This is a genomic window from Micromonospora sp. NPDC048999, from assembly GCF_040649295.1.
Classification (GTDB): Bacteria; Actinomycetota; Actinomycetes; order Mycobacteriales; family Micromonosporaceae; genus Micromonospora.
Genome location: NZ_JBEZFI010000045.1, coordinates 1 through 45,888, shown reverse-complemented (window position 1 = coordinate 45,888; position 45,888 = coordinate 1). Strand labels below are relative to the sequence as shown.

The window sequence follows — 45,888 nt, the reverse complement described above, 5'->3', positions numbered from 1 at the left end:
ACCCGGCACCACCCAGGTGGGTAAGACCGGGACCGTCCCACCGTCAGGCGGGACTACCGACCGTGCGCTCACCAGAGCGCACTGAGAGGTAACGGGATGGTGGGTTCCGCGGGAAGCCGGGTACGGGGGTGTCGGTGCCGACCAAGGAGATCATCCAGCAGATCGGCGCGTTCCTGGACCTCGCCGGCGTGCTGGTCATCGCGGTGGGCGTCATCACGGCCACCGTCGTTTTCGCACTGGGCTGGTGGCGGACCCGGCAGCTTGTTGACGTCTATCGGTCGTACCGCCAGGGTGTCGGGCGGGCCATCCTGCTCGGCCTGGAGTTCCTGGTCGGCGGCGACATCATCCGTAGTGTGGCGGTCTCACCCACCTTCATCAGCGTCGGCGTGCTGGCCCTGATCGTGCTGGTCCGGACCTTCCTCAGCTTCTCGCTGGAGGTGGAACTCGACGGTCGGTGGCCCTGGCGGGGCAAGGGACCAGTCAGTGGCCCGAGCTGACAACGGCGGCCGACCTGATCCCCGCTCAGATGTTGGCCGAGTCGGCGGGCACGTCGCTGGGCAGCGCGGGCGCGCCGGGGGACGGCTGCTCCGGCCCGCAGGTGAGCCCGAGGGTGTACGCGGTCATCGACAGCGACCCGTACGCGTACCCGTCGACCAGCACGTCCGGACGGCCCCCGGTGGCGCCGGCCAACCCGGCCAGGTAGAGCAGCGGGATGAAGTGGTCCGGGGTCGGTACGGCGAGGTCGTAGTCGCGGTGCCCGTCGAGCCGGGCCGCCTCGGTCGGGCTGTCCTGCACGATCTCCCGGGCGGCGTCGTCGAAGCGCCGCGCCCAGTCGAAGCCCTCGTCGGTCAGCCGAGGGTTCACCCCGCCCAGGTTGTGCACCACGTTGCCGCTGGCCACGACGAGCACGCCGCGCTCGCGCAGCGGCGCGAGCCGGGCGCCGAGGTCGAGGTGGTAGTCCAGCGGCTTGAACGCGTTGATGCTGAGCTGCACCACCGGGATGTCCGCGTCGGGGAAGGCGTGCGTCAGCACCGACCAGGTGCCGTGGTCGATCCCCCACGAGTCGAGGTCGACGCCGACCCAGGTGGGATGCACCGCGTCGCTGATCTCCTCGGCCAGCTCGGGCAGCCCGGGCGCCGGATAGCGCACGTCGAACAGCTCCTGCGGGAAGCCGTAGAAATCGTGGATGGTGCGCGGCCGGGGCATCGCGGTGACGGCGGTGGCGCCGATATACCAGTGCGCGGAGACCACCAGGATCGCCCGCGGCCGGGGCACCGCGCGCCCGAACTCCCGCCAGGCGGCCGTGTAGCGGTTGACCTCCAGGGCGTTCATCGGGCTGCCGTGCCCGAAGAACGCCGCCGGCATCACCGTCTGGCTGCTCATGCCGCCGCCTCGCTTCGCTCGGCGCCGCCATGAGCCTCGACGGCGCTGTGCTGACGATTCGCTCGCTGGCGCTCGCTCATGCGGACCCCCGGGGCGTCGTGTGCCGAGCGTAGCCCGTTTGCCGATACGGCGGGAAGCGGAAGCCGTAACGTGCAGGGCAATCCGCAGGAGGCGAGGTGGACCAGAACGGCGGTCGGGCGCACCACCAACACGACAAGCACGCCGGCCACGACCCGGCGATGTTCCGCCGCCGGTTCTGGCTCTGCCTGACGCTGACCGTCCCCATCGTGCTCACCAGCCACCTGGTGATGAACACGTTGCACTACTCGCTCGACGTTCCCGGCGTGTCGTGGGTCGGGCCGGTGCTCGGGTCGGTGGTGTTCGGCTACGGCGGGTGGCCGTTCCTGGTCGGGGCCGTGCGCGAGCTGCGCGACCGGGCGCCCGGCATGATGCTGCTGATCGGGATGGCGATCAGCGTGGCGTACGCCGCCTCGGTGGCGACCACGATCGGCGTCTTCCACCTCGACTTCTGGTGGGAGCTCGCCGCCCTGGTCACGATCATGCTGCTCGGCCACTGGCAGGAGATGACGGCGATCGGCCAGGCGCGCGGCGCGCTGACCGCGTTGGCCGCCCTGCTGCCCGACGAGGCTGAGCGCGTCGGGTCGGACGGCGCCGTGCGGCGGGTGGCGGTGGCCGAGCTGCGCCCGGGTGACCTGGTGCTGGTCCGCCCCGGCGGGCGGGTGCCCGCCGACGGGCACGTCGTCGAGGGCGCCGCCGAGATGGACGAGTCGATGATCACCGGGGAGGCGCGGCCGGTGCCGCGCGCGACGGGCGACCGGGTGGTGGCGGGCACGGTGGCCACCGACTCGGCCCTGCGGGTACGGGTCGATGCGGTGGGGGAGGACACCGCGCTGGCCGGTATCCAGCGGCTGGTCGCTCAGGCGCAGGAGGCCGGCGGCCAGGCTCAGGCGCTCGCCGACCGGTTCGCGGCGTGGCTGGTCTACGCCGCCACCGCCGCCGCCGGAGTCAGTCTGGTCGTCTGGACCGCGCTGGGGCGGGTCGACGAAGCCGTGGTCCGCACCGTCACCGTGCTGGTGATCTCCTGCCCGCACGCCCTGGGTCTGGCCATACCGCTGGTCATCGCCCTGTCCACCAGCGTGGCGGCCCGGGGCGGGATCCTGGTGAAGGACCGTCTGTCGCTGGAACGGATGCGCAGCGTGGACGTGGTGCTGATCGACAAGACGGGCACCCTCACCAAGGGGCAGCACACCGTGACCGGGGTGGCCGCCGTTGACGGTGTCGCCGAGGACGAGGTGCTGCGGCTGGCCGCCGGGGTGGAGGCCGACAGCGAGCACCCGCTCGCCCGGGCCGTCGTCGCGGCGGCCCAGCGGGTCGGCCCGGCCGCCGGTGCCGACTTCCGCTCCCTGCCGGGGCGCGGGGTGCGGGCCACCGTGGCCGGCACGGCGTACGCGGTGGGTGGGCCCGCCCTGCTGCGCGAGCTGCGCGCCGAGGTCCCGGAGAGGCTGCGCCGCGTCGACGGGCAGTGGGCGGCACGGGGCGCCGCCGTGCTCTATCTGGTCCGCCTCGACGACCCGCCGCGGGCCGTCGGCGCGCTGGCGCTGGAGGACGAGGTACGCCCCGAGGCCCGCCAGGCCATCGTCGAGCTGCGCCGCCTGGGGGTCCGGAAGATCGCGATGATCACCGGGGATGCGCGGTCGGTGGCCGAGGCGGTCGCGGCCGACCTCGGGTTCCGTCCCGATGTGGACGAGGTCTTCGCCGAGGTGCTGCCCGCCGACAAGGACGAGATCGTCGCGCGTCTGCGGGAGCGCGGCCACCGGGTGGCGATGGTGGGGGACGGCGTCAACGACGCGCCCGCCCTCGCCCGCGCCGACGTCGGGCTGGCCATCGGCGCCGGTACGGACGTGGCCATCGAGTCCGCCGGCGTGGTGCTCGCCTCCTCCGACCCGCGGGGTGTGCCGGCCGCCGTCCGACTGTCGAAGGCGTCCTACCGAAAGATGGTGCAGAACCTCGTCTGGGCGGCCGGCTACAACGTGGTGGCGATCCCGGTGGCCGCCGGGGTCTTCGCCTGGGCCGGTGTCTCGCTCAGCCCGGCCGCCGCCGCCGTGCTGATGTCCGCATCGACGATCGTCGTAGCTCTGAACGCCCAGACGCTGCGCCGGGTGCGGCTGGCCGCTGCGGCCCCGCCACCCCGATGACCGCCGGGCACTCTACCGCGCCCTGGCATCTGCGAGCGCGGTAAGCGTCTTCCCTCCCGCAGATGCGAGCGACTAGGGTGGCCGCGTGACGGTGTTTCGGATCGGCGAGGCCGCCGAGCTGCTCGGGGTCAGCGCGGACACGGTCCGCCGCTGGATCGACGCGGGTCGGCTGCCGGCGACCCGCGACGAGCACGACCACCGGGTCGTCGACGGCGTCGACCTGGCCGCGTTCGTGCGCGCCCCGGGGCACCCGGAGCTGTCGTCCGCCCGTAACCGGCTGCGCGGCATCGTCACCGCCGTCGTCAAGGACACCGTGATGGCCCAGGTCGACATCCAGGCCGGGCCGTTCCGGATCGTCTCGCTGATGAGCCGCGAAGCCGTCGACGACCTCGACCTCCAGGTCGGCTCGGTGGCCGTGGCCGTGATCAAGTCGACCACCGTCGTGGTGGAACGCGCCCCCGCGCCGAAGGGAAGAACCAGCTCATGACCGTACGGTGGATCCGTGCCGCCCTCGCCGGGGCGGCCGCGCTGACCCTCGCCCTGACCGGCTGCGGTGGCAGCGACGACGCGCCGGCTGGCAAGAAGGGCGGCGGCCCGGTGACCGTCTTCGCCGCCGCCTCGCTCACCGAGTCCTTCACGAAACTCGGCAAGGACTTCGAGTCCGCCCACCCCGGCACCACCGTCACCTTCAGCTTCGCCGGCAGCTCCGCGCTCGCCACGCAGATCACCCAGGGCGCCCCGGCCGACGTGTTCGCCGCCGCCTCGCCCGCGACGATGAAGACCGTCACCGACGCGGGCGACGCCGCCGGCGACCCGGTCACCCTGGTCCGCAACCAGCTCGTCATCGCCGTGCCCAAGGGCAACCCGCACGGCATCGCGGGCCTGGCCGACCTGGCCCGGCCCGGCGTGAAGGTGGCGCTCTGCGCCGAGCAGGTGCCCTGCGGCGCGGCGGCGAAGACGGCCCTCGGCGCGGCCGGCGTGCAACTCACCCCGGCCACCCTGGAGCAGGACGTCAAGGGCGCACTGGCCAAGGTGAAGCTCGGCGAGGTCGACGCCGCCCTGGTCTATCGCACCGACGCCCGCGCGGCCGCCGGTGAGCTGGACGCCGTCGAGTTCCCCGAGTCGGCGCAGGCCATCAACGACTACCCGATCGTCGTGCTGAAGCACGCCGGCAACCCGGACGGCGCGCGGGCCTTCGTCGAGTACGTCCGTTCCGACGCGGGCCTTGCCGTGCTCACCGCCGCCGGTTTCCAGGCCCCGCAGCACCAGTGACCGTGCGGCCCCGGCAACGGGTGCCGCTCGCCCTGCTGATCCCCGCCGGTCTCGGGCTGCTCTTCCTCGTCCTACCGCTGCTCGGGCTGCTGGCCCGGACGCCGTGGAGCAGCCTGCCCCGGCGGCTGGCCCAGCCGGGCGTGCTCACCGCGCTACGGCTGTCGCTGGAGACCGCCACCCTCGCCACGCTGGTCTGCGTCGCCCTCGGCGTACCCCTGGCCTGGCTGCTCGCCCGGGTCGAGTTCCCCGGCCGCCGGCTGGTGCGGGCCCTGGTCACCGTGCCGCTGGTGCTGCCCCCGGTGGTCGGCGGGGTGGCGCTGCTGCTGGTCTTCGGCCGGCGGGGCCTGCTCGGCGCCTGGCTGGACGCCACCTTCGGGGTGACCCTGCCGTTCACCACCGCCGCAGTGGTGCTCGCCGAGGCGTTCGTCGCCATGCCGTTCCTGGTCATCGCCGTCGAGGGCGCGCTGCGCGGCGCCGACGCCCGGTACGAGGAGGCGGCGGCCACCCTCGGCGCCGGGCGCTGGACCACCTTCACCCACGTCACCCTGCCGCTGGTCGCCCCCGGCGTGGCAGCCGGCGCAGTGCTCTGCTGGGCCCGCGCGCTCGGCGAGTTCGGCGCCACCATCACCTTCGCCGGCAACTATCCCGGCCGGACGCAGACCATGCCGCTCGCCGTCTATCTGGCCCTGGAGACCGACCTGCAGGCCGCGATCGTACTCAGCCTCATCCTGCTCATCGCCTCCGTCGGCATCCTCGCCGGGCTGCGCGACCGCTGGGTGACCGGCCCATGACCGCGCCGCCGCCCCTGCTCGACGCGCACCTGGTCGCCGACCGGGGCGCCTTCCACCTGGACGTCCGGCTGCGGATCGCCGCCGGTGAGGTGGTCGCGCTGCTCGGCCCGAACGGCGCCGGCAAGACCACCGCCCTGCGCGCCCTGGCCGGGCTGCATCCGCTCAGCGCCGGACACCTCACCCTCGACGGCGTGGACCTCGACCGCCCCGACCGGCGGACGTGGATCCCCCCGGAACGGCGGCCGGTGGGCGTGGTGTTCCAGGACTACCTGCTCTTCCCCCACCTGACCGCGCTCGACAACGTCGCGTTCGGCCCGCGCCGGCGCGGCGCCGACCGGCGTACCGCCCGGGCTCGCGCGCAGGCCTGGCTGGACCGGGTGGGCCTGGCCGGGCAGGCCCGGCACAAGCCACGTCAGCTCTCCGGCGGGCAGGCCCAGCGGGTCGCCCTGGCCCGGGCGCTCGCCGTCGAGCCGACCCTGCTGCTGCTCGACGAGCCGCTCGCGGCGCTGGATGCGCGGACCCGGCTGGACACCCGCGCCGAGCTTCAGCGGCACCTCGGCGATCATCCCGGCGCCACCCTGCTGGTCACCCACGACCCCCTCGACGCCCTGGTGCTCGCCGACCGGCTGGTCATCGTCGAACACGGACGCCTGGTCCAGGAGGGCGACGCGGCCACCGTCACCGCCCGGCCCCGCACCGACTACGTGGCCCGGCTGGTCGGGCTCAACCTGCACCGGGGCCGCGCCGACGGGCACACGATCACCGTCGGCGAGCTCACCCTCACCGCAGCCGACCGGGTGCACGGGGACGCCTTCGTCGCCTTCCCGCCCGCCGCCGTGGCGCTGCACCGGGTCCGCCCCGACGGCAGCCCGCGCAACGTCTGGCCGGCCACCGTGGCCGGGGTGCAGCGGCACGGCGACAACCTGCGCGTCCAACTCTCCGGGCCGTTCGCCGTCGCCGCCGACGTCACGCCCGCAGCGGCCGCCCAGCTACGGCTGCACCCCGGGCAGACGGTCTGGGCGGCGGTGAAGGCGGCGGAAACCCGGGCATACCCGGCCTGACCGACCGTCACCAGTCCCGACCGCAGCGCTACGGCGCGTGGCCCGCCGGCCGAAAGGTGACGCACGCCTCGTGGACGGACCACGATCCACGAGGCAGGTTTGACCTGGTCAGGGTGTGACGACGAGAGGGGTGCCGGGTGCCCGACACGACCCGCAATCGATCCAGCCATGAGGTGGCCCTGCCGGAGGACGTGACCGACCCGCTGCTGTGGCGGCTGGCGTACGACGTCGCCGTGGCGCACCAGCCCGACGCGACGGGCCGGTGCCCCAGCCTGCTCTGCGTCCACCAGGGCGCGCCCTGCGAGCCGCTGGTCAACGCCGAGCGGGCGATGCACCTGGCCCGAGGCGGGACGCCGCAACCGGTGTGGAGCCCGCCGACCTGGCACTGGCGGCGCGAGGCGGCCTGACCGCCGCGACCCCGAACGGGTCATCTCGAACGTGGGCCCCGACCTCCGTGGTCCTGATCGACGACCCTGTCGCCCAACACGGGATATCCTGCCGTCCAGTTCGGTCCACGGCGTAAAGGGGCAGACCGGTGACCGGCGACGCTCAGGCCTTCTGGCTCCGCGCCCCCGGCGAGGGCGAGATCCGCCGGGTCGCGCTGCCTGCGCCCGGCCCCGACGAGGTGCTGGTCCGGACCCGCTACTCCGGCGTCAGCCGGGGCACCGAGACCCTGGTCTTCACCGGCCGGGTTCCCGCCGACCAGTACGCCACCATGCGCGCCCCCTTCCAGGACGGCGACTTCCCGGCCCCGGTCAAGTACGGCTACCTGAGCGTCGGCACCGTCGAGGAGGGCCCCGACGAACTGCGCGGCCGTACCGTGTTCTGCCTGCACCCGCACCAGACCGCGTACGTGGTGCCCGCCGACGCCGTGGTGGTCGTACCCGATCAGGTGCCCGCCGCCCGGGCGGTGCTGGCCGGCACGGTGGAGACGGCGGTGAACGCGCTCTGGGACGCCGGGCCGTTGATCGGTGACCGGGTGACCGTGGTCGGCGGCGGCATGGTCGGCTGCTGCGCCGCCGCCCTGCTCGCCCGCTTCCCCGGCGTACACGTCCAACTCGTCGACGTCGACCCGGCGCGGGCCGAGGTGGCCGCCGCGCTCGGGGTCGACTTCGCCCGGCCCGCCGACGCGTCTGGTGACCGGGACCTGGTGGTGCACGCCAGCGCCACCGCCGACGGCCTGCAACGCGCCCTCGACCTGCTCCGCCCCGAGCGGACCGTGCTGGAGCTGAGCTGGTACGGCGACCGGCCGGTCACCCTTGCCCTGGGCGGCGCCTTTCATTCCCGACGGCTCGGCATCCGCAGCAGCCAGGTCGGCACCGTGTCACCCCGGCGGGCCGACCGCGGCTACGCCGACCGGCTGGCGCTGGCCCTGGAACTGCTCGCCGACCCGGTGTTCGACGCGCTGCTCACCGGCCCGTCCCGCTTCACCGACCTGCCCGACGTGCTCGACCGGCTCGCCTCGGGCCGGCTGCCCGGCCTCTGCCACCTCATCACCTACGTTGAGGAGTGAATCGTGTTCAGCGTGACCGTCCGGGACCACATGATGATCGCCCACAGCTTCCGCGGCGAGGTGTTCGGGCCCGCCCAGCGGCTGCACGGCGCCACCTTCGTCGTCGACGCCACCTTCCGCCGCCCGGAGCTGGACGCCGACGGGATCGTGGTCGACATCGGCCTGGCCACCGAGCAGCTCAAGGCCGTGCTCGGCGCGCTCACTTACCGCAACCTCGACGACGAGCCGGCCTTCGCCGGGGTGAACACCACCACCGAGGTGCTGGCCCGCACGGTCGCCGACCGGCTCGCCGAGGCCGTGCACGCCGGACGCCTCGGCGAGGGCGCCCACGGCCTCGCCGGGATCACCGTCACCCTGCACGAGTCGCACGTGGCCTGGGCCAGTTACGAGCGGTCACTCTGAGGCGATGGCCACGGTCCACGTGGTGCTGCCCGGCGACATCGACGACCCGGCCACCCCCAGCGGCGGCAACGCCTACGACCGGCGGGTCTGCCTGGGGCTCGCCGCGCTCGGCTGGACCGTCCGGGAGCATCCCGTGCCCGGTGACTGGCCGCACCCCGGGGCGGGGGAGCGGTCCGCCCTCGCCGGGCTGCTCGCCGCGCTGCCCGCCGGCGCGCTCGTCCTGCTCGACGGCCTGGTCGCCGCGCCGGTGCCGGAGGTGCTGACCCCGCACGCCCGGCGGCTACGCCTGGTGGTGCTCGTCCACCTGCCGTTCGAGGACGAGGCCGAGGCCCGGTCCCTGGCCGCGGCGACCGGCGTGATCACCACCAGCGAGTGGACCCGCCGCCGGGTGCTCGACCGCTATCCGATCCCCGCCGACCGGGTACGGGTCGCCACGCCGGGCGTGGATCCCGCGCCGCTCGCCACCGGCTCGCCGGACGGTGCCCGGCTGCTCTGCCTCGCGGCGGTAACCCCGCTGAAGGGGCACGACGTGCTCGCCGCCGCGCTGGCCACCCTCGCCGACCTGGCCTGGGCCTGCGACTGCGTCGGCCCGCTCACCCGGGAACCGGGCTTCGTCCACCGGCTGCGCCGGCAGTTCGCCGCCACCGGCCTGACCGACCGGGTCCGGCTGCCCGGCCCGTGCACCGGGGCCGCCCTGGACCTCGCGTACGCCGCCGCCGACCTGCTGGTCCTGCCGTCCCGGCGGGAGACGTACGGAATGGTGGTCACCGAGGCGCTCGCCCGGGGCGTACCGGTGCTGGGCAGCGACACCGGCGGGCTGGCCGAGGCGCTCGGGCACACGCCGGACGGCGATCGCCCCGGCCTGCTGGTGCCCCCCGATGATCCGGCGGCGCTGGCCGGCGCGCTGCGCCGCTGGCTCACCGACCCGAACCTGCGGGACCGGCTGCGCCGCGCGGCCCGCCAGCGGCGGGACGCCCTCACCGGCTGGGCAGTCACCGCAGACCGCCTCGCGGCGGCCCTGACTGAGGCGGCAGCCTGACCGTCGCCGAGGGCATCACCACCGCAACTGTCGGTGATTCCGCCTACGGTGAGGGTGCGAGGTGTGCGTGCCGGCGCGTCCGGCAGCCCCGGACGGAGGATGACGATGGACGAAACGCTGCCCATGGCTAGGGTCCGGAACCAGGTCACGGTCCCGCTGGGGTTCCCCGACGGTTACGTCACCACCGCCCGGGTCCACTCCTTCCACGGCCTGGTCGACGGCCGCGAGCACCTCGCTTTCGGGCTCGGCGACCGGGCGGGCGCCGCGTCGCACCCGGACCCGCCACTGGTCCGCCCGCACAGCGAATGCCTCACCGGCGACGTGTTCGGCAGCCAACGCTGCGACTGCGGGCCGCAGCTGCGGGAAGCGGTCGAGCGGATCGCCGAGGCCGGCGGCTACCTGCTCTACCTGCGCCAGGAGGGCCGGGGCATCGGCCTGTACGCCAAGCTCGACGCGTACGCCCTCCAGGACGGGGGCCTGGACACCTACGAGGCGAACGTGGCGCTGGGCCGGGGCGCCGACGAACGCGACTACACGGTGGCCGCGCAGATGCTCGCCGCGCTGGGCGTTTCCCGGGTCGCCCTGCTCAGCAACAACCCGGACAAGGCGGACCAGCTCGACCGGCTGGGCGTGACGGTGGTCGACCGGGTGCCGACCGGGGTGCACCTGTCTCCGGCGAACGCCGACTACCTGGCGGCGAAGATGACCCGCGCCGACCACGCCCTCGATCTGCCGTTCGTGCCATGATCGCGCGGCCATACGTGCTGCTCAGCTGCGCGATGTCGATCGACGGCTACATCGACGACGCCACCACCGAGCGGCTGCTGCTCTCCAACAGCGCCGATTTCGACCGAATCGACGGGGTCCGGGCCGGGTGCGACGCGATCCTGGTCGGCGCCGCCACGGTCCGCCAGGACGACCCACGGTTGCTGGTGCGCTCGGCCCGGCGGCAGGCCGATCGGGTGGCGCGCGGCCTGCCCCCGTCGCCGCTGAAGGTCACCGTCACCGGCAGCGGCGACCTCGACCCGGCCGCCCGTTTCTTCACCCTCGGCGACGGCGCGAAGCTCGTCTACTGCCCGCCCGGCGCGGCGGAGAAGACCCGGGAACAGGTGGGCGGGGTGGCGACCGTGGTCGACGCGGGCGACCCGGTCAAGCCCGAGGCGGTGCTCGCCGACCTCGCCGCCCGGGGCGTAGGCCGGCTCCTGGTGGAGGGCGGCGGCAGCGTGCACGCCCAGTTCCTCACCGCCGGCCTCGCCGACGAGCTGCACCTGGTGGTCGCCCCGTTCTTCGTCGGCGACCAGCGGGCGCCCCGGTTCGTGCGGGACGGGCGCTTCCCGTGGCATCCGGGGCGCCGCGCCCGGATCGTCGAGGTACGCCAGATCGACGACGTGGTGCTCACCCGTTACGCCCTCTCCGACCGCTGCGAGGGCGGCTGAGCCCCGGGGGGCGAGCACCCGACCAACCTTGATCGATCCCGCTACGGTCGGCGCATGCCAGCGACCGGGTCCTCCGTCCCCCCGATCTACCCGTTCACCCCGCTCGTCTTCCTGCTGCCCTGCGCGCTGCTGATGATCGGCGGGATCTTGTCCGATCCGCCAGCGCCACCACCACCGGCCGGCGTGCTGACCCCGGCCGTGGTGTTCGAGGTGCAACGGGACGAAACCGGCCGGGCGGTGTCCGTGCTGCTGCGGGTGGACTCGGCCGACGACTTTCCGGTCCTCTGCGGCATCGACCGGACGGCCTTCCCCAATGGCCGCCTGCCGGCGGTGCACTCCCAGGTCACCGTCGACTACGGCCCTGCGGGCTGCGCGCTCCCGCCCTCGCTCAAGGGCCAGCTGCCGCACTGGCTGCCAATCGTGGTGGGTGCCGCCGGGCTGGCCGCGGCGATCTTTTGGCTGTGGGCGGGCTCGGAGCGCGCCACCCGCCGCCGCTACCGGAGGACGAGGGAGCGGAGCCGGGCAGCGGCCCGCGTCAGAGCACCTGGGACAGGAACCGGCGCAGCCGCGGGTGCTCCGGTGATTCGAAAACGGCGGCCGGCTCACCGGCCTCGATGACAACGCCGGCGTCCATGAAGGCCACCGTGTCGGCGACCTCGCGGGCGAAGCCCATCTCGTGGGTGACCACCACCATCGTCATGCCGGCGGCGGCAAGGTCGGCCATCACCCCGAGCACGCCCTTGACCAGCTCGGGGTCGAGCGCCGAGGTGGCTTCGTCGAAGAGCATCACCTGTGGGCGCAGGGCCAGCGCCCGGGCGATCGCCACCCGTTGCTGCTGCCCGCCGGAGAGGTGCGCCGGCCGGGCGTCGGCCTTGCCGGCCAGCCCGACCAGCTCCAACTGGGCCCGGGCGACCTGCACCGCCTCGTCCTCACCGAGCTTCTTGAGCCTGCGCAGGGCGAGGGTGATGTTGCGCAGCACGGTCATGTGCGGGAACAGGTTGAACTGCTGGAAGACCATGCCGACCCGCTGGCGCAGCGCGTCCGGGTCGTCGCGCAGCACGCTGCGGCCGTCCAGCAGCACGTCGCCGCGGTCCGGCTCGATGAGCCGGTTGATGGTGCGCAGCAGGGTCGACTTGCCGGAGCCGGACGGGCCGATCACGCAGGCGGTCGCGCCCCGCTGCACCGTCAGGTCGGCGCCGCGCAGCACGTTGTTGGCGCCGAAAGCGAGGTGCACATCGCGAACGGTCAGGCTGACCGAGGTGGGGGTGCTCATCGCGGGTCCCTCCGTGCGGTGGTGGGCAGGTCGGTCTCCCCGACGAGGTCCGGCTCGGTGTCGTCCGGGGCGACGGCGACCGTCCGGCCCTGGCGCAGCCGACGGTCGATCCAGTTGACCGCGTGGGTCAGCGGCACGGTCAGCGCCAGGTAGCACAGGCCGGCCAGCAGCAGGGCGGATTCGTTTCCGGTGGTGGCCGCGTAGTCCTGGCCGATCCGGAACAGCTCCCGCTGGCTGGCCAGCAGACCGAGGAAGTAGACCAGGCTGGAGTCCTTGATCAGGGCGATGAGCTGGTTCACCCAGGCGGGCAGCACCCGTCGTACGCCCTGCGGGATGATCACCAGCCGCATCGCCTCGCTCCAGGAGAAGCCGAGCGCCCGGGCCCCCTCCAGCTGGGCGGCCTCGACGCTCTGGATGCCGGAGCGGAAGATCTCCCCGATGTAGGCGGCGGCGATCAACGACAGCGCCAGCACGCCGAGCGGGTAGGGGTTCGGCCCCCACACCTGCATGCCCAGCGGCGCCAGGCCGACCCCGATGAGCAGGATGGTCGCCGCCGCCGGCAGGCCGCGGAACACGTCGGTGTAGACCCGGGCCGGCCACCGCAACCACCGGGTACGCGAGATGCCCGCGACGGCCAGCAGCATGCCCAGCACCGAGCCGAGCAGGGCGGCGGAGACCGCCAGGATCAGCGTGTTCGGCAGCCCGACGGTCAGCATCTCGGGCAACGCCTCACGCATGGCGTCCCAGTCGAAGAACGTCTCCCACAGGGTGCGCAACGGATCCATCGTCTTCTCCTACCGCCCCGCTCTTGCTCGATCGCCGTACGTCAGGAAGCGGCCGACGGCGACGGCACCGCGACCGTGCCGCTGCCCGGCTTGAAGTCGGCCGGGATCGGCCGGCCCGGGTAGTACTGCGCCTGGAGCTGGCTCCAGGTGCCGTCGGCGATCACCTCGTCGAGGCCCTTGTTGAGCGCCTCGCGCAGCTTGTCGTTGCCCTTCGCGAAGGCGTACGCGGTCGGGGCCGGGCTGAGCTGCTTGGCGGCCACCTTGATCTTGCCGTTGCTGTCCTCGGCCGACTTGTCGCCGATCTCGGCCGGGGCGATCCAGGCGTCGGCGGTGCCGGCCTTGAGCTGGTTCAGCGCGCCGTTGTAGTCCGGCACCCGCACCGGGTCGAGGCCCCTGCCGGTGGCGTAGTCGTCCTGCACGGTGCCCTGCACGACCACGACCCGCTTGCCGTCGAGCTGGTCAAAGCTGGTGATCGACGAGCCGGCCGGCACGTCGAGGCCGAAGTAGCCGAAGTCGTAGCCGTTGCCGAAGTCGACGGTCTTCTTCCGGGCCTCGGTGATGGTGATGGACGAGCTGCCCACGTCGAACTTGCGGTTGTTGACCTGGGAGAGCAGCGCCGAGAAGTCGGTACCGACGAACTCGACCTTCAGGCCCACCTTCGCGGCCGCCGCGGTGAGCAGGTCGTTGTCGAACCCGGTGAACTTGCCGTCCTTCAGGTAGATGTTCGGCGGGGCGTCGGTGAGCGTGCCGGCCCGGAGCACGCCGGGCTGGAGCAGGCCGTACGGGTTGGCGGCCGCGTCGGTGGACCCGCCGTTGCCGCAGGCGGTAAGGCTGGCGGCGGCGAGCACGGCGGCGGCGCCGAACGCGGCGACGCGGGTCAGGGCAGGAAGGAATCGCACGATTGTCTCCAGGGTCCGATGGCGACGTGGGCGCACGCCGCCGACGGCACGCCAACGGGCGGGCGAGCCGGAAGGGTGGTTCGGGAAAAGGAGGTGACGCGTCAGCGCGCGCCGGCGTGGCGACAGGCGTCGGTGCATACCCGCATCAGGTCGACGTGCCGGCGCTTGACCAGCGTGAAATCAGCCGGGTAGCCGACGCCGTCAACAGGCGGGGTGCGAAAATGTGCAGACATGGTTCCCTCTGGTCGGTGATGACCTGGGTACCAGGCCACGCTTGCACCGGCGTCCCTGCCGATGCCTGGTCTTCACCCGGGGCACCCCACCGCGGAGGAGGGTTGCCGGCCAGCGAGCCGGGGCTTGACGCTGGCGCTCATGACCTGCCGCAGAGGTTAGCAGCAGCTCCCCCCGCGACGTCCAGCCGTTATGATCACCCTCACGTGCCGGTCAGGTGGCGAGTGCCCGGGCGAGCCGCCGGGCCTCGGTCACCAGGCGACTCCCGCCGCCCCGCGCCACCACGTCGGCCAGGCCCGGCACGTCGATTCGTACGCCGGTCGCGGTGGCTGTCTCGGCGGCCAGGGTGAGCAGGTCCGGGGTGCCGCGGGGCGGTGTGGGCGCGGCCAGCAGCGGCGGCAGCGCCGCGGCGAGCAGCCGCCAGATGCTCAGCCGGGCGCCGGCCGCGACCGCGTCGCGCAGCGGCGTCACCGCCCGGGTCAGCGTCAGCTGGCCGTCCGCCGCCAGCGCGCCCAGGTGCCCGCCGACGGCCGGCGCGTCCAGGTCTCCCGCCCCGGCCAGCATCAGCATGGCGTCGAGCGCGGCGACCCGGTCCACCTCGTGCCGGGCGCACAGCCCGTACGCCAGGGCCAGGTCGAGCGCCGGACCGCCCGCGCCGGTGCACTCGGCCAGCGCCGGCAGGATCGTGGCGCCCCCCTGGACGTCCTCCTGCGCCGCCGCGGCGATCTCGGGAAGCAGGTGTGCGGCCACCAGGCCCCGGTGCCCGGGCAAAACCGTCAGCCAGAGGTTGCCCCTGCCGCCGTAGTGCCGCCCCACCGGCTGCGGCGTGACGGTGAGCAGACCGAGCCGGTCCACCACGCCCTCCGGTGGCGTCGTGGCGGCCAGCGTCCGCCGCACCGGCAACCGGTCGTATCCCCAGTCGTAGGAGCCCGATCGGTCCCGCCGACCGACGGTCACCACCTGGTGGGCCGGTGCCGGGAGAGCGTCGCCGCGCAGCCAGCTGGCCAGCTCGTCGCCGGCCGGCGTGCCGAGTGCCGCCGCGCGGGCCGCCAGCGCCTCGTCCACCACGGACGGCAGCCGCAGCAGCGCCTGGGTGAGATCCCACCGCCAGACCGGGCGGTCGCCCAGCGATGCCAACCGGTCGTACAGTGCGGCCGGGTCGAGGGCGCCGGTGGCCGAGGTGGGCGCGGCGAGCAGGCCGGGGTCGTGCCGCCCGTCCAGCCGTTGCCCGATCTCGGCGAGCCGCGCGCAGTACAGCTGCGTCAGCGCGGATCGGCCGGCCGGTTCGACGGCCGGGCCCCGGAACGGGCGCAGCGTCCGGCGGTCGCACTCGTTGAGCAGGTCGGCCCACTGGTCGCGGCGGTTGGCCGCCTCGGCCGGGGCGGCTGCGGCCAGCAGGACCGCACGCAACTGGACCGAGACGTTGAAGGCCCCCCACCTGTGGTCCGCGCTCACCTGGTGGCGTTGCAGCACCGGCAGCAGGGCCGTCTCCAGCCGCTCCCGGTCGGTCGTTCCCAGCCGGACCAGCCCGTCGAGGACCCGCTCGACCGCCAGCGCCGGCCACCGACCGCCGAGCAGCGCCGACACCTCCTCGACCAGCTCGTCCACCTCGGCGATCGGCGGCGGGGCGGCAGCGGCCGGCACCCCCACCGGCAGCTCGTCCCCGGCCACCGCCACGGTGACGGCGGCGACCGCCGGGTGGCCGTGCCGCGCGGCGATCACGACCGCCCGGTCCCGCAGGTCCGCCGCCGGGTGCTCGGCGGCCACCGCCACGACGGCCGCGATCTCCGCCGCCCGGTCCGGGCGCTGCCGGGCGAGCCGGTCCAGCCAGGACAGCTGCCCCCGTACGAGCGCCTTCTCCGGGCGGGTCAGCACCGCCCGCGAGGCGTCCAGCAGCGACTCCAGTTCCACGTCGCCGGCGAGGCCCCGGAGCGCCCGCTGCGACATGGCGGCGACCGGCCCGGGCCCGTCGGCGAGCAGCCGCAGGTGCGTGGCCGCCCGCGCCGTCACCTCGCCCGGGGTGGGTGCGAGCAGGTCGTGCAGGTCGACGAACGGCCGCAGCGCGGCCGGCCGGTCCCCGCGCAGCAGCCGCCCGAGGGCGCCGTCGAGCAGCGCCGAGCGGTCCAGCCGCCCCTCCGCCGCCAGCGTGGCCAGGGCCCGGGGTGCCGCCTGTCGGTCGTCGCCGAAACCCCCCGACGTCAGCTCAAGGCCGACGCCGTCCACCTCGAACAGTCGTGGCAGCAGCACGTCCAGGAACGGGTCGGCCCGCAGCCAGTCGAGTAGGGGAAGGTGCCGCTCCCGGTTGCCGGGGTGCCACCACATCGCCTGCGCCCAGCCCGCGACGAACGTGTCCCCGGTCGGCGGCGCCACCTTCTCTGCCACCAGCAGGTCCGCGACGAAGTGCCAGCCGTCCCCGGGGTCGTTCCGGGGCAGCCGCTCGGCCAACCGGTACGCCAGGTCGGCCAGCCAGACCACCCCGCGCTGCCGGGCCGTCTCGATCACCGGCTCCGGGTCGGCGTCCTGCAGCGACACCGATCGCCGACCCAGTAGCGCCGCCGCCTTCGTCGCGGTGCTCAACGTGCCCACGGCGGCCACCGCCAGCGCGGTAGCCTCCCTGCCAGCCCACCAGTTGTCCCGCCGCCGCTGGACGTGCGCGACCAGTTCGTCGCCGAGCGCGCGGCGTGCCGGCTCGTCGAGCCCGGCCAGCGCCGCCTGAACGGCGGAAGCGCGGCCGCGGACCAGGGATTTGAAGAAGTCGTTCACACCCCCACCTCCGCCGGCGTCGTCATCATCGACACGGCCAGCGCATGCTTGCAGGGCCCACGCTGCCCTTGATGCCGCCCCCACCAGCGGCAGGAGCAGGTGTACGCCCCGTCCGGCCGCCGCCGCACCCGGTAGACCTCCTCGCCGCTGCGTACCGTCGCGTGCGCGTCCGTCCACTCGATCGCGCCGCGTTCGACCAGCACCCGTGCCCCGACCAGGCGCGGATTGTCCCGCTCGGCCCGGCCCGCGTCGTACGGCATCACCCGGTGGAAGTACCCGCCGTCCGCCACGTCGAAGCCGACCCGCCCGGCGGTACCGAGCTGGGCCAGGGCCGCGCGTACCCGGTCGTCGGGCAGGCCGACGGCGTCGGCGAGCGCCGCGACGTCGATCGTCGGGTCCCACGACAGCAGGCCGCCGACCAGCTCCGCGTCGTCGACCACCTCGTCACCGGCGAGCGCGAGCAGGGCGGCCCCCTCGCCGGAGAACCCCCGGTACGGCTCGGGTGAGAGGGTCAGCGACAGCCGCAGCGCGCCGGTGTCGAGCTCCCAGGTGCTCGCCACCGCGGGTGAACCGGCCCGCACCGGCGGCCCGTACACCCGCAGGGTGCGCGCGTGCCGGAGCAGGCCGCGCAGGGCCGCCAGCCGACCCGCGCCGGCCAGGCAGACGGCCCCGGGCACCGGCCGCGAGGTCAGCCGGAGACCACGCCCGGCGGGCACCGCCCAGAGCACGGAACGGTCGCCCCGAGGGAGCCGGCGCAGGAACGCGGCCGCCTCGGCGGCGGGGATCTCGGCACGCGGCTCGAACGCGGCGGCGAGCACGTGCACCTCGGCGAAGCCGCGCAGCCAGCGCCCCGGCAGCGGGACCTTCCTCTCCACCACCGCCCCGTCCATCGTGGAGACCGTCAGGTCCTCCGGGCCGACGGCCACGTGCAACGGTTCGATCCCGCCCACCCGGGCGAGCGCTTCCCGCAACGGTGGGTTGACGTCGACGTTGGTGGTGCCGTGCCCGACGATCTCCCCGTCGAACCCGGCCGGCACCACGTCCATCCGCGCATAGACACCGCAACAGCCGGAGAAGGACTCGAAGCGCAGGCGGTCGCGGCTGCCCGTCACCACCGGATCCAGGCTCGCCGGGCTGACCGGCTGGTGATAGCGGGTGCGGGCCACCTCGGCGACGGCGAGCAGGCCGGCGGCCGCCGCCGCGGGCGTGGTGAGGAAACCGCTGAAGAAGCGCGGGTTGGCGGCCGGCCCACCACAGGTCTGGAGGTCGAGACCGGCGGGGCGCAACGCGGACGGCTGGAGGTATCGGTACGTCTGGACGGCGTTCACGGCGCACACCGTAGGGCGACCGACCGACATCCTCCGGCGGCCGGCTCCCGGCCTGCTAGTTTTTTCCGATGTTCGCCCTGTCCCTGACCGACGACGCCGAGCTGCGGCCGCTCGAACCGTGGCACGCCGACGAGTTCCTCGCCAACCTCGACCGTTGCCGGGAGCACATCGCCCCGTGGGTGGGCGCCTCCTTCGTGGCCACCGACGCCGAGTCCGCCCGCCGGGTCCTGCAGAACTACGCCGACCGGTGGGCGCGCGACGACGGCGGGATCTGGGGCATCTGGCAGCGTGGCCGCCTGGTCGGCGGCGTGTTGTTCGTGTCGCTCAACACCACCACCGGCGTCGGTGAGGCCGGCTGCTGGCTGGAAGCCGCCGCCGAAGGTCAGGGCCTCGTCACCCGCGCCGCCCGCGTGATCATCGACTGGGCGATCCAGGCACGGGGCATCCACCGGGTGGAGTGGGTGACCAAGGCCGGCAACGACCGCAGCATCGCCGTCGCACGGCGGTTGGGCATGCGCCGCGACGGCGTCCTCCGCGAGGCCGCCCCGGGGCCGACCGGCCGGGCCGACATGGAAGTCTGGTCGGTGCTGGCCCCCGAGTGGACGGCGCAGACGCCGGCCCGCTGACCGCCTATGGCGGACACGCGACGTGATTTTGTCGTACCCGGACGTCAACATGTGTCCATGGCTGTCCCCGCACTGGCCGACCGGTCCCCTCAGCCGCGCACTCTGCCGCTGCGTGAGGTCCGCACCCGGCTCACCCAGCTCGTCGCCCTCGCCGAGCTGACCGACACCGTCACCGTGGTCACTCGCGACGGCGACCCTCGTCCGGTCGCCGCGATCGTGCCCGCCGCGGCCGCCCGCACGGCGGCGCAGGCCCGCGCCGACGCCGAACGGCTCGCCGCGATCAGCGCCGGCTGGTCCCGTCGCCTCGAGGAGCTGCACCGGCAGAGCAGCCGGCGGCACGCGGCCGAGCGGCGCGCGCTCACCGACGCCCTCGCCGAGGTCTGGGCCGAGCTGGATCGCCGCGTGCCCGGCGACCCGACACTGGCCCGGCTGCGCGCCGCGCACGCGCAGCTGCTATGCGGCTGACCCGCGGGTCCCCTACGCCCTTGACCCGATCCACCACAATGGAAGCTTCCCACCAAAGGCGGGAGGACGGACGTGAGTCAGGTCAGCGAACCGGGCATCGTCACACCGACGCCGCTCATCACCCCGAGGCGTGCCGCCCGGCTCCGGCTAATCCGGCTGTCGGCCCTGCTGGTGGTGCTTGTGCTGCTCGCCGTCGCGGTGGTCGGCGTGGTCACCGCCACCGGTCCACCCACCCTGGCCGACCTGCGCAGTCAGGCCGGCCTGGACGGCAAGCAGGAGCTCCTGATCGGGGTCAAGGACGACCAGCCCGGGGTCTCCCAGCTCATGGAGGACGGCAGCTACCGCGGCTTCGACATCGACATTGCCTACATGATCGCGGCCGACCTCGGCTTCAAGCGCCGGCAGGTGAGGTTCCTGCCGATCGAGAGCGAGGACCGGGCCCGCCGGCAGGCGTACGACGGCAGCGCATTCGTCACGGTGGACCTGGTCATCGCCTCGTACAGCATCAGCCAGCAACGCCGGGACCAGGGTGTCGTCTTCTCCGAGCCCTACCTGGAGACGGAGCAGTCGGTGCTGACGCTGAGCAGCTACTCGGGCCCGGTCAACGGTCTGCGCGACCTCCGTGGACGCCGGGTCTGCACCCTGGCCACCTCCACCTCGGAGCTGCGGCTGCGCGAGTACGGCGCCGAGGCCAGCGGCAAGAATCGGATCAGCGAGTGCGTGCAGGCGCTCTACAACGGAACCGTCGACGCGGTTACCACCGACGCCGCAATCCTCGCCGGCTTCGTGGCGCCGCTGGCCCCGGACGCGAAGCCGAAGCACCCGCTGCACGGGGTGAAGCCGTTGCGGCACTGGGACATCGGCGAGGATGCGGCGGAGAAGTGGGGGGTGAACACCGGCCCGAACCACGCGATGAAGGAGCTGGTGGACTGGTCCCTCTACCAGGCCGCCACCCGGCCGGGCCGGGACGCCTGGGACGCCGCGTTCGAGGCCAACCTGGCCCGGGAGCAGCCCGCCAACGGGCCGCCGCCCGCCAACGGGCCGCAGCAGGTGGCGGTGGGGCAGCAGCCCGAGTGCCGGAAGGTGAAGGTGCGTCAGTGGCCGTGGGAGTCGATGATCCTCGTCCCGTTGGACCCCGCCCGGCGAGCAGCCCGACGCGCCGGGCGGGCGCGCGGCAGGGGCAGCAGTGGCTGTTGACGCTGCTGCCGGCGTTTCCCGTCCTGCTGCTGGTGCTGCGTCTGTGGCAGCTCAGCCGGCAGGACATGCCGACCATGCTGCTGCTGGTGCAGTACGTCAGCCCGCTCGGCCTGCTCAGCGCGCTGCTCATCGCCCTGGTCTGGGCGTTCCCACTGGTGGTGCTCGGCACCGGCGTGCTCGGCTCGGTGCTGCGGGTCAGCGCCCCCGAACGCTTCGACCCCGACCGGTCGCTGCTGGCGTACGTGACCGCGCGTACCCCGGGCTGGGTGCTGGCTGCGGCGTCGGTGCTGGCGGCGCTCACCTGGCAGATGCGCTTCCTGCCGGCGCTGCTGATGATCGTGGTATGGCTCATCGGGCTGCGGGTCCGCTACCGGTATCCCGACCGCGCTGACCTGCTGCTCGCCTTGGGGTTGGTGCTGCCACTGCTCGCCGGCCTGGTCGCGTACGTCTGGCTCGCTCCGGCGATCGTCTCGGCGCTGCGGCACGGTGAGCTGGCCACCGCGGCGCTGCTCGGGGTGCCCCCGGCGGCGGCCGTGGTGCTCACCGGGCCGCTCCCACGCCGGTCCGCACCGCTGCTGACCCAGCTGGCGTCCTACCTGGTCGCCGCGATGGTGCCGCTGGTCACCGGCACGGTGTTCCTGCAGGTGCCGCTGCTGCCGGCGGTGGCGGTCGAGGTCGGGCCGCCGCCGCCCGAGCCTGCGGTCGAGGTGGTGCCCGGCCAGGCGGTCACCGTGACCGACCGGATGACCATCGTGCTGGACCGGAGCAGCCGGGTCCGGTTCATTCCCAACGAGCAGGTACGGGCCCAGCTCCTCTGCCCCGGCCCCGAACGGGTGCCGGTCAGCGAGGTCACGGTGCACGGCTGGCCGGTCGAGCAGACCGCGCTGGACTGGATGATGCCGCGGCAACGACCCGAGCCGATCGACGGCCGCTGCTCCGGCCGGCTGGCGGAGACGGGCTGACCACGCCGGTGGCGGCGACCGCGACCCGGTCACCGCCACCGGCGTACGTCCTCAGGCCCGGCCGCGTTGGGCGCGGTAGCGGCGGATCAGCGCGGCGGTGGAGGAGTCCACGTCGCCGAGTTCCGGTGCGTCTCCGGTCAGCTTCGGCGCGAGCTGGTTGGCCATCACCTTGCCCAGCTCCACGCCCCACTGGTCGAACGCGTTGATGTCCCAGACCGCAGCCTCGGTGAAGACGATGTGCTCGTAGAGGGCGATCAGCTGGCCGAGCGTCGACGGGGTGAGCTTCGGCGCGATGATCGACGTGGACGGGCGGTTGCCCGGCATCACCCGGTGCGGCACCACGTCGGCCGGGGTGCCCTCCGCCTCGACCTGCTCCCGGGTACGCCCGAAGGCGAGCGCGGCGGTCTGGGCGAAGAAGTTCGACATGAACAGGTCGTGCATGTCCCCGAGGTCGTGGTTGGGTTGGCTGAACGCGATGAAGTCGGCAGGAACGAGCCGCGTCCCCTGGTGGATCAGTTGGTAGAAGGCGTGCTGGCCGTTGGTGCCGGGCTCGCCCCAGAAGATCTCCCCGGTCGGGTACGTCACAGGCGTGCCGTCGACCGTCACCGACTTGCCGTTGCTCTCCATGGTGAGCTGCTGCAGGTACGCCGGGAACCGGTGCAGATACTGCGCGTACGGCAGCACCGCGTGGGTCTGCGCGTCGAGAAAGTCGGTGTACCAGACGTTGAGCAGGCCCAGCAGCGCCGGCACGTTCTGCTCGATCGACGTGTTGCGGAAGTGCTCGTCGACGGCGTGGTAGCCGGCCAGCATCTCCCGGAACCGCTGCGGCCCGATCGCCAGCATCACCGACAGCCCGACCGCCGAGGGCAGCGAGTATCGACCGCCCACCCAGTCCCAGAAGCCGAACATGTTCTCCGGGTCGATGCCGAAGTCGCGTACCCGCTGCTCGTTGGTGCTCACCGCGACGAAGTGCCGGGCGACGGCGGAGTCGTCCGCGTCCAGCCCGGCGAGCAGCCAACGCCGGGCCTGGTTGGCGTTGGCCAGGGTCTCCTGGGTGGAGAACGACTTGGAGACCACGACGAACAGCGTGCTGGCCGGGTCCAGGTCGGTCGTCTTGTCGTGGATGTCGGTCGGGTCGATGTTGGACACGAACCGGCAGGCGATCCCCGCGTCCCGGTACGCCTTCAGCGCCTCGTACGCCATCACCGGCCCGAGATCGGAGCCGCCGATGCCGATGTTGACCACGGTGCGGATCCGCTCGCCGGTGTGACCGCGCCAGGTGCCCGAGCGGATCCGGTCGGCGAAGGCCGACATCCGGTCCAGCACCCCGTGCACGTCGGCGACCACGTCCTGCCCGTCGACCACCAGCGACGCGTCGGGCGGCAGGCGCAGCGCGGTGTGCAGCACGGCCCGGTCCTCGGTGGAGTTCATGTGTTCCCCGGCGAACATGGCGGCGATCCGGTCGGTCAGCCGGACCCGCTCGGCGAGCGCGGTGAGCAGGCGCAGCGTCTCGTCGGTGATCAGGTTCTTGCTGTAGTCCACGTGCAGGTCGGCGACGTCGGCGGTGAGCCGGTCGCCCCGCTGCTCGTCGGCGGCGAACAGCTCCCGCAGGTGGGTGCCGCGCAGCGCCTCGGCATGCTTGCGCAGGGCCTGCCATTCGTCCGTGGTGGTGATGTCCACAGCCATCGGGCGATCTTCTCCTTCATGACGAGGGTCTGCCAGCGGGCCGCCGTTGCCCCGCTGCCGGCGGACCCCACCAGCCTGCCACCCGCGCGGGGGCTGGCGCGACGTGACACGGCATCGACCACCCTGTGGACGTCGCCGGGCCGACCGCCGGCGCCGACCCGGCGTTGAGACATCTGTTCGACACGCCGGTTGCGTGAAGACAGTAATCGGTAGCGGAAAGTAAGCTCCGGTGGCTGGCCCGCACTGGTGAGGAGGCCCCATGACGACCGTGATCGGCCCCCGCCCGCCGTCCGACGAGGACGAGCCGACCGACGACGCCGAGGAGTCGGCGCTGCCGGAGCTGGAGGACGGCCACTGGATGCACCGGGCCACCGAGTTCGCCCACACCAGCTTCGGGTCGGTGGCCCGCCGGCTACCGGCCCTGGTCCGCGAGGCCATCGCGCTGGCCTGGGCGACCAACCGCCGGGACACGGTCGCCTCGATCGGGTTGAACGTGGCCGCCGGCGTGCTCACCACCCTCGGTCTGCTCGCCACCACCGGGGTGCTCCAGCAGCTCTTCGCCGCCGGCCCGACGCCGGACCGGATCCGCGCGGCGCTGCCGGCCCTGAGCCTCGCGGCGGCGGCGGTGACCGTACGCGGCGCGCTGACCGTCGCCGCCGGCTGGGCGCAGGCCCGCCTGATCCCGCAGATCAACTACGCGGTCGAGCTGCGGCTCTTCGAGACCACCACGGCGGTGGAGCTGGCCGCGTTCGACGACGCCGGCTTCGCCGAGGAGATGGACCGGGCCCGGGACCGGGGCATAGCCGAGGCCGGCTCGATCGTCAACGACACGGTCAACCTGGTCACCGGGGTGGTCGGTGTGCTGGCCACCGCCGCCGCGATCACCGTGATCCAGCCGATGCTGCTGCCCTGCCTGCTGGCAGCCGCGGCCCCGGAGGCGGTGACCGCGGTGAAGCTGGCCCGCCGTCAGCACCTCGACTGGTTGGCCCGGGTCACCCGCCGCCGTCGGATGTGGATGCTCGCCCACCTGATGGCCGACCGGCACACCGCCGCCGAGGTTCGGGCGTGCCAGATGCGTGAGTTCCTGCTCGCCGAGTTCCGCCGGATGATGGGCCTGGAGACCCGTGCCGAGCTGCGGCTGGCCCGCGCGCAGAGCATCACCCGGGCGGCTGGCCTGTCGGTCACCGGGATCGCCGCGTTCGCCCTCTACGCGGTGCTCGGTGGCCTGCTGCTCGGCGGCGTGGTGGCGCTGGCCGCCGCCGCGACAGCCCTGCTCGCGTTGCAGTCGGCACGGGCCGGCCTGCGGACCGCCGTCTTCGCCACCAACTCGCTCTACGAGGACGCCCTCTATTACCAGGACTACCGGAGCTTCCTCGACCGGGCCCGACTGCGGGTGCCGACCGGCGGCGGTCGACCCGTCGACACCGTCGACCGGATCGAGCTGGACCGGGTGACATTCCGCTATCCCGACACCGATACCCCGGCCGTGGACCAGGTCAGCCTCACCATCCGGCGAGGCGAGGTGGTGGCCCTGGTCGGGGAGAACGGCTCCGGCAAGACCAGTCTCGCCAAACTCATCGCCGGCCTCTACCGGCCCAGCGACGGGGCGATCCGCTGGAACGGTGTGGACACCAACGAACTGGACCTGCGACAGACGGCCGCGCAGGTGGCGGTGGTGAGCCAGGACTGGTGGAGGTTCCCCTTCACCGCCGGTCAGAACATCCGCATCGGTCGGCACGACCGCGCCGCCGACCACCCCGGACCGAGCGTCGAGGACGCCGCCCGGGGCGCCGCCGCCCACGACATGATCAGCGGGCTGCCGTTCGGGTACGACACGCTGCTGGACCGGGAGTTCAAGAACGGCCAGGACCTGTCCGGCGGGCAGTGGCAGCGCCTCGTCGCCGCCCGCGGCCTCTACCGGGACGCCCCGCTGCTGATCTGCGACGAGCCCTCGGCGGCCCTGGACGCTCGCGCCGAGCACGCCCTGTTCCAGCACCTGCGGCGGCACCCCGACCGGGCGGTCGTCCTCATCACCCACCGGCTGGCCAACGTCCGGCACGCCGACCAGATCTTCGTGCTCGACCATGGCCGGCTGGTCCAGCAGGGTGGGCACGAGGAGCTGATGGCGCAGGACGGCCCGTACCGGGAGCTGTTCCAACTCCAGGCCGCCGGCTACCTGGCCGGGGCGGGGGAGGGCACCGGCTGAACGGTCAGCAAGGGCACGAGTGTTCCGCCCAGCTGATATCCGTCGACCGCTGCACCGAGGTACGCCACACTGTCGGCGTGGAGCGTCGTGACCTCGTCCGGGTGAGCAAGCAGATGTCCTTCGCGCTGCGGCACCGCCCGGACCGGTTCGGTTTGACCCTCGACCGGGCGGGCTGGACGCCGGTCGCCGACCTGCTCGCCGCGCTGGGGATCACCCGCGCCCAGCTCGACGTCGTGGTCGCCGGCAACGACAAGCAGCGCTTCGCCGTCGAGCGCGGGCCCGACGGCGCCGATCGGATCCGGGCCAACCAGGGCCACTCCGTCCCGGTCGAGCTCGGCCTGGCGCCGGCCCCGCCGCCCGACCGGCTCTTCCACGGTACGAGCGACAGCGTCCTGCCCGCGATCCGAGCCGAGGGGCTGCGCCGGGGTCGCCGGCACCACGTACACCTGTCGCCGGACGTGGAGACCGCCCGCCGGGTCGGGTCGCGCCGGGCCGGCGCGGTGGTGGTGCTGACCGTCAACGCCGCCGCCATGGCCCACAACGGCCACGTCTTCTACCGCAGCCCCAACGGCGTCTGGCTCACCGACGTGGTGCCGCCCCCCTACCTGGCCACCTGATGCCACGCTCGCGTTGATCATGAGGTTGCCGCCACCGCCGAAATCAGGGGTGCCAACCTCATGATCGACCCTTCGGCGACCGTCGGTCAGGGTTGGTGTTGGTTGGTGAGGTAGGCGGCGAGGACTCGGGTGTGGGTGGAGAAGGCCAGCTCAACCGGCTCGGTGACGACCAGCCACTCGGTGGCCTCCTCGGTCGGCGCCGACGGCGGCAGGTCGTTGATCGCCTGCTCGGGCAGCACACCGAAGACCATCATGGTGCCGCCGGCCGGCGCCCCGTGCACCGCGAACAGGCGCGCGTCCCCGGCCTCGGCCAGCAGGCCGGTCTCCTCCCGCAGCTCCCGGACCAGCGCCTCGTTCCACTCCTCGCCGTACTCGATGAACCCGCCGGGCAGCGCGAGTCGCCCCCGGGCCGGCTCGATGTCCCGGCGGACCACCACCACGCCGAGGCCGGTCGGCGTGCGCACCGGCAGCACCGCGACCGCGACGGGCAGCGGATTCCGCCACACCGTGCCGCCGCAGGCCGCGCAGACGCGTGGCCACCCGGCCCCCGCCGGGTAGGCCACGCCGCAGTACGAGCAGTACGAGTGCGGTGTGACGCTCACGCCGCAGCACGTTACCCGCCCGGCCCACGAGTCGTCAGGCTTCGTCCCGAGCGGGCGGCGCAGGTGGCCGCGGATCTGCCGGCCGACCCGGGGTGCGGGGCGATCACGGCCGGGCCTCGCGCAGGGCGGCGCGGGCATCCATCAGGGCGAACCCGAGCAGGTTCTCGCCCCGCCAGCGGGCCGGATCCTCGGCGCGCGGGTCGTCGGCGGCCAGGCCGATGCCCCAGATCCGGTCCACCGGGCTCGCCTCGACAAGCACCCGTTTCCCGGTGCCGAGCAGGAACCGCGTCAGCTCCTCGTGCTGGCCGAACTTGGCCACGCTGCCGGCCACCACGATCTCGTAGCGGCGCGCCAACCAGGTCGCCTCGTCGAAGCCGCGGACCTGCCGACCGAGCGCCTTGGCCCGGTGTGGGTGCGCGCTTGTGAGAACCTGCCCGGCGATCTCCGCGTCGCCGAACAGAGTGGCCTTGTGCCACATCATCCAATGCTCGGCGGTGGTGTACGTCCGGCCGTCCACGGTGAACGGCGCCGGCCACCACTGGCTCAGGCAGCCGGCGCCGACGCTGCCGTCGCGCTGCGGGCGGTGACCCCAGAAGTGCAGGTATTTCACCGGCCTTCCGGACCGGACGACGGCGACGAGCTCGGCAACTGATCGGGGCGACATGCCGACAGTCTCCCCGAGCGCCCCGGGATTCCGCCTCCGCGTTTTGGCGCTTGTGTCGATCATGGAGTTGTGGTCGTCCGCAAAGACAACAAGTGTGGGCTGACCGGGTGCCACAACTCCATGATCGACGGCGTGGGGAAGGGTCAGCCGCCGAGGCGGGCGGCGACGGCGGTGCGTAGCTCGGGGAGGCGACCGTGGAGGAGGCCAGGGCATTCGGTGTTGTTGAAGTCCTTGTGCCCGTAGATCTCGCGGGACGGGATGCCGTACTGCTGGCAGGTGAACGCGCAGAACCACACCAGGCTGTCCCAGAGCGCCTTCGGCGGCTGTACGTCGACGTAGATGCCGTCGTTCTCGATGCCGATGGCTTCGCTGTTCTGCCCGACGCAGTGCGCGCCCTGGACCATGGTCTGCCCGTGCAGCAGCGCGTACAGGCTGCCGTGCCGGGCCTCGGTGAGGAAGCCGCCCCGGCTGTTGGTGAAGTGCTGCCCGGAGTCGAGCCAGCCGTTGGTATCCATGTGCAGGTTCTGGATGTCGCGGGAGTTCCGGTAGGCCTGCGCCAGGCTGTAGTCGGTGGTGTTCGGGAACGCCGTGTGATGGACGATGATCTTGTTGGGTTTGCTCTGCACCACGCTCACGTTGGACGAGGGCGGGCGGGCGTCCCAGGTCGCGCAGTTGGCGATATCCGGCTGGTCGACCCGGGTGGCGGCGGCCCGCGCGCCCCGGTCGTCGCCGAACTGGTTGAACGCCGTGGCGCCGGCGGCGGCGCCGAGCAGGACCGCGCCGCGCAGCACGGCCCGGCGGGGAACGGGGGCGGACATCGGGGCCTCCTGGAGGGTACGGACGCCGCCGGTGGCGGGCGGCTGCTCCGGGTCGCGGCGTCGCGTCAGACACGCCGAGCCGGTGGGCCGGAGGGCGGCCCGCCACCGGAGCGGGTCAGCAGTTACCGTTGCAGGCCAGCACCTTGAGCCGGTCGATGGTGCCGTTCCAGACGTTCTGGTCACCCGGGAAGGTGCCCGAGTCGGCCCACTGCCAGAAGGAGTACGTCCCGTAGCCGGCCGGCAGGGTGCCGACGCTGCTGGAGTAGCGGGCGATCCACAGCGGGTTGTTGGCGGAGAACTGCGAGGTGTTGCCGGTGCAGGTGTTCCACCAGTCGAAGGTGGTGTAGATGGTCGCCCACCGGCCGGTGCGGGAGTAGTACTGGTTGACGAACGAGGCGATCCAGCTGCGCATCGAGGCCTGGCTCAGCCCGTAGCAGGTCGCGCCGTACGGGTTGTACTCGATGTCCAGCGCGCCCGGCAGGGTCTTGCCGTCCTTGGACCAGCCGCCGCCGTGGTTGACGAAGTAGTCGGCCTGGGTGGCGCCGGTGGAGACGTCGGGCCGGGCGAAGTGGTACGAGCCCCGGATCATCCCGACGTTGTAGGAGCCGTTGTACTGCTGGGCGAAGTACGGGTTGGTGTAGCCGGTGCCCTCGGTGGCCTTCACGTACGCGAACCGGGCGCCGTTGTTCCAGGCGCCCTGCCAGTTCACGTTGCCCTGCCAGCTGGAGACGTCCATGCCGGGCAGGCCGGCCGGCGCGGCGCTGGCGGGCGCCGCGCCGACCAGGGTCGAGGCGGCCATGGCGACCGTGGTGAGCAGGGCGGCGCCGGCCGTACGCAGCGCCGTTCGCAGGGGACGCTTCATCTTTCCTCCCTGGGGGTTCGCCGCGGATGCGGCGGGGGTGAAAGGAACTGTCAGTATTAGGACACAAGTTGGAGACAAATTTCAATAGATATATGGAAGATCATCTCTTAACTCTATCCGAACATCCGGTGTGCGTGGCCGGCCGCCGCCCAGCGCCGCGGAGATTTGGCGAAACGCGGTGTGGCAGGCGTGTCGATACCGCCGGGGCCCGTTCGTATGGAGGGTGAAAGGGGGCGGCAGCGGGCCACCCCCGAGTGGCGAGGAGGATCGCATGAAGCAGTACCTGATCAGCATGTACCAGCCGGCCGGCGCGGAACCGCCCGCCCCGGAGTTCCTCGCCGAGGTGATGCGCAAGGTCGAGGCCATCAGCCGCGACCTGAAGGAGACCGGGTCGTGGGTCTTCGGCAACGGCCTGCACGCGCCGGAGACCGCGACGGTGCTGCGGCCCAAGGGCGACGAGGTGCTGATCACCGACGGGCCCTTCGTCGAGGGCAAGGAGTGCCTCGGCGGCATCACCATCATCACCGCGCCCGACCTTGACGCCGCCCTGGAATGGGGCCGCCGATACGCCCTGGCCACCACCCTGCCGATCGAGGTCCGCCCGTTCCAGGGCGAGGCGTGACCGACCCGACCGACGTCGAACGGATCTTCCGCGCGCAGTACGGCCGCGCGGTCGCCGTGCTGGTCCGCGTCCTCGGCGACATCGACCTCGCCGAGGACGCGGTCCAGGACGCCTTCACCACGGCGGTCGACCGGTGGGCCGTCGACGGGACGCCGCCCAGCCCGGCCGGCTGGATAATCACCACCGCCCGGAACAGGGCCGTTGACCGGCTGCGCCGCGACGCCTCCCGCGTCGCCCGACACGTCCAGGCCGCCCTCCTGTACGCCCCCGACGCGCCCGCCGAGGAGGGTCCCGTGCGCGACGACCGTCTCCGCCTGATCTTCACCTGCTGCCACCCGGCGCTCAACAGGGGTGCCCGGGTCGCGCTGACCCTGCGGCTGCTCGGCGGCCTGAGCACCGCCGAGATCGGCCGGGCCTTCCTGGTGCCGGAGGCGACCATGGCCCAGCGTCTGGTCCGCGCCAAGGCCAAGATCCGCGACGCGGGCATCCCGTACCGGGTGCCGCGCGACGCGGACCTGCCGGACCGGTTGCCGGCCGTGCTGGCCGTGGTCTACCTGATCTTCAACGAGGGGTATGCCGCCAGCACAGGGCAGCGGCTGATCCGCGCTGAGCTCTGCGCCGAGGCGATCCGGCTGGGCCGGCTGCTGGCCCAGCTGATGCCGGACGAGCCGGAGGTGCTCGGCCTGCTCGCGTTGATGCTGCTCAGCGAGGCGCGACGGGCCGCGCGTACCGGGCCGGACGGCATCCTGGTGCCACTGGGGGAGCAGGACCGCAGCCGGTGGGACGCCGCCCTGGTCACCGAGGGGCAGGACCTCGTACGTCGCTGCCTGCGGCGGGACCGCCCCGGCCCGTACCAGATCCAGGCGGCGATCAACGCCGTGCACAGCGACGCGGCGACGGCGGCCGACACCGACTGGGCGCAGGTCCTCGCCCTGTACGACCAGCTCACGGCGCACACGCCCGGGCCGGTGGTGGCGCTGCACCGGGCGGTCGCGCTGGCCGAGGTGGTCGGTCCGGGCACCGCGCTGGCCCAGGTCGACAGGCTGGACCTCAACGGCTACCACCTCTTCCACGCGATCCGCGCCGACCTGCTGCGACGTCTCGACCGGCCCGTCGAAGCGGTCGCCGCCTACGACGCGGCGATCGCCCGCACCGACAACGCCGCCGAGCAGGAGCACCTGCGCCGCCGCCGGAGTCTGCTGGCCGGGACCGCCTGAGGCGCCGGCTCTGGTCGCCCCCGCGCTCCGGCGAACGGCCGGGCGAAACCGACCCGACCGGTGATCTTGCCGAGCCCTTCGGCTCCGTACCGTGGCGAACATGATGATCGCCTCACCCCTGCGGACGGCGCTCAGCCTGTCGGGCGTGCCGGGCCTGAGCTGCCGCGGCGCCGCCCACACCATCCGGTCGGCCCGGCTGCAGCTGACAGTCGCCCGGGTACGCGACGTGCTCGAGTTCAGCGCCGCCGAGGACGAGGTGATGCGGCATCGGCACGGCTCCTCGCAGGACGAGTACGCCAAAGCCCTGGCCGGGCTCGACCCCGACCTGCTGGTCTGGACCCCTGACCTCGCCACCTTCGTGGCCCGGGACCGCGGCACCGGACGGCTGCTGGCGAGCCTCAACCTGTATGCCCAGCCCGGCTGGCAGATGCACGTCGGCGGCTCGGTCGTCGCCGAGGCTCGGGGCCGGGGCTACGGGCGCGAGGCGCTGGAACTGCTCTGCGTCGTGGCGCACCGCCATCTCGGGTTGCGCTACCTCGGCGCGGCCTGCGAGGCCGACAACGTGGCGAGCTGGCGCTGGCTGATGTCCGCCGGATTCATCCGGATCGCCGGTGACCCGACCCACGTCCTGCCCGACGGCCGGGAGATCGAGTCGCTCTGGTGGCTGCGCGAGGATCCGCGGGCCCGGCGGCGGTGCCCCAGCCCGTACGCGCCCGTGCCGTCCGAGTGACCGCCGCCGTGGTCACCACGGCGGCGGCCACCGCCGACGGATCGCCGGTCAGCCGGCCTCGGGCGGCGGAACGGTGATGGACCGCTTGAGGATCTTGCCGGTGGGCCCCTTCGGCAGGGCCGGCACGATCCACACCTGACGCGGATACTTGTACGCGGCGAGCTGCCCCTTCACGTGCTCCCGCAGCTCCTCGCCCGTGGCGGAGGCCCCGGGCCGCAGCGCGACGACCGCCACCACCTCCTCGCCGAGCGTCGGGTGCGGGGTGCCCAGCACCGCCGCCTCGGCGACGGCCGGGTGCTCGTAGAGGACCTCCTCGACCTCGCGCGGGTAGACGTTGAACCCGCCCCGGATCACCAGATCCTTGGTCCGGTCGACGATCCGGTAATAGCCGTCGGCGTCCCGGGTGCCCAGGTCTCCGGTGTGGAACCAGCCGTCGACGATCGCCTCGGCGGTCGCCTCCGGCCGCCGCCAGTAGCCCTTCATGATGTTGTGCCCGCGGATGACGATCTCACCGACCTCACCGGTCGCGGCCGGCGTGCCGTCGGCCGTACGCACGTCCATCTCCACCCCCTCGATCGGGGTGCCGATGGTGCCCGGCTTGCGCGGCCGGTCCGGATGGTTGAACGAGGCGACGGGGGAGGTCTCGGAAAGCCCGTACCCCTCCAGGATCACGCAGCCGAACTTCTCCTCGAACCGGCGCAGCAGCTCCACCGGGAGCGCCGCCCCGCCCGACACGCAGGTCCGCAGCGCCGACAGATCGGGTCCGTCCTCGCCGGCGGCGGCCAGCAGCGCCGCGTACATGGTCGGCACGCCGGCGAAGACGGTGGCCCGCTCGCGGACCATGATCTCCAACGCCTGCGCCGGGTCGAACCGGGGCAGCAGGGCCAGGCCCGCCCCGGCGGCGACCGCGCAGTTCAGCGCGACGGTCTGACCAAAGGAGTGGAACAGCGGCAACCCCCCGAACATCACGTCCTCAGGCCCCAGCCCGAGCAGGGTGGTCCGGGTGACGTCGACATTGCGCCGCAGGTTGTTGTGGCTCAGCTCGGCGCCCTTCGGCTGCCCGGTGGTGCCGGAGGTGTAGAGGATCACGGCGGTGTCGTCGCCGTCCCGCTCGACGAACCCGGCCACCGGCTCGTACCCGGCCAGCAGCGTGGCGAAACCGTCGGGCGTCACCGCCATGCTCACCCCGTCGGCCCGGTCGACGCCGGCCTGCTCGGTGGTGTGCCAGGCGAGAATGCCGCGCGCCCCGGAGTCCGCCAGGTAGTAGTCGACCTCCCGCGGCTTGAGCAGCGGGTTCATCGGCACGACCACCGCGCCGGCGCGCAGGATCCCGTAGTAGCCGACCGCGAACTCGGGCACGTTCGGCAGCATCAGCGCCACCCGGTCACCGGGCGCCACCCCGTGTGCCCGCAGATAGCCGGCGCACCGGGCCGACGCCTCGTCCAACTCGGCGTAGCTGACCGTCCGGTCGCCCAACTTCAGCGCCGGCCGTTGCGGCGCACGCGCGGCCGAGTCGACCAGGTTCGAGGCGAGGTTCGTCATCTGCTCCTCCATCACTCGGCGGTCAGGTGACGGACGATAGCGGCCGCCGGGCCGTCGGTCATCAGGATCGTGTAGTGGTTCGCATCGACCAACTCGGTGACCAGGTGCGGCGCCCGCCTGCGCCAGTGCCCGACGACCTCCCCGGGCAGCAGCCCGGGCTCCTGGCCGAACATGCCACGCGGGGCGTGCAGCAGCACCACCGGGACGGCCAGCCCGACCAGGTCGGCCCCGAACGAGTCGGCCTCGACCAGCAGGTCCCGGCCGTCCTGCCGGACCGCCTCCCCGCTGCACCGGGAGCGGATCGCGCCCGCCGGGCCGGTCGCATCGTAGCGGACGTACTCGGCCATGTCGTCGTTCCAATCGGCGGCCAGCGCCGGGTGGGTCCGGAAGAAGTCGACGTACGCCTCCGCCGAGGAGAACGTGTCGCTGAGCCGGGTGATGGCCGGACCGAGGGTGGCCGTGAGCACCACGTCCGGGTCGACCCCGACCGGCACCGGCAGCGGCAGCCCGCCGTCGACCAGCACCAGCCGGGTGAACAGCTCCGGCCGGCGGGCGGCGGCGCGCAGGGCCGCGTACGCCCCCATGGACTGGCCGACCAGCGCGACCGGCCGGCCCTGACCGAACTGGACGGCGGCCGCGCAGATGTCCTCGGCGTGCCGGGTCATCCCGTACGGGCCGGGCAGCGCGGCGCTGCCGCCCCGACCGCGCAGGTCGAGCGCGATCAGGCTCCAGTCCTCGGGCAACTGCCGTGCGACGGACCGGTAGGCCATGCCGGAAGCGGTGATGCCGTGCGCGGCGACGGCGATCTTCGGGCCGGTGCCGAACCGGAGGGCGGTCAGCACGCCGTCCGGTACCTCGATCTTCACCTGTTCCATCAGGCAACCTTTCGTGAGGGGGCGCCGGTCAGCCGTGGGGGAGCGGACTGCCGACGAGGCGCAGGGCGAAGCCGACGAAGGCGTCGGCGACCTGTTCGCGGGTGTACGGCTGGTCGGGCCCGAACCAGTTGGCGACCCGCATGCCGAGGCTGCCGATCGCGATGCCGGCGAGGGCTACGTCGGCGACGTCGAACGCGCCGGCGGCGGCGCCCCGGTCCAGCACGGCCAACATCAGCCGCCGGGCCTCCGCGCGCAGCTCCAACGCGGGCGCGGCGCGTTCCGGGGAGAGGGCGTGCAGTTCGTTGTTGGCGACCAGGGCCAGCAACGGGTAGTCGGTGTGCACCAGCACCTGCGCCCGGACCAGCGCGGCGAGCTGGGCCGCCGGGTCGTCACCCGCCTCGGCGTACGCCTGGCGCAGGCGTTGCCCCAGCTCGTCGTGACCGAGCCGGATCAGCTCGGCCAGCAGGTGCTCCTTGCTCGGATAGTGCGCGTAGAGGGTGGCCGAGTTGATGCCGACCGCCCGGGCGATGTCCCGGATGGAGGCGCCGAAGAAGCCGTACTCGGCGAAGAGCTTCAGCGCCGCCTGGAGGATGCGCCCCCGGGTGCCCGGCGGGGTGACGCCCTCGGGCAGGTCGGCGGCGACGGCGGTGAGCCGACGGGGATCCCAGGCGATGTGCGTCACCGGGCGGCGCTCCTTCGAGGCATCCAACCGAACGATTGGTTGACACCGTAGTGCACCGTGCGGATAGTGACCACCATCACTTTACCCATCGAGCGATCTGTAGCCACCCCCGCCCAACAGAGGAGCACGGTCATGCCCGATCCGGTTCCCGCGCGGCGCCGCCCCACCCGGCCCGCCGCGTCGCCGCCAACCGCCCTCGCTTGTCGTCAGCGCCGCTCGTCCTGACCCGACTCCGGCCCCGCCGCCTCGGCTGACGTCGCCTTCGGCGCGCGCTCCGACGAGTCCCCGGCGGGGCCGGCCGCCTGCTGCGGGACGATGGGGATGGCGCTGAACGGCTCGAAGATCTGGTCGAAGCGCCGCCGGTCCCGCAGGAGTTCCGCGCTCCACTCGGCGGCGGCCCGCTGCTCCGCGGCCATGTGCCGCCGCGCCTGGGTCAGCTCCTCGGTGATCGCCTCCGCCTCCTCGCCGCCGGCCGGATCGTCGACCACCTCATCGAGGAGCGCCACCCACCGCCGGTTCAACTCCTCCGCATACCGGGCCCGGGTCAGGTACAACTCGTACTCGCACTCCAACTCGACCAGACGGTCCCAGTGCGGCTGCAGCGCCTCCCGTACCCGGTCGTCGTGCCACACCGACCACACCTCCGGCCGGCACTCGACCACCATGCCGGCCTGCTCATACCGCCACGGCGGCTCCTCGTCCAGCGCCGCCTGCAGCGCGACCGCCAGGTCGTCCGCCCGGTGCGGGGCGATGTCGCGCGCCCGGTCCGCGGCGATGCGCCGCAACCGCTGGATCACCGCGGGCCGGAAGTGACCCGCGCACCAGGCCAACGCTTCGTGGCGGAGGCCGGTCGCCGACCAGGTGAGGACGGGACGGAAGGTGAAGGAGAAGACGTTTCCCTTCGCCGCGACGCCGATCGGGCTGTACCTCTCCCGGTGCTCGAGCCGGAGCCCCTCGTCGGGCGGGTCTGCCAGCACGTCCCCGTCTGCCGCCGCCCACAGCTTCTTCAGCAGCGGCAGCAGGCCGGCCCACAGCGTACGCAGGGCGGCCCACAGGCGAGGGCCGACAACGCGGGCCACCTCCCGCCCCCGGTCGGTCCACTGTTGCCACCGACCCGGCGAGGGCGCCTGCCCGCCCGGCGCGTCGCTCATGCCACCCCTCCCCAGCACCGTCAACCGGTGCCGGCGCTCGGCTCCCGGGTGGCTGGTCGAGGGGTGTCGCGCGGTCGGCGCGGACCAGCCGGGACGTGTCGACGGTGAGAAATCGTCGACTCACGCTAACGCCCCCCGCCCCCTCATCGGTGACAGCGCAGCCAGTCGACACGCCGACGAAGGAGCAGCTGTGCCGGCGGCTGGTGCACGCGATCGGGGACGTACGCCGAGAAACCCTCGCCGTCCTGGCCGACCGCCGGAGCACCGTCGGTGTGGCGGGTCGTCGCCGGAGCGGGGCCGTGGGGCACACTGTGCGGCGTGAGTCCAGTGAGCCGTAATCGGCGCCGCAACGGGAAGCAGCGTACGGTCCGGAGCGGTGCGCCGCTCGTCGTGGTGGGCGAGCCGGAGGAGTGCGACTGCCCGTACTGCGCCGGGGAACAGCCCGCGCCGGACTTCGCCGAGCTGATCCCGGCGGAGTTCGACATCGACGCCGTGCAGGATCCGATAGAGCTGGAGCTCATCGCCGCGACGTTGCTGGCGATCGGCGCGACCCTGGGCGACGATCTCGACGCGGCGTTGCGGGACCTGTTCCTGCCGGCGTTCGAGGCGAAGTCCAGCCGGGAGGCGCGGGCGATGCTGGCCGCCCTCGCCTCGGTCTCCGACGGCGAGATCAGCCGCGCCGCAGCGGAGGCGGCCCGCCGGCTCGCCGACGCCGGCGTCGGCGAGCCACCCTGGCTCATCGAGCTGGACGCTCCGGTCACGGTGCAGGAGTCCATCCGCTTCGCCGACCCGGAGGGGTTCACGTTCCTGCTGGTCGGCAGGTTCCAGCGGGCCGGCCGGTCGCACGTCATCGGCGTTGCCCTGGACGACTGCGACTGCGGTGGCGCCGGTGAGATCCTGTGGCTCGACGTGGACGAGTGGCCGGAGGCGCGTGAGGCGCTCCTTTCCGACCTGCGCGACGGCGGCGTCGACGTGACCGAGGAGCAGCTACGGCCGGCGGACTTCCGCCAAGCCGTGGAGGACGCGCTGGACGCCCGCGCCGAGCACGACCGCTTCGACCCTGAGGCGCAGGACGAACCCGTCGATGAGGAGGGCCCCAGCTACCCCGCACTGGCCCTGCTGCTGCGCAGCTGGCTCCGGACGCTGCCCGCGCCCCGCCAACGTAAGCGAGGCCAACTGCAGGACGGCGACCTGGACGTCGCGTCGATCTTCTCGCTGCGCGACCTGCTGCCCCTGACTGGGCGGGGCGGAGCCGTGCCGGCCCAGCGCCGCCCGGCCAGCCTGCCCCCGAAGCGCAAGAAGTCCGACGGTCCGGCACCCATCTATCAGATCAAGGTGGGCCTGCGCGGCGCCCGCCCGCCGATCTGGCGACGGCTCGAGGTGCCCGCCGACGTCAGCCTGGCCCGGCTGCACGAGCTGATCCAGTCGGCCTTCGTGTGGGATGACAGCCACCTGCACGTCTTCGAGACCGCGTACGGCAGCTTCGGCCGCCCCGACGCCGAGCTGGGCCACCGGGCCGCCTCCCGGGTCACCCTCGAACAGGTCGCCTCCGCCGCCGGGGACAAGCTGCGCTACACGTACGACTTCGGCGACGACTGGGAACACGACATCGTCGTGGAGAAGGTCCTCGACCGGGAGGCGTCGGTGGCGTACCCGCGCTGTGTCGGCGGGCGGCGGGCCGCGCCGCCGGAGGACTGCGGCGGCGTCTGGGGATACGCGGACCTGGTGGAGATCCTCGGCGACCCCACCCACCCCGAGCACGGTGATCGGCTGGAGTGGCTGGGCCTGGACGACCCGGCGGAGTTTGACCCGGCCCGCTTCGACGCGAAGGCGGTGACCGAAGCCCTGCAGCAGCGGCACGTGTGACTCTGGCGACGTGAGCTTAGGATCTTCCGCATGCAGGAGGGTCGCTGGACGACGATCACGCCGTCGCAGTTCTCGCACGAGCGGGAGGCGCTGGCACACGTCCAGGCGCTGCTGCCGGACACCGAGCCCTACCGGGCCTGGTCGAACTTCACCTTCACCGCCCAGACCGGCCACCCTATGAGGTCGATCTGCTGGTGGCGGGACCGGGCGGGCTCTACCTGATCGAGGTCAAGAGCGTCTCTGATCAGCTAAGCGATCCTGAGCCGGATTGAGTTTCCGGGATCGTTTTCCCACCTGGGTGGGGTGGCGTGGGCGTGGAAGTGGAATCCTGCGCCCAGCGCTGCTCCGTGTGGCTGGTGGCCGGTGGTGGGTGTGCTGGTCGTGGTCACGGTCTGGTGCCGGTGGGCTGCGCGGGGCAGTCGGGGCCGGTCCGTTGGTGCGTGTCCCTCCGGACGCTTGCCCGCCCGGCTGTGGGGCCGGGTGGGGGAGGGTGCCCTGCGTCGCCTGGGCGCGGGGCGTGGTGGCTTGCGCGCGGTGGGGCCGGTCTTCGACCGGTCCATCCCGCTGGCTTTCGTGGTGGGGTGACGACGGCTGCGGCTTCGAGGGTGTCGACGACCGCGCGGATCACCATGTGCCCGCTGGTCTTGTCGATGGCGGTCTTGGCTTGGTGGGTGAGGCCGCGGGCGGCGATGCGCTGCCAGGCGCCGTGGTCGCGGTCGCCCTGCCACTGGCAGGGCGGGTGGGGGCAGATGGCCCACTTCCATCCCGCGACGGTCGGCTGGTCAGGGGCCTTACGGTGCCGTAGCGGGGTCAGACACTGCGGGCAGTGTTTGGAGGTGTTACGGGCGGGGACGGTGACCACGGCGATGCCCTGCTCGGCGGCGAGGTGTCGGATACGGTCGGCGATCTTGCCGCGGACCTGTTGGGACAGGCGCGTGTTCATGGTGGCGCCCATGCCCTTGGCTTCCATCGACCGCAGATCTTCCAGGTAGATCACGCTGGCCCCGGCCGCGATGGCCTGGTCGACGGTCCAGCGGGCGGCGGACCAGGCGAGGGCGTCGTTCAGGTTCGTGCGGCGGGCGGACACGTGTTGGATTTCGTCGCGCAGGACCGCGTGTTTCGCCCGTAGGTGTTCGTCGGGGCGGCCGTCGACGAGCCGCTGGTAGTGGTCGGCCTTGGCGTGCAGCCGCTCACTCTGTCGGCGCAGCCGGTGTTGTTTGGCCAGGACACCGGCGGCCCGGAGCTGGCCACCGGCCCCCAACGCGGTGATCCGACCGTCCTGCTGTAGGCGGAGGGGCCCGGCGGTGAGGAGGGTGTTCAGCCCCCAGTCCACGCCCAGCGCCACCTCGTGCCCGGCGCGCTTGGCCTTCGGCACCGGATGCGTGTAGGCGAGATCGGCGCGCACCGTGCCGCCGGTGACGCGCAGGGTGGGCAGGTGCAGCACTGCGCCCGCTGGAACCGTGGGTGGCAGGCTGATCGGGCAGGCCACCCACGTCCAGTCCCGATACGAACGCGGATCAGCCCGGGTCGGCAACTGCAGGCGCAGCAGCGCCTTGCCCGGGTCGGTGTCGCTGCGTTCGATGGTGGCCTGCTGCCGGTCACACGCCGCCAACAACAACATCCGCGTAACCCTCGGCACGCATTCCAACTCGAACACATCCACCGGCAACCGACCGTTGGTGTTGAGGAACGTGGCGGCCTGCCGGGTACGACCCTTGATCACAGTCGACGGCAGACCCTGCCCGCCCGGGACCGCCGCACGAACCTGATCCCACTCCAGCGGGGTGCGTTTACGCGGGTCGGCGGGCCAGGTGGACAGGATCCCGGCGGTCAGGTCGGCACGCCACTTCACCGACCGCAGGACACGCCCCGCCTGCTCCTGGGCCATCCGCACGATCCGGTCATTGACCTTCACACCTGCCGGGACGGTGGTCGTCCAGCCCAGCCGCCGCAACGCCATCCACGCATTCGACGGCAACCTCCGACCACCCGCATCCTGACCGGAGGCCAGCACATCAACATCGGCCGCGTTCCAGTGCCCGGCCAGCAGGCTGCCGACCATGCGCGCCACCAGATCAGCACACCAACCGACCCGCTCGGCAAGCACCGCCCGGGACACGACATCCCCGGACGCCTCGTCCACGCCCGTTCGCAGCAGCGCGCGAGCACACGCGGTCCGCACCGCCTCGCCTGAAGCCAACGCCAACTTCCGGCTCACCCGCCACCGTCCCGGCACCACCCGGACTCGAACAACAGACAAGCCCGGCTCTCCGCCGACCGCATCCCCAACAAAACGCCTGACAACGGAAATTCTATGACCACTGTGGATCAGTAATCAAATTGCTTAGCCTGGTTGACGCCAAGCCGAAGCCCACCTGGGAGACGGTGCTGGGCGCCGACGTTGCCGAGCCGGGCTCCCGGGGCGCCATCAAGCTCGGCGAGTACGTCGAGCAGGCGTGGCAGCTCGCCTCCCCCGACGCCGGGCCGGTACTGCTGCACGACGCGGCGGTGCTCGCGCGGTACCGCGCGATGGAGCGGCTCTACGCGCTCGCCGACGCGGCGCGTGGTGGGGCCGGGGATGCGTGGCTGCTCTGCCCGATGGAGGACCTGGGGATGTTGCCCAAGCTGGACGGTGCGGTGGTGCGGGTGGGCGACAACGAGTGGATCGCCCTGCCGGACGCCTGGGTCGTCAACGCTCACCGCAGCGCCGCGACCGCCTGATGCCACCCACGAGGGGTACCGTCCAGCAGGGTCGTTGCTGATCGGTCGCTCCTTTGCTAGGGACAACTGGTGGTGCTGGCCCTAGTGCGGGCAGATGCCCCGTCAAACGGTGAGGCTGACGGTGAAGTCACTGTCGATCAGGGCATTGGTGACGTTGTGGTAGCAGGCGACGCGGACATAGTTGGAGCCCCAGTACGCCACGTGGCAGTAGGTCAAGGGGTCGCCGCGCGAGCCAGCGGTGGCGTGCCCGTACCCGATGGACAGACCCGGAAAGGATACGGCGTACTGGCCGGTGCCGTATCGGCTGATGGTGGGGGCACCGCCAGGACCCCAGTATCCGGCTGCCCAGAACGTCGTCGGCGTGGGCCAGCCGTGGCGGAGGTAGGCGTTCGCCCGGGCCCCGGTCGTGCCGAGCAGGCTGACCCCGTGGGCGTAGGTGACGGAGAAGCGGGCGTCCACGGGTGTGCCCTTGGCGTCGACGCACAGTACCGCGATGGGCGTGGGCCACTCGTCGTTCTCGCCGTAGACCTCGCAGCGGACGGGGTTGATGCCGTACGCGGTGATCTCGTAGACGCCGTTGTCCTGGGTGACGGGATAGTGGGCGTCGACGGCGCCGAGGTACATCATGTAGAGGCCGGTGGACTGCTTGTAGATCCGGCTGGTGCCGCCGGTGGAGTCGTATGAGTAGGCGCTGCTCGGCACGTACGGCGTCCTGGCGGCAGGGTCGTTGGCCCACAGGTAGGCCAGTGACCCGGTGCTGGTCGTGCGGTTGGTGAAGCTCGCGGTGAACAGCGAGTCCGCCGGAACGCCGGAGGCGTCGAAGCAGCGCACGCCGACCAGTTCGTCGCTGCCGGAAGGCGACCATGATGAGACGGTGCAGATGCCGGTGTTGCCGACGCCGTAGGGCCGGGCGTGGGCGACGCCGCCGCTGACGGCCATGCCGGTGAACCGCACCTGGTACACGCCGCGGGAGCTGCGGGTGATCTGCACGGTCCCGTCGGTGGAGTTGCGTTCGTATCCGGAGGCGACATAGCTGGCCACCGACGGGCTGTTCGCCCACACATAGCCGTCGACCTGCGGGGCAGCCTGCGCGGGCACCGAGGCCATCATGACCATGCCCGCAGCGGCGACTGTGACGGCGACTGCTTGGCGGCATGCCCGGCCGGGCGAAAACCGGCCAAGGCTCGATCGAAGATCCACTGCTGTCGTCCCGTCTCACGTGGGTTGGCCCGGCGCGGTGGATTCCGTGCCGGGCCCCGACCGGGTAGGTCAGCTCGCGCTGCAGGTGGGGGTGCCGGTGGGCGCGTTGCCGTTGCCCAGGAAGCCGAACTCGGTCGACCGGCCGGCGGCGATGGTGCGGTTGTAGCCGAGGTTGCGGAAGGTCACGTTGCCGCTGGTGCTGCTGTTCGTGGCGCTCCAGACGTTGATGATGCTGGCGCCGCTGGGCAGGGTGAGCGTGACGGCCCAGCCGTTGAGCGGTTTCGTGCCGGCCTTGACGGTGACGTTGGTGACGAAGCCGCCCGGCCACTGTTCGGTGGACAAGGTCGCGGTGCACCCGGCGTCGGGCAGGGTGTAGGTCGGCCCCATGGCGTCGAGCTGCCAGGGGGAGCCGCCGCCCCTGAAGCGGTACCAGTACGCGGTGTCCGGATCCAACTGCGCGACCGTGAGCGCCTCGGTCTCGGCCAGCGTGTGGGCGGTGGCCGAGCCGCGCGGGTTACGCCAATGCTGCGCGTCGTCGGCGCTTGTGTATACCGACACCGTGGCGTCCTGGAAGCCGCACATGAGCGACACCCTCAGCGCGAACGTGATCGACGTGGCGGTCTGGTCGATGACCGAGCCGGTAACCGCCGCTGCATCGCACGGCCCCCTGGTCGGGCTGGACGACGTGGTGGGCGTCGGGTCGGCCGCCACGGCTGGCGCGCCCATCCCGATGGCCGCCACGGCTGGCACGCCCATCCCGAGGGCCACCACGACGCCCGCCACGGTCGCGATTCGCCGGGCCAACCACTGTGTGCGCATACCGACTCCCTCCACCGATGACAATGGATCGACAGTCTCCCATGTTCTTACGCCGGCCAGGGGGCGGCGTTGACGGCAGCGACACAGGCCCGCATGACTGCGGCGAACAGCTCCATACCGCCGAACACCCACGCCGCCATTGCCATGCCAGCCAAGCGGCGGCGCTTCGCCGTCCTCAAGACCTGGCAGATCTTCACCAAAGTCCGCTGCTGCTCTCAACGCACGGAGCCCGCTGTCGGAACATGGACAGGGTCGCCGCGAGGGCGAACGGGCTGGCGCTGCCGTTCGGCTTTGGGCTGGAGACCGGGTCTCCGTAGGGGTCGCGTGGCCGTTGCCGGCGCGCGCCGGAGGCCGGCGAGCTGGACGTAGATTTCGCGTTTGGCGGTGGCGTTGCCGCGTCGGTCGATGACGTAGCCGGTCAGCCAGATCCAGCCGTGGTAGGTCGGGCGGTCGCAGACGGAGACGACGCGGAAGGTGAGGGCGCGGTCGCCAGCGAACTGCACCGACGCTCGGCCGTCGATTCGCAGCAGGTCGCCGGGTTCGGGGCGCCACCCGATTACCACTGGCCCTCGTTGGGCTGGCACTCGCGGGCGTGCATGGTCTGCCAGTCGCGCAGCGCCCGCTTGATGCGGTCGTTCTGCTCGGTGAGCAGGCGTATCTGGCGGTGGAGGTCGGTCAGCTCGTCGGCGAGCTGGGCCTGGAACTGGCGTACCTGATCGGGGTCGACGCCACGGCGACGCGGGTCGAAGGTGCGGGTGCGTACCTCGTGCGGGGTCAACCGGGCCGGCTGGCCGGTGCCGTAGAGCTGGCCGGATCGATGCACCTGGGCCACGACGGATCCTTTCCGGGGCAGGCGGGAGCGCGGAGGGTCGATGCGGTGAGGGTGGAAGGGCGGGCCGTCCGCACGCCGGCCGCGGGCGACCCGCCCGGCCCCGCCGCCGCAGCCTGGGTTCAGCGGTACGACAGCGGAGCAGTCCGGTGGGGCGGGGCGGGCACGCGCACCCGCCCCGCCCAAGGGGATGCCTCTACTCCTTGTTGCCACGCAAGGGGAGAGGCGATCTTCAACATAGCTGTCCCAGTCATCCCAGTCAAACAAAGAGTTGTTGTGGAGTGTCGTTGCGTGATCGAATTGGCGTGCCACGCAGGGGGAGTCATGCCAATCACCGCCGACTACATCCGCATCGCCGACGAGATCGTCGCCGAGATTCGAGCCGGCAAGCTCAAGCCGGGGGACAAGCTGTCCTCGATCTCGCAGCTCGCCGCGATGCACAAGGTCAGCCCGTCAACTGTCAAGCAGGTCTACGTGCGACTTGAGGCGCTGCGAGTGATCTTGCGTCACCAGGGCAAGGGCGTCTTCGTGAACGACCCGAAGCTTTGGATGCGGGAGCCCTGACACTGAGGCAGTCGAGGCGCCGACCGTTCGGGGGTGGTGCAGAGATCAAATCGGGTGGATGCTGACGGGCGTGAAGACCTTCGTCGGTGTGACGGACGAGAAGTGGTACCGATTCCTGGCTGCGCGTCCCGGTCTGACTGAGGTCAACTTCTGGCGGCCCTCCGGCGGAAGCTTCCGTGCACTCACGCCTGGCGAGCCCTTCTTCTTCAAGGCGCACTACCCGCTCAACCGGATCGTCGGAGGAGGCTTCTTCAGCGGTTTCACTCAGCTGAGCCTTTCCGAGGCCTGGGAGTTGTTCGGCGAGGCCAATGGCGTCGCCAGCCTCGATGAGATGCGCCGCAGCGTTGGCCGTTACCGCAAGCAGCCAATCGGGCTCGACGAAGATCCGGTCATCGGCTGCATCTTCGTCCGCGACAGCGTCTTCTTCCCGGATGGTTCGACTGCCGACCCACCTCCGGGTTTCGCATCCAACGTGGTGCAGGGCAAGACGTACGATCTCGCCGACCCATCGGCGGCTGGCTACTTCGAACTCCTGGTGCACCGCCTCCTGGGCGTGAATGTCGAGCTGGACCTCAGCGTGCCCTGGCATCGGCCCGGGCCGGTGTACGGTGACCCGCGGCTGGTACCGCAGCGCCTTGGCCAGCAATCATTCAAGGCCGTCGTGTTGGGTGCCAACGGGCGGCGGTGTGCCATCACGGGCAACAAGGTCCAGCCGGTGCTGCAGGCGGCTCACATCCGGCCGCTTCCGCAGGGCGGGGAGCACCGCGTCGACAACGGCCTGCTGCTCAAGTCGGACGTGCACATCCTATTCGACCGGGGGTACCTGGGCGTGGACCCGAAGTGCCGGCTGATGGTCAGCCCCCGACTACGCAGCGAATTCGGCAACGGCGACCAGTTCTACGCCAAGGCCGGTGAGGTCATCGCGTTGCCGGAGCGACGGGTCGACCGGCCCAACGCCGAATTCCTCGAGTGGCACCTGGACACCGTCTTCAAGGCGGCCTGACCCTCACCGCGAGCAGGCTCTCAGGCCCTGGCCACCCAGATCGGCGCCTGCGAGCAGGAGAAGGGCTGGACCGCCGACCGGCTGCTTCCGCTGGTCGCGGGGTTGCGCGAGATCCTGCCCGCGTACGCCACTGGCACCGTCGAAGGCCACTCGCGGCCGTAGAAGCATGGCGTGCCAACAAGACCAGAAGCGGCTGCCTTACCCGTACGCTCGTCCATTGTTGAGTGTCGCCCGCACGCCTACAGTTTGGAGGGATGTGGCAACTCGCGGTCGCCGGAATTCTCGCGCCCTTCCTCCTCGCCGCCGGAAGTTGGTGGATCAAGGAGGTGCTTACTGCTCGTCGCAGACTCATTATGGGTGGGGCGGCATCCGCCGTACTGCTGGTGCTCGTGATTGGCCTGACGGTCTGGGGCTTACGCCCATCCGGCGACTCCACATCTCATTCTTCTGGGACGTCACCTTCGGTGTCGGCTTCGCCCTCCGCCCCACCAGCTACCGCTGATGAAGAGTGGCCGACGAGTGTCGACCAGTGCCGTCGCCTCAAGCCCGCAGGCGCTTTGACCCCGGTAAGTGGCAAGACTCCCTTGCGGCACGAGCTCTACACCTGGGTCGAAGGTTGCATCATCAAACTCGGCTCATCGAGCCCGGACTGGGACGTCTATCTCCAGTCGGACTGGAGCGACGGAGCGCTCTGGTCCAGTGGCGAGTCGGTCAGCACCAACGCGAACATCGGCGAGGTGAAGCGTGGTGGCATGACTGTGGATTCGTGCGGCGAAGCCTGGCTCAACCGGGACAAAGATGTGTCGGTCATGCATGACGGATTGAAGTTCTGCATCTTTCCCGGGCCGAAAGTCATGGTGGTTGTCCGTCACATCACGGCTCTTCGAACTTAAGCGGGGTTGAGGTGTCCGCGGTGGCGTCGGGTGGTGGCGGTGCGGGTGCGTAGGCGTTGGTTTTCGGGGTTTCGGAA

The 45,888-nt window shown here is 72.4% G+C and carries 47 protein-coding genes and 1 riboswitch; of the genes, 28 read left to right on the top strand and 19 right to left on the bottom strand.

What is annotated here, in order from left to right; genetic code table 11:
• The first annotated feature begins 134 nt into the window (after positions 1-134).
• Entirely contained in the window at positions 135-497 is a 363-nt protein-coding gene (locus tag AB0C02_RS28930; protein WP_357552261.1) for a DUF1622 domain-containing protein, read from the top strand.
• A 25-nt stretch (positions 498-522) separates the two neighbouring features.
• Here AB0C02_RS28930 and ygiD read toward each other — a convergent pair whose 3' ends face one another.
• On the bottom strand, positions 523-1,383 hold the full coding sequence (gene ygiD, locus AB0C02_RS28925; RefSeq protein ID WP_357552259.1) for a 4,5-DOPA dioxygenase extradiol: 861 nt from the start codon (positions 1,381-1,383) through the stop codon (positions 523-525).
• A gap of 239 nt (positions 1,384-1,622) precedes the next feature.
• Here ygiD and AB0C02_RS28920 point away from each other — a divergent pair, with 239 nt between their 5' ends.
• From AB0C02_RS28920 to AB0C02_RS28865, 12 genes are all read left to right on the top strand, one after another.
• Positions 1,623-3,599: a heavy metal translocating P-type ATPase gene (locus AB0C02_RS28920; protein WP_357552263.1), complete on the top strand. Its 1,977-nt coding sequence runs from the start codon at positions 1,623-1,625 to the stop codon at positions 3,597-3,599.
• An 85-nt stretch (positions 3,600-3,684) separates the two neighbouring features.
• Positions 3,685-4,086, top strand: coding sequence for a TOBE domain-containing protein (locus AB0C02_RS28915; RefSeq protein ID WP_357552257.1), 402 nt, complete (start codon positions 3,685-3,687; stop codon positions 4,084-4,086).
• Positions 4,083-4,871 (top strand): molybdate ABC transporter substrate-binding protein, encoded by a 789-nt coding sequence (gene modA / locus AB0C02_RS28910; RefSeq protein ID WP_357552255.1) that lies wholly within the window; start codon positions 4,083-4,085, stop codon positions 4,869-4,871. The genes AB0C02_RS28915 and modA overlap by 4 nt, the downstream gene beginning before the upstream one ends.
• On the top strand, positions 4,868-5,662 hold the full coding sequence (locus tag AB0C02_RS28905; protein WP_357552253.1) for an ABC transporter permease: 795 nt from the start codon (positions 4,868-4,870) through the stop codon (positions 5,660-5,662). Before modA ends, AB0C02_RS28905 begins: the two co-directional genes overlap by 4 nt.
• On the top strand, positions 5,659-6,723 hold the full coding sequence (locus tag AB0C02_RS28900) for an ABC transporter ATP-binding protein (protein WP_357552252.1): 1,065 nt from the start codon (positions 5,659-5,661) through the stop codon (positions 6,721-6,723). Before AB0C02_RS28905 ends, AB0C02_RS28900 begins: the two co-directional genes overlap by 4 nt.
• A 137-nt stretch (positions 6,724-6,860) precedes the next feature.
• Positions 6,861-7,130, top strand: coding sequence for a hypothetical protein (locus AB0C02_RS28895; protein WP_357552250.1), 270 nt, complete (start codon positions 6,861-6,863; stop codon positions 7,128-7,130).
• Positions 7,131-7,258: 128 nt separating this feature from the next.
• Complete coding sequence (locus tag AB0C02_RS28890) at positions 7,259-8,236, top strand: zinc-binding alcohol dehydrogenase (protein WP_357552248.1); 978 nt, start codon at positions 7,259-7,261, stop codon at positions 8,234-8,236.
• A 3-nt stretch (positions 8,237-8,239) separates the two neighbouring features.
• Positions 8,240-8,638: a 6-carboxytetrahydropterin synthase gene (locus AB0C02_RS28885; protein WP_357552247.1), complete on the top strand. Its 399-nt coding sequence runs from the start codon at positions 8,240-8,242 to the stop codon at positions 8,636-8,638.
• A 4-nt stretch (positions 8,639-8,642) separates the two neighbouring features.
• Positions 8,643-9,677 carry a glycosyltransferase family 4 protein gene (locus tag AB0C02_RS28880; protein WP_357552244.1) on the top strand — a complete coding sequence of 345 codons (1,035 nt, stop codon included), beginning with the start codon at positions 8,643-8,645 and terminating at the stop codon, positions 9,675-9,677.
• Between the two features lie 105 nt (positions 9,678-9,782).
• A complete protein-coding gene (gene ribA / locus AB0C02_RS28875; protein ID WP_357552242.1) occupies positions 9,783-10,424 on the top strand; it encodes a GTP cyclohydrolase II in 642 nt (213 codons plus the stop codon).
• A complete protein-coding gene (locus AB0C02_RS28870) occupies positions 10,421-11,113 on the top strand; it encodes a dihydrofolate reductase family protein (RefSeq protein ID WP_357552240.1) in 693 nt (230 codons plus the stop codon). The genes ribA and AB0C02_RS28870 overlap by 4 nt, the downstream gene beginning before the upstream one ends.
• Positions 11,114-11,167: 54 nt before the next feature.
• Positions 11,168-11,731: a hypothetical protein gene (locus tag AB0C02_RS28865; protein WP_357552239.1), complete on the top strand. Its 564-nt coding sequence runs from the start codon at positions 11,168-11,170 to the stop codon at positions 11,729-11,731.
• Here the strand turns inward: AB0C02_RS28865 and AB0C02_RS28860 are convergent.
• From AB0C02_RS28860 to AB0C02_RS28840, 5 genes are all read right to left on the bottom strand, one after another.
• Positions 11,649-12,386 (bottom strand): amino acid ABC transporter ATP-binding protein, encoded by a 738-nt coding sequence (locus AB0C02_RS28860; protein WP_357552237.1) that lies wholly within the window; start codon positions 12,384-12,386, stop codon positions 11,649-11,651. The genes AB0C02_RS28865 and AB0C02_RS28860 overlap by 83 nt on opposite strands.
• Positions 12,383-13,171: an amino acid ABC transporter permease gene (locus AB0C02_RS28855; RefSeq protein ID WP_357552235.1), complete on the bottom strand. Its 789-nt coding sequence runs from the start codon at positions 13,169-13,171 to the stop codon at positions 12,383-12,385. Before AB0C02_RS28855 ends, AB0C02_RS28860 begins: the two co-directional genes overlap by 4 nt.
• Positions 13,172-13,212: 41 nt before the next feature.
• Entirely contained in the window at positions 13,213-14,070 is an 858-nt protein-coding gene (locus tag AB0C02_RS28850) for an ABC transporter substrate-binding protein (RefSeq protein ID WP_357552233.1), read from the bottom strand.
• Between the two features lie 265 nt (positions 14,071-14,335).
• A riboswitch (SAM riboswitch) is annotated at positions 14,336-14,448 on the bottom strand.
• A 66-nt stretch (positions 14,449-14,514) separates the two neighbouring features.
• Positions 14,515-17,064, bottom strand: coding sequence for a DUF6493 family protein (locus AB0C02_RS28845; protein WP_357552231.1), 2,550 nt, complete (start codon positions 17,062-17,064; stop codon positions 14,515-14,517).
• Positions 17,061-18,392: an SWIM zinc finger family protein gene (locus AB0C02_RS28840; protein WP_357552230.1), complete on the bottom strand. Its 1,332-nt coding sequence runs from the start codon at positions 18,390-18,392 to the stop codon at positions 17,061-17,063. The genes AB0C02_RS28845 and AB0C02_RS28840 overlap by 4 nt, the downstream gene beginning before the upstream one ends.
• 68 nt (positions 18,393-18,460) lie before the next feature.
• Between AB0C02_RS28840 and AB0C02_RS28835 the strand changes: the two genes are divergently transcribed.
• The 4 genes from AB0C02_RS28835 to AB0C02_RS28820 all read left to right on the top strand — a co-directional run bounded on the left by AB0C02_RS28835 (position 18,461) and on the right by AB0C02_RS28820 (position 21,642).
• Positions 18,461-19,018 (top strand): GNAT family protein, encoded by a 558-nt coding sequence (locus AB0C02_RS28835; protein WP_357552228.1) that lies wholly within the window; start codon positions 18,461-18,463, stop codon positions 19,016-19,018.
• Positions 19,019-19,075: 57 nt separating this feature from the next.
• Positions 19,076-19,483, top strand: a complete 408-nt coding sequence (locus AB0C02_RS28830; protein ID WP_357552226.1) for a type II toxin-antitoxin system Phd/YefM family antitoxin — start codon at positions 19,076-19,078, stop codon at positions 19,481-19,483.
• A gap of 72 nt (positions 19,484-19,555) precedes the next feature.
• The gene (locus tag AB0C02_RS28825; RefSeq protein ID WP_357552224.1) at positions 19,556-20,680 is read left to right on the top strand and encodes a transporter substrate-binding domain-containing protein; all 1,125 of its coding nucleotides are present in this window, start codon (positions 19,556-19,558) and stop codon (positions 20,678-20,680) included.
• On the top strand, positions 20,677-21,642 hold the full coding sequence (locus tag AB0C02_RS28820) for a hypothetical protein (protein ID WP_357552222.1): 966 nt from the start codon (positions 20,677-20,679) through the stop codon (positions 21,640-21,642). The genes AB0C02_RS28825 and AB0C02_RS28820 overlap by 4 nt, the downstream gene beginning before the upstream one ends.
• A gap of 51 nt (positions 21,643-21,693) precedes the next feature.
• Here the strand turns inward: AB0C02_RS28820 and pgi are convergent, their stop codons facing one another.
• Positions 21,694-23,328: a glucose-6-phosphate isomerase gene (gene pgi / locus AB0C02_RS28815; RefSeq protein ID WP_357552220.1), complete on the bottom strand. Its 1,635-nt coding sequence runs from the start codon at positions 23,326-23,328 to the stop codon at positions 21,694-21,696.
• Positions 23,329-23,587: 259 nt separating this feature from the next.
• Between pgi and AB0C02_RS28810 the strand changes: the two genes are divergently transcribed.
• Positions 23,588-25,534 carry an ABC transporter ATP-binding protein gene (locus tag AB0C02_RS28810; RefSeq protein ID WP_357552218.1) on the top strand — a complete coding sequence of 649 codons (1,947 nt, stop codon included), beginning with the start codon at positions 23,588-23,590 and terminating at the stop codon, positions 25,532-25,534.
• Between the two features lie 77 nt (positions 25,535-25,611).
• A complete protein-coding gene (locus AB0C02_RS28805) occupies positions 25,612-26,151 on the top strand; it encodes an RNA 2'-phosphotransferase (protein WP_357552216.1) in 540 nt (179 codons plus the stop codon).
• Positions 26,152-26,237: 86 nt separating this feature from the next.
• Here the strand turns inward: AB0C02_RS28805 and AB0C02_RS28800 are convergent, their stop codons facing one another.
• From AB0C02_RS28800 to AB0C02_RS28785, 4 genes are all read right to left on the bottom strand, one after another.
• Positions 26,238-26,753 carry an NUDIX domain-containing protein gene (locus AB0C02_RS28800; protein ID WP_357552214.1) on the bottom strand — a complete coding sequence of 172 codons (516 nt, stop codon included), beginning with the start codon at positions 26,751-26,753 and terminating at the stop codon, positions 26,238-26,240.
• Positions 26,754-26,856: 103 nt separating this feature from the next.
• The gene (locus tag AB0C02_RS28795; protein WP_357552212.1) at positions 26,857-27,417 is read right to left on the bottom strand and encodes an NADAR family protein; all 561 of its coding nucleotides are present in this window, start codon (positions 27,415-27,417) and stop codon (positions 26,857-26,859) included.
• Positions 27,418-27,560: 143 nt separating this feature from the next.
• A complete protein-coding gene (locus AB0C02_RS28790) occupies positions 27,561-28,235 on the bottom strand; it encodes a peptidoglycan recognition family protein (protein WP_357552210.1) in 675 nt (224 codons plus the stop codon).
• Between the two features lie 115 nt (positions 28,236-28,350).
• Positions 28,351-29,097 carry a lysozyme gene (locus tag AB0C02_RS28785; RefSeq protein ID WP_357552208.1) on the bottom strand — a complete coding sequence of 249 codons (747 nt, stop codon included), beginning with the start codon at positions 29,095-29,097 and terminating at the stop codon, positions 28,351-28,353.
• A 271-nt stretch (positions 29,098-29,368) separates the two neighbouring features.
• Here AB0C02_RS28785 and AB0C02_RS28780 point away from each other — a divergent pair, with 271 nt between their 5' ends.
• The 3 genes from AB0C02_RS28780 to AB0C02_RS28770 all read left to right on the top strand — a co-directional run bounded on the left by AB0C02_RS28780 (position 29,369) and on the right by AB0C02_RS28770 (position 31,666).
• Positions 29,369-29,719 carry a YciI family protein gene (locus AB0C02_RS28780; RefSeq protein WP_357552206.1) on the top strand — a complete coding sequence of 117 codons (351 nt, stop codon included), beginning with the start codon at positions 29,369-29,371 and terminating at the stop codon, positions 29,717-29,719.
• Complete coding sequence (locus tag AB0C02_RS28775) at positions 29,716-30,936, top strand: sigma-70 family RNA polymerase sigma factor (protein ID WP_357552204.1); 1,221 nt, start codon at positions 29,716-29,718, stop codon at positions 30,934-30,936. The genes AB0C02_RS28780 and AB0C02_RS28775 overlap by 4 nt, the downstream gene beginning before the upstream one ends.
• A 100-nt stretch (positions 30,937-31,036) precedes the next feature.
• A complete protein-coding gene (locus tag AB0C02_RS28770; RefSeq protein ID WP_357552202.1) occupies positions 31,037-31,666 on the top strand; it encodes a GNAT family protein in 630 nt (209 codons plus the stop codon).
• Between the two features lie 48 nt (positions 31,667-31,714).
• Here AB0C02_RS28770 and AB0C02_RS28765 read toward each other — a convergent pair whose 3' ends face one another.
• The 4 genes from AB0C02_RS28765 to AB0C02_RS28750 form a co-directional block, all read right to left on the bottom strand.
• On the bottom strand, positions 31,715-33,208 hold the full coding sequence (locus tag AB0C02_RS28765) for a long-chain fatty acid--CoA ligase (RefSeq protein ID WP_357552199.1): 1,494 nt from the start codon (positions 33,206-33,208) through the stop codon (positions 31,715-31,717).
• An 11-nt stretch (positions 33,209-33,219) separates the two neighbouring features.
• Positions 33,220-34,083 carry an alpha/beta hydrolase gene (locus AB0C02_RS28760; protein WP_357552198.1) on the bottom strand — a complete coding sequence of 288 codons (864 nt, stop codon included), beginning with the start codon at positions 34,081-34,083 and terminating at the stop codon, positions 33,220-33,222.
• 28 nt (positions 34,084-34,111) lie between these two features.
• Positions 34,112-34,765 carry a TetR/AcrR family transcriptional regulator gene (locus tag AB0C02_RS28755; RefSeq protein WP_357552196.1) on the bottom strand — a complete coding sequence of 218 codons (654 nt, stop codon included), beginning with the start codon at positions 34,763-34,765 and terminating at the stop codon, positions 34,112-34,114.
• Between the two features lie 206 nt (positions 34,766-34,971).
• Positions 34,972-35,916 carry a hypothetical protein gene (locus AB0C02_RS28750; protein WP_357552194.1) on the bottom strand — a complete coding sequence of 315 codons (945 nt, stop codon included), beginning with the start codon at positions 35,914-35,916 and terminating at the stop codon, positions 34,972-34,974.
• Between the two features lie 318 nt (positions 35,917-36,234).
• Between AB0C02_RS28750 and AB0C02_RS28745 the strand changes: the two genes are divergently transcribed.
• A complete protein-coding gene (locus AB0C02_RS28745; protein ID WP_357552193.1) occupies positions 36,235-37,782 on the top strand; it encodes a plasmid pRiA4b ORF-3 family protein in 1,548 nt (515 codons plus the stop codon).
• Between the two features lie 30 nt (positions 37,783-37,812).
• The gene (locus AB0C02_RS28740) at positions 37,813-38,004 is read left to right on the top strand and encodes a hypothetical protein (protein ID WP_357552191.1); all 192 of its coding nucleotides are present in this window, start codon (positions 37,813-37,815) and stop codon (positions 38,002-38,004) included.
• A gap of 163 nt (positions 38,005-38,167) precedes the next feature.
• Here AB0C02_RS28740 and AB0C02_RS28735 read toward each other — a convergent pair whose 3' ends face one another.
• A complete protein-coding gene (locus tag AB0C02_RS28735) occupies positions 38,168-40,000 on the bottom strand; it encodes a zinc ribbon domain-containing protein (protein ID WP_357552189.1) in 1,833 nt (610 codons plus the stop codon).
• Between the two features lie 122 nt (positions 40,001-40,122).
• On the opposite strand from AB0C02_RS28735, the gene AB0C02_RS28730 reads away from it, so the two are divergent.
• Positions 40,123-40,503 carry a hypothetical protein gene (locus tag AB0C02_RS28730; RefSeq protein WP_357552188.1) on the top strand — a complete coding sequence of 127 codons (381 nt, stop codon included), beginning with the start codon at positions 40,123-40,125 and terminating at the stop codon, positions 40,501-40,503.
• 102 nt (positions 40,504-40,605) lie between these two features.
• On the opposite strand, the gene AB0C02_RS28725 is transcribed toward AB0C02_RS28730, so the two are convergent.
• From AB0C02_RS28725 to AB0C02_RS28715, 3 genes are all read right to left on the bottom strand, one after another.
• Positions 40,606-41,601, bottom strand: a complete 996-nt coding sequence (locus AB0C02_RS28725) for a hypothetical protein (protein WP_357552186.1) — start codon at positions 41,599-41,601, stop codon at positions 40,606-40,608.
• Between the two features lie 171 nt (positions 41,602-41,772).
• Positions 41,773-42,522 (bottom strand): cellulose binding domain-containing protein, encoded by a 750-nt coding sequence (locus tag AB0C02_RS28720; protein WP_357552184.1) that lies wholly within the window; start codon positions 42,520-42,522, stop codon positions 41,773-41,775.
• A 556-nt stretch (positions 42,523-43,078) separates the two neighbouring features.
• Positions 43,079-43,354 (bottom strand): DivIVA domain-containing protein, encoded by a 276-nt coding sequence (locus tag AB0C02_RS28715; protein WP_357552183.1) that lies wholly within the window; start codon positions 43,352-43,354, stop codon positions 43,079-43,081.
• 321 nt (positions 43,355-43,675) lie between these two features.
• Here AB0C02_RS28715 and AB0C02_RS28710 point away from each other — a divergent pair, with 321 nt between their 5' ends.
• The 3 genes from AB0C02_RS28710 to AB0C02_RS28700 all read left to right on the top strand — a co-directional run bounded on the left by AB0C02_RS28710 (position 43,676) and on the right by AB0C02_RS28700 (position 45,811).
• Entirely contained in the window at positions 43,676-43,915 is a 240-nt protein-coding gene (locus tag AB0C02_RS28710; protein ID WP_357552181.1) for a winged helix-turn-helix domain-containing protein, read from the top strand.
• Between the two features lie 70 nt (positions 43,916-43,985).
• Positions 43,986-44,918, top strand: a complete 933-nt coding sequence (locus AB0C02_RS28705; RefSeq protein WP_357552180.1) for an HNH endonuclease — start codon at positions 43,986-43,988, stop codon at positions 44,916-44,918.
• Positions 44,919-45,172: 254 nt separating this feature from the next.
• Complete coding sequence (locus AB0C02_RS28700) at positions 45,173-45,811, top strand: hypothetical protein (RefSeq protein WP_357552179.1); 639 nt, start codon at positions 45,173-45,175, stop codon at positions 45,809-45,811.
• The last annotated feature ends 77 nt before the right edge of the window (positions 45,812-45,888 follow it).

Bases quoted from the DNA above. Each gene is read 5' to 3' on its own strand.
- ygiD (WP_357552259.1), bottom strand. From the start codon at position 1,383: ATGAGCAGCCAGACGGTGATGCCGGCGGCGTTCTTCGGGCACGGCAGC.
- AB0C02_RS28920 (WP_357552263.1), top strand. From the start codon at position 1,623: ATGTTCCGCCGCCGGTTCTGGCTCTGCCTGACGCTGACCGTCCCCATC.
- modA (WP_357552255.1), top strand. From the start codon at position 4,083: ATGACCGTACGGTGGATCCGTGCCGCCCTCGCCGGGGCGGCCGCGCTG.
- AB0C02_RS28900 (WP_357552252.1), top strand. From the start codon at position 5,659: ATGACCGCGCCGCCGCCCCTGCTCGACGCGCACCTGGTCGCCGACCGG.
- AB0C02_RS28880 (WP_357552244.1), top strand. From the start codon at position 8,643: ATGGCCACGGTCCACGTGGTGCTGCCCGGCGACATCGACGACCCGGCC.
- ribA (WP_357552242.1), top strand. From the start codon at position 9,783: ATGGACGAAACGCTGCCCATGGCTAGGGTCCGGAACCAGGTCACGGTC.
- AB0C02_RS28870 (WP_357552240.1), top strand. From the start codon at position 10,421: ATGATCGCGCGGCCATACGTGCTGCTCAGCTGCGCGATGTCGATCGAC.
- AB0C02_RS28865 (WP_357552239.1), top strand. From the start codon at position 11,168: ATGCCAGCGACCGGGTCCTCCGTCCCCCCGATCTACCCGTTCACCCCG.
- AB0C02_RS28860 (WP_357552237.1), bottom strand. From the start codon at position 12,386: ATGAGCACCCCCACCTCGGTCAGCCTGACCGTTCGCGATGTGCACCTC.
- AB0C02_RS28855 (WP_357552235.1), bottom strand. From the start codon at position 13,171: ATGGATCCGTTGCGCACCCTGTGGGAGACGTTCTTCGACTGGGACGCC.
- AB0C02_RS28835 (WP_357552228.1), top strand. From the start codon at position 18,461: ATGTTCGCCCTGTCCCTGACCGACGACGCCGAGCTGCGGCCGCTCGAA.
- AB0C02_RS28830 (WP_357552226.1), top strand. From the start codon at position 19,076: ATGGCTGTCCCCGCACTGGCCGACCGGTCCCCTCAGCCGCGCACTCTG.
- pgi (WP_357552220.1), bottom strand. From the start codon at position 23,328: ATGGCTGTGGACATCACCACCACGGACGAATGGCAGGCCCTGCGCAAG.
- AB0C02_RS28810 (WP_357552218.1), top strand. From the start codon at position 23,588: ATGACGACCGTGATCGGCCCCCGCCCGCCGTCCGACGAGGACGAGCCG.
- AB0C02_RS28795 (WP_357552212.1), bottom strand. From the start codon at position 27,417: ATGTCGCCCCGATCAGTTGCCGAGCTCGTCGCCGTCGTCCGGTCCGGA.
- AB0C02_RS28790 (WP_357552210.1), bottom strand. From the start codon at position 28,235: ATGTCCGCCCCCGTTCCCCGCCGGGCCGTGCTGCGCGGCGCGGTCCTG.
- AB0C02_RS28785 (WP_357552208.1), bottom strand. From the start codon at position 29,097: ATGAAGCGTCCCCTGCGAACGGCGCTGCGTACGGCCGGCGCCGCCCTG.
- AB0C02_RS28780 (WP_357552206.1), top strand. From the start codon at position 29,369: ATGAAGCAGTACCTGATCAGCATGTACCAGCCGGCCGGCGCGGAACCG.
- AB0C02_RS28770 (WP_357552202.1), top strand. From the start codon at position 31,037: ATGATGATCGCCTCACCCCTGCGGACGGCGCTCAGCCTGTCGGGCGTG.
- AB0C02_RS28765 (WP_357552199.1), bottom strand. From the start codon at position 33,208: ATGACGAACCTCGCCTCGAACCTGGTCGACTCGGCCGCGCGTGCGCCG.
- AB0C02_RS28760 (WP_357552198.1), bottom strand. From the start codon at position 34,083: ATGGAACAGGTGAAGATCGAGGTACCGGACGGCGTGCTGACCGCCCTC.
- AB0C02_RS28750 (WP_357552194.1), bottom strand. From the start codon at position 35,916: ATGAGCGACGCGCCGGGCGGGCAGGCGCCCTCGCCGGGTCGGTGGCAA.
- AB0C02_RS28740 (WP_357552191.1), top strand. From the start codon at position 37,813: ATGCAGGAGGGTCGCTGGACGACGATCACGCCGTCGCAGTTCTCGCAC.
- AB0C02_RS28720 (WP_357552184.1), bottom strand. From the start codon at position 42,522: ATGCGCACACAGTGGTTGGCCCGGCGAATCGCGACCGTGGCGGGCGTC.
- AB0C02_RS28710 (WP_357552181.1), top strand. From the start codon at position 43,676: ATGCCAATCACCGCCGACTACATCCGCATCGCCGACGAGATCGTCGCC.
- AB0C02_RS28700 (WP_357552179.1), top strand. From the start codon at position 45,173: ATGTGGCAACTCGCGGTCGCCGGAATTCTCGCGCCCTTCCTCCTCGCC.